Annotated in this window: 48 protein-coding genes (2 of these 48 only partly in view); 23 read left to right on the forward strand and 25 right to left on the reverse strand. The window is 67.4% G+C overall.

Annotated features, from left to right (window positions below):
• A protein-coding gene (locus tag ACYRGX_RS03215) for an ABC transporter substrate-binding protein (protein WP_473055172.1) crosses the window boundary here: on the reverse strand, positions 1-362 show its start. Its footprint begins 1,246 nt before the window's first position; 362 of the gene's 1,608 nt are visible here — the first part of the coding sequence; the start codon lies at positions 360-362; the stop codon falls past the left edge of the window.
• 153 nt (positions 363-515) lie between these two features.
• On the opposite strand from ACYRGX_RS03215, the gene ACYRGX_RS03220 reads away from it, so the two are divergent.
• Positions 516-1,418 (forward strand): LysR substrate-binding domain-containing protein, encoded by a 903-nt coding sequence (locus tag ACYRGX_RS03220; RefSeq protein WP_473055173.1) that lies wholly within the window; start codon positions 516-518, stop codon positions 1,416-1,418.
• On the opposite strand, the gene ACYRGX_RS03225 is transcribed toward ACYRGX_RS03220, so the two are convergent.
• From ACYRGX_RS03225 to ACYRGX_RS03235, 3 genes are all read right to left on the reverse strand, one after another.
• The gene (locus tag ACYRGX_RS03225; RefSeq protein ID WP_473055174.1) at positions 1,419-3,536 is read right to left on the reverse strand and encodes a TonB-dependent receptor family protein; all 2,118 of its coding nucleotides are present in this window, start codon (positions 3,534-3,536) and stop codon (positions 1,419-1,421) included.
• A 114-nt stretch (positions 3,537-3,650) separates the two neighbouring features.
• Positions 3,651-4,961 (reverse strand): MFS transporter, encoded by a 1,311-nt coding sequence (locus ACYRGX_RS03230; RefSeq protein WP_473055175.1) that lies wholly within the window; start codon positions 4,959-4,961, stop codon positions 3,651-3,653.
• A gap of 256 nt (positions 4,962-5,217) precedes the next feature.
• Positions 5,218-6,795 carry a GGDEF domain-containing protein gene (locus ACYRGX_RS03235; protein ID WP_473056626.1) on the reverse strand — a complete coding sequence of 526 codons (1,578 nt, stop codon included), beginning with the start codon at positions 6,793-6,795 and terminating at the stop codon, positions 5,218-5,220.
• Positions 6,796-7,069: 274 nt separating this feature from the next.
• Between ACYRGX_RS03235 and ACYRGX_RS03240 the strand changes: the two genes are divergently transcribed.
• On the forward strand, positions 7,070-8,410 hold the full coding sequence (locus ACYRGX_RS03240; protein WP_473055176.1) for an FAD-binding oxidoreductase: 1,341 nt from the start codon (positions 7,070-7,072) through the stop codon (positions 8,408-8,410).
• A gap of 272 nt (positions 8,411-8,682) precedes the next feature.
• Here the strand turns inward: ACYRGX_RS03240 and ACYRGX_RS03245 are convergent, their stop codons facing one another.
• The 3 genes from ACYRGX_RS03245 to ACYRGX_RS03255 all read right to left on the reverse strand — a co-directional run bounded on the left by ACYRGX_RS03245 (position 8,683) and on the right by ACYRGX_RS03255 (position 12,687).
• Positions 8,683-10,152, reverse strand: coding sequence for a GGDEF domain-containing protein (locus ACYRGX_RS03245; RefSeq protein ID WP_473055177.1), 1,470 nt, complete (start codon positions 10,150-10,152; stop codon positions 8,683-8,685).
• A gap of 159 nt (positions 10,153-10,311) precedes the next feature.
• Entirely contained in the window at positions 10,312-12,255 is a 1,944-nt protein-coding gene (locus ACYRGX_RS03250; RefSeq protein ID WP_473055178.1) for an AAA family ATPase, read from the reverse strand.
• A 219-nt stretch (positions 12,256-12,474) separates the two neighbouring features.
• On the reverse strand, positions 12,475-12,687 hold the full coding sequence (locus ACYRGX_RS03255; protein ID WP_473055179.1) for a DUF3820 family protein: 213 nt from the start codon (positions 12,685-12,687) through the stop codon (positions 12,475-12,477).
• Positions 12,688-12,860: 173 nt separating this feature from the next.
• On the opposite strand from ACYRGX_RS03255, the gene pcsA reads away from it, so the two are divergent.
• From pcsA to ACYRGX_RS03295, 8 genes are all read left to right on the forward strand, one after another.
• Positions 12,861-13,586 carry a phosphatidylcholine synthase gene (gene pcsA, locus ACYRGX_RS03260; RefSeq protein WP_473055180.1) on the forward strand — a complete coding sequence of 242 codons (726 nt, stop codon included), beginning with the start codon at positions 12,861-12,863 and terminating at the stop codon, positions 13,584-13,586.
• Between the two features lie 93 nt (positions 13,587-13,679).
• Positions 13,680-14,858 carry a C17 cyclopropane fatty acid synthase CfaB gene (gene cfaB / locus ACYRGX_RS03265; RefSeq protein WP_473055181.1) on the forward strand — a complete coding sequence of 393 codons (1,179 nt, stop codon included), beginning with the start codon at positions 13,680-13,682 and terminating at the stop codon, positions 14,856-14,858.
• Positions 14,859-14,918: 60 nt separating this feature from the next.
• Entirely contained in the window at positions 14,919-16,679 is a 1,761-nt protein-coding gene (locus ACYRGX_RS03270; protein ID WP_473055182.1) for a sensor histidine kinase, read from the forward strand.
• The gene (locus ACYRGX_RS03275; protein WP_473055183.1) at positions 16,676-18,004 is read left to right on the forward strand and encodes a sigma-54-dependent transcriptional regulator; all 1,329 of its coding nucleotides are present in this window, start codon (positions 16,676-16,678) and stop codon (positions 18,002-18,004) included. Before ACYRGX_RS03270 ends, ACYRGX_RS03275 begins: the two co-directional genes overlap by 4 nt.
• A gap of 180 nt (positions 18,005-18,184) precedes the next feature.
• Positions 18,185-19,138 carry a TAXI family TRAP transporter solute-binding subunit gene (locus ACYRGX_RS03280; RefSeq protein WP_473055184.1) on the forward strand — a complete coding sequence of 318 codons (954 nt, stop codon included), beginning with the start codon at positions 18,185-18,187 and terminating at the stop codon, positions 19,136-19,138.
• Between the two features lie 129 nt (positions 19,139-19,267).
• A complete protein-coding gene (locus ACYRGX_RS03285) occupies positions 19,268-21,292 on the forward strand; it encodes a TRAP transporter permease (RefSeq protein ID WP_473055185.1) in 2,025 nt (674 codons plus the stop codon).
• Positions 21,289-21,687 (forward strand): DUF1850 domain-containing protein, encoded by a 399-nt coding sequence (locus ACYRGX_RS03290; protein ID WP_473055186.1) that lies wholly within the window; start codon positions 21,289-21,291, stop codon positions 21,685-21,687. Before ACYRGX_RS03285 ends, ACYRGX_RS03290 begins: the two co-directional genes overlap by 4 nt.
• Before the next feature lie 78 nt (positions 21,688-21,765).
• The gene (locus tag ACYRGX_RS03295; RefSeq protein ID WP_473055187.1) at positions 21,766-22,251 is read left to right on the forward strand and encodes a GNAT family N-acetyltransferase; all 486 of its coding nucleotides are present in this window, start codon (positions 21,766-21,768) and stop codon (positions 22,249-22,251) included.
• Positions 22,252-22,275: 24 nt separating this feature from the next.
• On the opposite strand, the gene ACYRGX_RS03300 is transcribed toward ACYRGX_RS03295, so the two are convergent.
• Positions 22,276-22,635, reverse strand: a complete 360-nt coding sequence (locus ACYRGX_RS03300) for an NADH:ubiquinone oxidoreductase (protein WP_473055188.1) — start codon at positions 22,633-22,635, stop codon at positions 22,276-22,278.
• 74 nt (positions 22,636-22,709) lie between these two features.
• Between ACYRGX_RS03300 and ACYRGX_RS03305 the strand changes: the two genes are divergently transcribed.
• A complete protein-coding gene (locus tag ACYRGX_RS03305) occupies positions 22,710-23,684 on the forward strand; it encodes a CobW family GTP-binding protein (RefSeq protein ID WP_473055189.1) in 975 nt (324 codons plus the stop codon).
• Between the two features lie 41 nt (positions 23,685-23,725).
• Positions 23,726-24,604 (forward strand): alpha/beta fold hydrolase, encoded by an 879-nt coding sequence (locus ACYRGX_RS03310; protein WP_473055190.1) that lies wholly within the window; start codon positions 23,726-23,728, stop codon positions 24,602-24,604.
• Positions 24,605-24,608: 4 nt separating this feature from the next.
• On the opposite strand, the gene ACYRGX_RS03315 is transcribed toward ACYRGX_RS03310, so the two are convergent.
• The 4 genes from ACYRGX_RS03315 to ACYRGX_RS03330 all read right to left on the reverse strand — a co-directional run bounded on the left by ACYRGX_RS03315 (position 24,609) and on the right by ACYRGX_RS03330 (position 28,017).
• The gene (locus tag ACYRGX_RS03315) at positions 24,609-25,169 is read right to left on the reverse strand and encodes an NADPH-dependent FMN reductase (protein ID WP_473055191.1); all 561 of its coding nucleotides are present in this window, start codon (positions 25,167-25,169) and stop codon (positions 24,609-24,611) included.
• A gap of 48 nt (positions 25,170-25,217) precedes the next feature.
• A complete protein-coding gene (locus tag ACYRGX_RS03320) occupies positions 25,218-25,688 on the reverse strand; it encodes a DUF3301 domain-containing protein (RefSeq protein ID WP_473055192.1) in 471 nt (156 codons plus the stop codon).
• 87 nt (positions 25,689-25,775) lie between these two features.
• Positions 25,776-26,702, reverse strand: coding sequence for a hydroxymethylglutaryl-CoA lyase (locus ACYRGX_RS03325; RefSeq protein WP_473055193.1), 927 nt, complete (start codon positions 26,700-26,702; stop codon positions 25,776-25,778).
• Between the two features lie 112 nt (positions 26,703-26,814).
• Entirely contained in the window at positions 26,815-28,017 is a 1,203-nt protein-coding gene (locus tag ACYRGX_RS03330) for a CaiB/BaiF CoA transferase family protein (protein WP_473055194.1), read from the reverse strand.
• Between the two features lie 180 nt (positions 28,018-28,197).
• Here ACYRGX_RS03330 and ACYRGX_RS03335 point away from each other — a divergent pair, with 180 nt between their 5' ends.
• The 4 genes from ACYRGX_RS03335 (at position 28,198) to ACYRGX_RS03350 (ending at position 35,880) form a co-directional block, all read left to right on the forward strand.
• On the forward strand, positions 28,198-29,097 hold the full coding sequence (locus ACYRGX_RS03335) for a LysR family transcriptional regulator (protein WP_473055195.1): 900 nt from the start codon (positions 28,198-28,200) through the stop codon (positions 29,095-29,097).
• A 165-nt stretch (positions 29,098-29,262) separates the two neighbouring features.
• Positions 29,263-30,267: a TRAP transporter substrate-binding protein gene (locus tag ACYRGX_RS03340; RefSeq protein ID WP_473055196.1), complete on the forward strand. Its 1,005-nt coding sequence runs from the start codon at positions 29,263-29,265 to the stop codon at positions 30,265-30,267.
• A gap of 174 nt (positions 30,268-30,441) precedes the next feature.
• Positions 30,442-34,374, forward strand: coding sequence for a trifunctional transcriptional regulator/proline dehydrogenase/L-glutamate gamma-semialdehyde dehydrogenase (gene putA / locus ACYRGX_RS03345; RefSeq protein WP_473055197.1), 3,933 nt, complete (start codon positions 30,442-30,444; stop codon positions 34,372-34,374).
• Between the two features lie 975 nt (positions 34,375-35,349).
• Positions 35,350-35,880 (forward strand): DUF4946 domain-containing protein, encoded by a 531-nt coding sequence (locus ACYRGX_RS03350; protein ID WP_473055198.1) that lies wholly within the window; start codon positions 35,350-35,352, stop codon positions 35,878-35,880.
• 10 nt (positions 35,881-35,890) lie between these two features.
• On the opposite strand, the gene ACYRGX_RS03355 is transcribed toward ACYRGX_RS03350, so the two are convergent.
• Entirely contained in the window at positions 35,891-37,267 is a 1,377-nt protein-coding gene (locus tag ACYRGX_RS03355) for a GTPase/DUF3482 domain-containing protein (protein WP_473055199.1), read from the reverse strand.
• Complete coding sequence (locus ACYRGX_RS03360; protein WP_473055200.1) at positions 37,260-38,666, reverse strand: DUF2868 domain-containing protein; 1,407 nt, start codon at positions 38,664-38,666, stop codon at positions 37,260-37,262. Before ACYRGX_RS03360 ends, ACYRGX_RS03355 begins: the two co-directional genes overlap by 8 nt.
• A gap of 83 nt (positions 38,667-38,749) precedes the next feature.
• Between ACYRGX_RS03360 and ACYRGX_RS03365 the strand changes: the two genes are divergently transcribed.
• The gene (locus ACYRGX_RS03365) at positions 38,750-39,265 is read left to right on the forward strand and encodes a dihydrofolate reductase (RefSeq protein WP_473055201.1); all 516 of its coding nucleotides are present in this window, start codon (positions 38,750-38,752) and stop codon (positions 39,263-39,265) included.
• Positions 39,266-39,273: 8 nt separating this feature from the next.
• On the opposite strand, the gene ACYRGX_RS03370 is transcribed toward ACYRGX_RS03365, so the two are convergent.
• Positions 39,274-39,744 (reverse strand): metallophosphoesterase family protein, encoded by a 471-nt coding sequence (locus tag ACYRGX_RS03370; protein ID WP_473055202.1) that lies wholly within the window; start codon positions 39,742-39,744, stop codon positions 39,274-39,276.
• Between the two features lie 159 nt (positions 39,745-39,903).
• Between ACYRGX_RS03370 and ACYRGX_RS03375 the strand changes: the two genes are divergently transcribed.
• Positions 39,904-40,851: a class I SAM-dependent methyltransferase gene (locus ACYRGX_RS03375; RefSeq protein WP_473055203.1), complete on the forward strand. Its 948-nt coding sequence runs from the start codon at positions 39,904-39,906 to the stop codon at positions 40,849-40,851.
• The gene (locus ACYRGX_RS03380; RefSeq protein ID WP_473055204.1) at positions 40,848-41,120 is read left to right on the forward strand and encodes a hypothetical protein; all 273 of its coding nucleotides are present in this window, start codon (positions 40,848-40,850) and stop codon (positions 41,118-41,120) included. The genes ACYRGX_RS03375 and ACYRGX_RS03380 overlap by 4 nt, the downstream gene beginning before the upstream one ends.
• A gap of 3 nt (positions 41,121-41,123) precedes the next feature.
• Here ACYRGX_RS03380 and sstT read toward each other — a convergent pair whose 3' ends face one another.
• Positions 41,124-42,356, reverse strand: a complete 1,233-nt coding sequence (sstT, locus tag ACYRGX_RS03385; RefSeq protein ID WP_473055205.1) for a serine/threonine transporter SstT — start codon at positions 42,354-42,356, stop codon at positions 41,124-41,126.
• Positions 42,357-42,471: 115 nt separating this feature from the next.
• Between sstT and ACYRGX_RS03390 the strand changes: the two genes are divergently transcribed.
• Positions 42,472-43,008, forward strand: coding sequence for a nucleotidyltransferase family protein (locus tag ACYRGX_RS03390; RefSeq protein ID WP_473055206.1), 537 nt, complete (start codon positions 42,472-42,474; stop codon positions 43,006-43,008).
• Here the strand turns inward: ACYRGX_RS03390 and queD are convergent, their stop codons facing one another.
• Positions 43,009-43,365 carry a 6-carboxytetrahydropterin synthase QueD gene (queD, locus tag ACYRGX_RS03395; protein ID WP_473055207.1) on the reverse strand — a complete coding sequence of 119 codons (357 nt, stop codon included), beginning with the start codon at positions 43,363-43,365 and terminating at the stop codon, positions 43,009-43,011.
• 144 nt (positions 43,366-43,509) lie between these two features.
• Here queD and queE point away from each other — a divergent pair, with 144 nt between their 5' ends.
• Positions 43,510-44,145: a 7-carboxy-7-deazaguanine synthase gene (gene queE, locus ACYRGX_RS03400; RefSeq protein WP_473055208.1), complete on the forward strand. Its 636-nt coding sequence runs from the start codon at positions 43,510-43,512 to the stop codon at positions 44,143-44,145.
• A 9-nt stretch (positions 44,146-44,154) separates the two neighbouring features.
• On the opposite strand, the gene ACYRGX_RS03405 is transcribed toward queE, so the two are convergent.
• The 3 genes from ACYRGX_RS03405 to nirB are packed head-to-tail and all read right to left on the reverse strand — an operon-like array spanning position 44,155 to position 47,925.
• Positions 44,155-44,967 (reverse strand): formate/nitrite transporter family protein, encoded by an 813-nt coding sequence (locus tag ACYRGX_RS03405; RefSeq protein WP_473055209.1) that lies wholly within the window; start codon positions 44,965-44,967, stop codon positions 44,155-44,157.
• A gap of 37 nt (positions 44,968-45,004) precedes the next feature.
• A complete protein-coding gene (nirD, locus tag ACYRGX_RS03410; RefSeq protein ID WP_473055210.1) occupies positions 45,005-45,367 on the reverse strand; it encodes a nitrite reductase small subunit NirD in 363 nt (120 codons plus the stop codon).
• Complete coding sequence (gene nirB, locus ACYRGX_RS03415) at positions 45,364-47,925, reverse strand: nitrite reductase large subunit NirB (RefSeq protein WP_473055211.1); 2,562 nt, start codon at positions 47,923-47,925, stop codon at positions 45,364-45,366. Before nirB ends, nirD begins: the two co-directional genes overlap by 4 nt.
• 360 nt (positions 47,926-48,285) lie before the next feature.
• Here nirB and ACYRGX_RS03420 point away from each other — a divergent pair, with 360 nt between their 5' ends.
• On the forward strand, positions 48,286-49,557 hold the full coding sequence (locus tag ACYRGX_RS03420; protein ID WP_473055212.1) for a nitrate- and nitrite sensing domain-containing protein: 1,272 nt from the start codon (positions 48,286-48,288) through the stop codon (positions 49,555-49,557).
• A gap of 52 nt (positions 49,558-49,609) precedes the next feature.
• On the opposite strand, the gene ilvD is transcribed toward ACYRGX_RS03420, so the two are convergent.
• From ilvD to ftsY, 5 genes are all read right to left on the reverse strand, one after another.
• Positions 49,610-51,448 carry a dihydroxy-acid dehydratase gene (ilvD, locus tag ACYRGX_RS03425; RefSeq protein ID WP_473055213.1) on the reverse strand — a complete coding sequence of 613 codons (1,839 nt, stop codon included), beginning with the start codon at positions 51,446-51,448 and terminating at the stop codon, positions 49,610-49,612.
• Positions 51,449-51,711: 263 nt separating this feature from the next.
• A complete protein-coding gene (gene rpoH, locus ACYRGX_RS03430; RefSeq protein WP_473055214.1) occupies positions 51,712-52,566 on the reverse strand; it encodes an RNA polymerase sigma factor RpoH in 855 nt (284 codons plus the stop codon).
• Positions 52,567-52,693: 127 nt separating this feature from the next.
• The gene (gene ftsX, locus ACYRGX_RS03435) at positions 52,694-53,704 is read right to left on the reverse strand and encodes a permease-like cell division protein FtsX (RefSeq protein ID WP_473055215.1); all 1,011 of its coding nucleotides are present in this window, start codon (positions 53,702-53,704) and stop codon (positions 52,694-52,696) included.
• The gene (gene ftsE / locus ACYRGX_RS03440; RefSeq protein ID WP_473055216.1) at positions 53,701-54,369 is read right to left on the reverse strand and encodes a cell division ATP-binding protein FtsE; all 669 of its coding nucleotides are present in this window, start codon (positions 54,367-54,369) and stop codon (positions 53,701-53,703) included. The genes ftsX and ftsE overlap by 4 nt, the downstream gene beginning before the upstream one ends.
• Positions 54,366-55,649, reverse strand: coding sequence for a signal recognition particle-docking protein FtsY (ftsY, locus tag ACYRGX_RS03445; RefSeq protein ID WP_473055217.1), 1,284 nt, complete (start codon positions 55,647-55,649; stop codon positions 54,366-54,368). The genes ftsE and ftsY overlap by 4 nt, the downstream gene beginning before the upstream one ends.
• Positions 55,650-55,891: 242 nt before the next feature.
• On the opposite strand from ftsY, the gene ACYRGX_RS03450 reads away from it, so the two are divergent.
• A protein-coding gene (locus tag ACYRGX_RS03450; protein WP_473055218.1) for a M16 family metallopeptidase crosses the window boundary here: on the forward strand, positions 55,892-56,115 show its start. The gene runs 1,120 nt beyond the window's last position; 224 of the gene's 1,344 nt are visible here — the first part of the coding sequence; its start codon is at positions 55,892-55,894; the stop codon falls past the right edge of the window.

The following is a 56,115-nucleotide window of genomic DNA, read 5'->3' on the forward strand; positions in this document are numbered from 1 at the left end:
TTGAGCGAGGCCACGCAGTCGCGGGAGGTCACCGGGGTGCCGTCATGCCAGAGCAGGCCATCGCGCAGGGTGAAGGTGTAGCTCAGGCCATCGTCGGAGACCTTCCAGTCGGCCATCTGCGGCTGGATCTGGTTGTCGCCGTCCATCCCGATCAGGGTGTCGTAGACCATGTAGCCGTAGTTGCGGGCGATGGTCGCGCTGCTGGCGACCGGGTCCAGCGCGCGCAGCGCCGCGTGCATCACCGCATGCACGGTGGTTTCGGCCTGGGCCTGCGCGGTCAGCGACAGCGCGCCGGCCATCGCCAGGCTGGCGAACAACGTGTGGCGCCGTGGAGCGCGGCGCTTGGCGTTCGACTCGTACATCGTCTGGTACCCCTTCAGCAGGTCTTCGTGGTGAGTGCATGACTCATGGGTCGAAGGCGATACTAGCGTTCGCTTCGATCATGTCGTTAGATGCATTTTTCGAAAGTGGTATTGCCTTTTCGGCAATACCTGAAAAGCCCCTGGAGCGCGGAGATGGCAGAGAAGGTTCTGGTCGATACGGCATTGCGCTACTTCCTGGCGGTGGTGCGGCACGGTTCGATCAACAAGGCTTCGGTTCAACTGCACGTGGCGCCTTCGGCGGTGAGCCGGCAGATCGCCCGGTTGGAGGCGGAGCTGGATACCCAGTTGTTCGAGCGCAGCAAATCCGGGATGCGCCTGTCGCCCTCCGGCGAACTGCTTGCCGACCATGCGCGCAAGGCGCGCCTGGAGGCGCTGCGGGTGGTCAACGAGATCACCGGCCTCGAAGGCATCCAGAAGGGCAGCGTGCGCATCTCCAGCATCGAGGGGCCGGCGACCTACTTCCTGCCACAGCTGATCAGCCGCTTCCGCGAACGCTACAGCGGCATCCACTTCGAGCTGATCGCCTGTTCCAACAGCAACGTCACCCGCCGCGTGCAGGAGGGTATCTCGGACATCGGCCTGACCCTGAGCCCGCCGCCGGTGCGTGGCATCCGCGTGGAGAAGCGCAGCATGGCGCCGGTGCATGCGGTGATGAGTGCCGATCACCCGCTGGCGGGCAAGCAGCAGGTCACCCTGGCACAGCTGGCGCACTACCCGCTGGGCCTGCCCCAGGAGAACACCAACCTGCGCAACCTGTTCGACATTGCCTGCAGCCGCCAGGGCCTGCTGATCGAACCGGTGATGGTGAGCAACTACGTCAATGCGCTGATCGCCTTTTCCGCCACCGGCGGCGGAGTGACCCTGTTCGGCGAGCTCTCGGTGCGCCACCACAGCGACCGTGAGCGCCTGGTGGTGCTGCCGATCAAGGACCGCGAGATGAGCGCACGCACCATCGAGGTCCAGACCCTGGCCGGGCGCACACTGCCCAAGGGCGTCGCGGCGTTTCTCGAGATGCTCTGCCAGGAGCTGGACTAGCTACAACCAACTCCAGGACACGCCGGTATACACCCCGAAGCCCTCGCCGGGTGTGGAGCGCGCGGCGTCCGTGCCGTTGTCATCGTAGCCGGGGGTGACGGTGGCGGCGTAGCGCTGGTGGGTCAGGTTGCGCAGGTCCAGCCAGCCCTGCCAGTCGCCCTTTGGCGCGGCGTAGCCGAGGGTGGCGCCGAACAGCGCGTAGGCATCGGCGTAGTAGGAGTTGGCGTAGTCCACCGCGACCTTGCTGGCGTACTGGCCGTTGACCCCGAGGTAGAAGCCGTTGGCGAAGTCGTAGCGCAGTTCGGCCTGGTAGTAGTGGCGGGGCAGGCCGGGTAGCTGGTTGCTGCCGAAGCGCTCGTCGTCACGGTAGTGGAAGTCGCTGAAGGTGTAGGCCTGACGCAGCGAGAGCGTGCCGTTCGGGCCTTGCCAGAGGGCGCTGTCGAGGCTCGCCTCGATGCCTTGGTGGACGGTCGGGCTGGCGTTGGACTCGGCGAACACGTTGGTCTCGATCTCCACCGTGAGCAGTTCGTGGCGCACCTGTGCGTAGTACCCGGCGAGCGACCACTGTCCCAGCCGCGAGTCGCCGCGTCCGCCCAGCTCCAGTGTGCTGGCGGTCTGGTTTTCCAGCGACACGGCGGCGCTCTGGCGGTTGCTCCAGGGTTGGTCGCTGACTGCGAAGCGGTACGGCGAGCCCCACAGCATCGACCAGGGATGCGGCGGTTCCACCGAGCGGCTGAGGTTGCCGAACAACTGCACGGAAGGGGCGAGCTGGTAGCGCAGGCCGATGCGCGGGGCTAAGTCCCAGTCGTGCTGGCTGAGGGCGTCATCGTTGCTCGGCCAGGTCACCTCGGCCTGGCGGCGGGTGTAGACCAGCGCAACGCCGGTGGTCAGCCAGAGGTCGGGGACCAGCTCCAGGTCGGTGCTGGCGTGCAGCACGTTATCCGAGCCCTGGTGGATGTATTTGCGCATCAGGGTGCCCGGTGGATAAGTCGTGCCGCTGGCCGTCAGTGGCTGGTAGGCGTTCTCCCGCGATTTGCTGCTCGGCAGGTTGCTGGTGCTACGAAAGCCCAGGGTGCTGTTGGCGGCGAGGCCGAACAGGCTGTGCTGATGGTGGTAGGCGAGGCTGGCGCTGACGTCGCTGTAGTCGACGCGAATACGGTAGCTGCTCTCGCGCAGGTCCATCGGATAGTGGTGATAGGCCAGGCCGACCTCCAGACGGCTGTCCGCATCCAGTTGCAGGGTGGTCTTGTTCGCCAGCCAGGTGCTGCCCGGTTGCACGCGCTTGGCGTCGATGCTCCGGTTGTAGGCATTGGCCTGGCTGGGGTGGTGTTCGATCTGCGCTTTCGTCAGACGGCCGGGCGTCTCGTGCTCGGTCTCCCGGTAGCGCAGGTAGAAGCGCGTCTCCAGGTTCTCGTCGAGGCGGTAACCGACGTTCGCGGCGATGCCCTTGCCGTTGCCCGAGGCGTGGTCCTGGTAGCCGTCGTACTGGCTGTCGGTGAGGTTGACGTAGTAGTCGAGATCACCGAGTACCTGGCCGGAGGCGAGGCTGCGTTTGCGGTAGTCGTGGCTGCCCAACTCGTAGCGCAATTGCAGCTTCGGCGCGTCGAAGCCGGTGTGGCTGATGTAGTCGACGGCGCCGCCCAGGGCCAGCGCGCCCTTGTCGAAGCCGTTGGCGCCGCGCAGCACCTCTGCGCGACTTATCCACAGCGGCTCGAGCAGCTCGTAGGGCGTACCGCCCGAGCCGGTCAGCGGAAGGCCGTCGAGCAATACGTGGACGCCGGAGGCATGTGCGCCGGTGGCGCGGTTGATGCCCGAACCACGGATGCTCACCTTCACCCCTTCGTTGCCCGGCGACTGGGCGTAGACGCCGGGCTGGTAGGCGAGCACGTCGCTGACGCCGGCCACCCGCCCCTGCTCGACACGGCGCATGTCCACCAGGTTGTTCGCTCCCGGCACCTCGTCCAGCGCCTTTCCTGCCTGGGCCTGCTCGTCCAGCGGCTGGGCACTGATCTGCATGGCGTCCAGCTGCAGGGTCTCGTCGTCGTCCTGGGCGGCGGCTGGCGCGCCCAGGCAGGCGAGCAGCAACGGGGCGAAATGGCGAGGGGACAACGCGGGCATGGCAGGTTCCGGGGCAAGGGCAGACGCTGAGTCTGATGATCCTTGCCGCGTCGGCGTCACCTCCGCGGCGCGGAGGCGAAGCGGACTCGCTGGGGATAACCTTGCCGCCTGGGCTCAGGCCCCGATCGGTTGGCTCAGTACGCGCTTGGAGGATTCCGGCAGCGCCAGCCCGCCGAGCAGGGCCAGCAGGGCGATGGCGATCAGGTAGTAGGCCGGTGACATGCGGTTGCCGGTCTGCTCGATCAGCCAGGTGGCCACCAGCGGTGCGGTACCGCCGAAGATCGTGTAGGCGACGTTGTAGGTGAACGCCGAGGCGGTGTAGCGCACCCGCGTGGGGAACTGCTCGGAGAGCAACACGGCGGTCACCACGCCGCAGATCACCGCACCCACCGCCAGCAGCATGGCGCCCAGCGCCGACTGCCAGAGACCGCCGGAGCCGGCCAGCATGAAGGCTGGGTAGACCGCGATGATCAGGGCCAGGCCGGCATTGAGGATGGTCCGGCGGCGGCCGATACGATCCGACAGGCGGCCGATGAAGGGGCACAGCGCAGCGGCGAACACCAGGGCGATCAGACTCGCCAGCAGCGCGGTCTGCCGCGCCGCGCCGCCGACCACCTGCATGTAGGTACTCAGGTAGGTGGTGAACATGTAGAACGACAGCGCCGTGGCGGAGATGAACGCGCCCAGGCAGAGAATGGTCGCGCCGTGGCTACGCAGCGTCTCGCGCAACGGCGAGTGCTCCGGTTCGGGCTCCTCGGCCAGCGCCTTGAAGGCGGGCGACTCGTCCAGGCGCAGGCGCATGTACAGGCCGACCAGGCCCAGTGGCGCCGCCACCAGGAAGGGCACGCGCCAGCCCCAGGCCTGCATGGCCTCGCTGCCCAGGGCCTCGCCGAGGAGAAAGACCAGGGCGGCGGCGCAAGCGAAGGCGAGGAAGGTGGAGACCGGAACGAAGCTGCCGTAGCGCGCCTTCTTCTCACTGGGTGCGTGTTCCATGACGAAGGCGCAGGCGCCGGCATATTCACCGCCGGCGGAGAAGCCCTGCAGGCAGCGCGCCAGGGCCAGCAGCAGGGGCGCCGCCAGGCCGAGGGACGCGTAGGTCGGCAACAGGCCGATCAGGCTGGTGGAGGCGGCCATCATCAGCACGGTGATGGAGAGCACGCGCTTGCGCCCGATGCGGTCGCCGAGGCTGCCGAAGACGATTCCACCCAACGGGCGCAGGGCGAAGGACACGGCGAACACCGCGAAGGTCTGCAGCAGGGCCAGGGCGGAGTCGCCTTGTGGAAAAAACAGTGCGGCGATGGTCACCGCGAGAAAGCCGTATACGGCGAAGTCGAACCATTCGACGAAATTGCCGATGGCGGATGCCGCGATCACCTTGCGCAACGTGGCAAGGGGTACGGCATGGCTGTGATCGATGGGGGTCATGTGTCTCTCCGGAGCGCCAGGCGAACGGCCCATGCCGTCGAAGCGACCATAGACACCCCGTCGCAGAGCGGTCGCCACCAGTGCGACCGCGGCATTTCAATGAGCGACCTGCGTCCGCTTCCTGAGCTGCTGGGGAGGGCAAGAGGGGGCGGACGTGGCATGAGCGGCGTGTTCCGCAAGGGGGGAGCTGCGCTGCCAGGGAGCACCGAAACAGGAAGGCACTTGCCTGTGGGTAAGTCTGTGCAAAAGCCGTGTGTTAGCTGTGTGGGTCGCTATCTGAGGCGAGCCGGGCCTGGTTGCGTCCCGAACTCTTGGCTTCGTAGAGTGCCTTGTCGGCTCGCTTGAACGCGTCTTCCGGCGAGGCGTCCTCTCCGGCCCACGCGGCAACCCCGAGGGAGATGGTGAGCTGGCCGACGCCAGGCATTGGATACTGTTCCACCTGCTGGCGCAGGCGCTCGGCGACCTGGTGGGCGGCGCGGCTGTCGGTATCCGGCAGCAGCATGCAGAATTCCTCGCCACCCACACGGCAGAGCAGATCGCCCTGTCGCGAACAGCGCCTCATCAAGTTGGCGAGGGTGGCCAGAACCAGATCCCCGACAGCGTGGCCATAGCTGTCGTTGACGCGCTTGAAGTGGTCGATGTCCAGACTCACCACCGAGAACGGGCGACGCTGCGCCTGCCACAGTTCGACGCGTTGCAGGGCCCGGCGGTTGAACAGGCCGGTGAGCGGGTCGGTCTGTACGTCCTGGGTGAGCTGGCCGATACGCTCGTGGAGCAAGGCGATGCCCTGCAGGATTGCGCGCTTGAGCGCCTTGGCCTCCAGGTACCAGGCCCGGATCGGACGCAGGCGTTGCTCGCTGTGCGGGTCGTCCATGCGGTCCGCCTGTTCCGCCAGGCGCCGCAACGGTTGGGCGATGATGCGCGAGCACCACCAGATGCCGAGCAGGCACAGCAGGGCCACCGGTAGCGACTTGAGGATCATGTTCAGCATCAGGCCCTGCAGGGGCTGCATGGCCAGCGCCAGGGGACGTGCGGACACCACCAGCCAGTCCGCGGTGGGAATCCGCGCATAGCCGGCGAGCATTTCCACCCCGCGACTGTTGGTCAGTTGCTGGCGCCCGTGCTGGGCCGCCGGGAGGTGATCGAGCAGGGTGTTGCCGTCGATGATCTCGCCGATGCGCGAGGGGTCCGGATGGTAGAGCAGGCGCCGGTGGGCATCGACCACATAGAGGTAGGAGCCGTCCTCGTAGAAATGTTCACCGAGCAGGGTGTAGAGGATGTTGCGCTTGAGCAGGTAGATGGTGCCGCCGACATAGCCCAGGTAGCGCCCGTCGGCGGCGAAGATCGGCTGTGAGATGAACACCACCAGGTTGTTCGCCGCGGACAGGTAGGGTGCGGATATCAACGGACGACGCTCGCTCAGGGCCTGCAGCGCCCCGGCGCTCTCCAATTGCTTGCCGCGGAGTTCGAGTGTCTCCGGCGAGATGGCCAGTACGGTGCCGTTGGCTGCGGTGATCACCACCGAATTGAAGCTCGCCACCTGCAGGCGCAGGCGATCCACCTCGCTCTGCAGGAGCGTGGCATCGTCGATGTGCTCGGACAGGACAGAAGCGCTGTACGCCAGCAATTGCAGGGACGCTTGCAGGTAGATATCGGTACTCGCAGCAAGCTTGGTGGCGTAGGCGTGATGGGATTCGAGGGTTTCCTCGATGAGCAACTGCCGCTGGACCCGGTAGCCGGCATGCAATGCGTTCAATAGCGTGATCAACGCGGTCAGCAAGGCTAACGCCAAAATCAGAGTGCGCAGCGTCCAGCGCGGGCGGCCATGAGGCATTACCACGAAATCTCCAGGTAGAGGGCTGCGGGAATGCCGCGAAGCGCGCCCGAAGGTGAGCGTAGCGGTCAGTTTGGCGGCTGGCGAACTCGAATACCAGCGGCACGCGGCGCGGGCTTCCTCGACAGTGCGCCTAGTTATCGTACAATTAGCCCTCTGCACAGAATAAGTCCAATACTCGGGGAGCAGTGCCGTGGCTATCTCACGCCCACAATTCATCAGCGAACTTAAGGTAATCGTCGGCGAAATAGGAGTGATAGAAGATAAACAGGGGATGGAGAGCTACCTCAGTGATTGGCGCAACGCCTATCGCGGGAACACCTTCGTCGTCGTACGACCTGCCTGTACCGACGAAGTCGCGGCGGTGATGCGTCTGTGTCATGAGCATGCGGTGGCGGTGGTTCCCCAGGGGGGCAATACCGGACTGTGCGGCGCCTCCATCCCGGACGCCTCAGGCGAGCAACTGGTGCTCTCGCTGACGCGTATGAAGCGCGTGCGCGCGCTCGATGTCGCCAACGAGACGGTGACCGTGGAAGCGGGCGTGGTACTCGCGCAGTTGCAGGACGCGGCCGCCGAGGCGGGCAAGTTCTTTCCGCTGTCGCTGGGTGCCGAAGGCAGTTGTACGGTGGGCGGCAACCTCGCGACCAATGCGGGCGGAACCGCGGTGCTGCGCTACGGCAACATGCGCGAGCTGACCCTGGGGCTGGAGCTGGTGCTGCCGGACGGGCGTGTCTGGAACGGACTGCGCGGGCTGCGCAAGGACAACACCGGCTATGACCTCAAGCAACTGTTCATCGGCTCCGAAGGTACCCTGGGAATCATCACCGCGGCCGTGCTCAAGCTCTATCCGGCGATTCGCAGCCGGGCCACCGCCTGGGTTGCGCTGCCCGACGCCGCCGCGGCCATCGAGCTGATCGGTGTGTTCAAGGGGCTCTGTGGCGACCGTCTGACCGGCTTCGAGTTGATGTCGCGGCAGGCCCTGGACTTCGTCCTGCGGCATGTCGCCGGATGCAACGATCCCTTCGCCGAGGCGCATCCCTGGTACGTGCTCCTGGAGCTCTCCGACACCCTTGCCGAGGCGAACCTGGAGGCGGTGCTGGAGCAGGGGCTGGGCGAAGCCTTCGAGGGCGGCTGGGTGAGCGATGCGGTGATCGCCAGCAGCGGCAGCCAGGCCAGCGCACTGTGGGCCCTGCGTGAAGGCATCTCCGAGGCGCAGAACCACGAGGGGCCAAGCCTCAAGCACGATATCAGCGTGCCGGTGAGCGATATCCCGGGGTTCATGGCACAAACCGACGAGGCGCTGCGCGAGACCTTCCCCGGCGTGCGCATCGTCTCTTACGGCCATGTTGGCGACGGCAACCTGCACTACAACATCAGCAAGCCCGAGGGCAGCGATGACGCGGCCTTCCGCGCTCAGGGCGAGGCCATCTCCGAGGTCATCTACCGCAACACCGCAGCGTTCTGCGGCAGCATCAGCGCCGAGCACGGCCTGGGCCAGTCCAAGCGCGAAGCGGCGGCGCGCTTCAAGGATCCCCTGGAGATGCAGCTGATGCAGGCCGTAAAGCACACCCTGGACCCCGAAGGGCGGCTCAATCCCGGTAAGGTGTTCGCCTGAAGCCCTAGGGTCTGTTGACGTTTCGTTCGCGAGCCGCGTTGTCGCCAGAAATGGCCTGCGACTAGGCGCAGGCTGAAGCCAATGGTTATTCCCTTGGCAAAGCCTGCAACGACGGCGCAGGCCATTTCTGGCACAACCCTAAGGGCCGGTACCTGTTTTGCCGCAATACGGCGTTGCTCCTCTTACCTTTACCCCGGTAAAGGTTGCGACTCGCGCCTTGTCTTGCGGCAAAACAGGTACCGGCGCGGCCGTGAACGAAACGTCAACAGACCCTAGCCCTCGAACAGCTGGACCCGATTGCGGCCGGCGTGCTTGGCGCGGTACAGGGCTCGGTCGGCGTTCTCCACCAGTTGCTGGGGGGCTGTTTCGCCGAGGCTCAGGGCCACGCCGATACTCACCGTCAGGTAACCCCCCAGGCCTTGCGGGTGTTGGATACTCAATTCCGCGACGCACTCGCGGGCGCGCTCGGCGATGTCCAGCGCGGCGCGCTCGTCACAACCGGGTAGCACCAGGACGAACTCCTCGCCGCCATAGCGTGCGGCGAGGTCGTCCGGTCGGCGGCGCAGTTCGTCCAGGCAGCGGGCGACCTTGCGCAGGCAGCGGTCACCGGCGGGATGGCCAAAGTGGTCGTTGTAGGCCTTGAAGTGATCGATATCGAGCATCAACAGTGCCAGCGGCGAGTTGTTGCGATGGGCCAGCGCAACTTCGCGGTGGAGGGTCTGATCGAGCTGCCAGCGGTTCGAGAGTCCGGTCAGGCCGTCGTGCAGTGCCTGCGCCGCCAGCTCCGCGTTGGCCTTTTCCAGGGCCTGCTTGGCGTCTTGCAGGTCCTGCTCGCCGATCGCCCGCAAGCGCACCTGCTGCAGCAGATGACAGCCGAGTAGCGCGAATACCGCGAGCGCCAGCAGGAGCAGGCTGAGGGTGTAGCGTGCCAGAAGGCTCCAGGACTCCATCGCGGCGTGCTCGCCCAGGGCGACGGTGACCAGCATCGGATAGTGGGGCAGGCGCTGGAAGGCGAACAGGCGCTGTACCCCGTCGATCTCCGAGCGATGCGAGGCCGTACCCTGCTGTTCTTCCTTGGCTCGCCTGACGAAGATGGTATTGGACAGCTCGTCACCGATCTCCCGTTCGACACTCGGCATGCGCAGCAACAGTCGGCCATCCTGGAGGACCAGGGCAACGCTGCTGTCGGCAGACAGCGAGAAGCTCGTGTAGAAGTCCGTGAAGTGGCTCAGACGCAGGCGCGCGATTATCCAGCCACCGCCGGGCAGGAGCTGATCGCTCAGCCGGCGGCCGAGCGAAAGACTCCGGTCCCCGCGGGCGTCCCGCGAGGGCAGCCCGATCAGCAGCTCGCCCTTGCCGTCGAGGGGCTGCAGGTTCGCGGCGGCCTCATCGCCCTCCTGGCGCGGTCGAGAGCTGGCCAGGACGTGGCCATCGTCCTGCATCAGCAGCAGTTCGTCCAAGCCGCGGAAGGTTCGCTGGTGTGCCTGCAGCAGGCGCGACAAAGCCTGCGATGAAAGCGGCTCGCTGCTGAGCGCGCGTAGCTCGCGGAGCGAGGTCAGGGTGCTGATCAGCACCCCATCGGTCTGATCGAAACTGGATTCGGCCTGTCTGGCTACCGCCTTGGCAAGGTTGGCGGCTTGGGTTTGCAGCTGCAGGTACTGCAGCTGGCGGTTCTGCCAGAGCAACGCCAGGGTCGCACAGGAGAGGACCGCGCAGCAGAACACTACGAACAGGGCAGTCAACAGCGGAAGCTTCGGCCTCCGTCCATGGTGGCCGTCAGGCCTTGGGCGCATCCTGAACGACTCGGAGGTGATAGCCTTGTGATACTGCCCTATCCGCTGGCGTGATGCCAATCCAGCGGAGAGTCGTGTGCTACGAAAAGGCAGGACACGCGCCGAGCCTCAAGCCATGCGTGGGCCGCCCTCGCTCTCGCCGGGGTGCGTCGGCCCAGGTGCGCGGGTATCGAAACGGCTGCTGGCGACCCGCGCCAGCGGTTCGCGGTCGGCCAGGGAAAGCCCTTCGCACGCCGCCTGCAGGTCGTGCAACGGCAAGCGCGCGATGGCCTCGCGGATTGCCTCGCCGGGTACCGTTTCCTCGGTGAGCAGTTGCTCCACCACCTCGTCCAGCGCCGGGCGCAGGCGCTGCAACAGCAGCAGGCACTCGCCGTCGAGGGTACGTAGCAGGTTGTCGGCGGCGGCCAGCGTTGCGCTGCCGTCATGTTCCAGGCGCGCCTCGCGCACCGCCTGCAGGCTCAGCAACGAGCCCTCGGGGCCCATGCCCAGGCTGCCGACCATCGACAATGCCAAGCGCGAGGCTTCCTGCAGGTCCTGGCCGGCACCGGAGGACACCTCGTCGAAGTACAGCCGCTCGGCGCCGCGCCCGGCCAGCAGCATGCGGATACGGGCACGCAACTCGGATTCCAGGTGCAGGCGCTTGTCTTCGGCGGGGGTCACCAGGGTCACCCCCAGGGCCTGGCCACGGGGCAGGATGGTGACCTTCTCCACCTGGCCGGTGCGCAGCGCCGCAGCGACCAGCGCGTGACCGGCCTCGTGTACGGCGATGCGCTTGCGTTCACTCTCCGACAGCGGCGAAACGCCGTCGGGTTTCTCTCCGATGCGCTGGGTCTCGATGGCATCGATGAAATGCGCCATGGCGACCCGCTCTACGCCTTCGCGGGCGGCGAGCAGCGCCGCACCATTGGCGATCGAGGCGATGGCTGCCGGGGTCAGGCCGATGCTGGCGCGTGCCAGGGCGGCGAAGTCGAGGTCGTCTGCGCCGCGCAGGCGACCGGCGTAGAGGGCGAACAGCGCCTCGCGATCGGCCAGGCCCGGCAGGCCGACGGCGATGCGCCGGTCGAAGCGGCCCTCGCGCAGCAGGGCTGGGTCCAGTGAGTCGGGGAAGTTGGTGGCGCCGAGTACCAGTACGCCATTGGCGTCCTCGAAACCGTCCAGTTCGGTGAGCAGACGGTTGATGATGCGGTTGCCCTCGGCGTCGCTGGAGCGGGTCTGCTCGGCGCGCTTGCCGATGCCGTCGATCTCGTCGATGAACACGATGCACGGCGCCAGGCGCCGGGCGTCGCGGAACAGCGCGCGGACCTTGGCGATGCCGACGCCGAAATACATGGAGGAGAAGTCGCTGCCGGTGACCTGCAGGAAGGCCGCATCGCATTCCTCGGCCAGCGCCCGGGCCAGTTGCGTCTTGCCGGTGCCGGGCTCGCCGGTGAGCAGCACGCCGCGCGGCGGGCGAGCACCCAGAGCGGCGTAGCGCTGCGGCTCGCGCAGGTAGGAGAGCACGTCTCCCAGGGCTTGCTTGGCCTCCTGCGCGCCGATCACCGCAGCGAAGCCGGGGCCGCTGCGGCGCGCCCCGCCGCGGCGTCGTTGACGCCAGGCGAAGGTCGCGGCGAGTGCCAGCAGGCCGAGCAGCAAGGTGCCGAGCAGCCAGAAGCGCAGCTGACTGGGGGATTTTTCCAGGACCAGTGGGAAGCGCTGTTCGGGATCGGCGGCATAGCGTTGCAGCAGCAGGCCGGCGAGTTGCCCGTCGTTGTCGGCGAGCCAGTAGCGGCTGCCATCGCGCAGGCGTGCGTAGATGGCCTGATCGGTGATCATCACGCCATCGAGGCGGGCCTGGCGCCAGTCCTCGAGCAGTTCCGAGAGTTCGCCGCGGTGCGCGTTCCAGGCTTCTGGCTGCTGGGCCAGGGATTGCCGCAGTAGTGCGGCGGGCGCCGTGGCCGGCTCGCTGACGGAAGGACGCAGTAGCCAGGCGGCGCCCGCGATGGCCAGCGACAGGGCCAGACAAAACACGATGAGCGGCCAGGCGCGGCGCAAGCGGCGAAGCAGGAGAGGCATCTCGATGATCCTGGCGGGTACACACCCGACTTCTGACGTCCGCGATGCGCGGACCGGGGCGCACGCCTCCTGGCAGGAGGGGGCGTCTGGCCAGCATACGGCGCTTTGTCAGACACGCAGTTGCCGTTGGTCAGCGCGTTGCGACGCATCGACAGGTTGCAGGGTCCAAGGCGGCGCACTGCGCCATCGAGCGCCGGTGCCCGCTGGCGGGCGTCGGACTCAGCGCTGGCGCAAGGGATCGAGCAGGGGTTTCAGGCCGTTGTGGTCGATCTCCTGCATCAGTTGCAGCAGACGGCCAATCTCGCCGGGGGGGAAGCCGGCACGGGCGAACCAGTTGAGGTAATGACCGGGCAGGTCCGCCAGCAGGCGTCCCTTGTACTTGCCGAAGGGCATCTGCCGGGTGACCAGCAGTTGCAGGTCCTGCGCTTGCATGGGGGACTCCGAGAGGGGATTGCCCAGCTTCGCCCGGCATCGCCTCGCGGGCAAGTCCGATGCGACGGCGATGCCGAAAGCGCAGCCGAGTAGTACCATGTACGGGCACCAGCTACGGTTATCCACTGTCTGTAATTCACACGATCGCGAAGGGCGTTATGCAAGTGTCGACTATGACTTCCAAAGCGGGATCCAAGCTGGAGCGGGCCATCGCCTGGTCGGCCCACGGAATCACCGCCACCGGCGTGTTGCTGGCGCTGATGGCCACCCTCGCGCTGTTCGAGAGCCGTCCACAGGCCTGTCTGTTGTGGCTGGGCGCCGCGCTGCTGGTCGACGGGCTGGATGGCACCTTCGCCCGCCGCGCCAACGTCAAGACCATGCTGCCGTACTTCGACGGCTCGACCCTGGACCTGGTGATCGACTACCTCACCTACGTCTTCATCCCGGCGATCTTCATCTATCGCTACGTGGAGCTGCCCGACTACTGTGCGCTGGTGATGGTTTGCGTGATCCTGGTGTCCTCGCTGTTCTGCTTCTGCAACCTGAACATGAAGAGCGCGGACAACTACTTCGTCGGTTTTCCGGCCGCCTGGAACATCGTCGCCCTGTACCTGTACCTGCTGGCACCACCCGCGTGGCTCAGCCTGGCGATCATCGTGGTGCTCGCGGCGCTCACCCTGACGCAATTGAAGTTCATCCACCCGTTCAGGGTGCGCCGGCTGATGCCGCTGAACATCCTCATGACGTTCGCCTGGATGGGCGCCAGCCTGTTGCTGATCCTCCGCGAAGGCGCCCCCGCCGGCGCGCTGCGCTGGCTCTGGCTGGCCATTTCCGCCTATTTCGTCGGTATCTGCCTGTGGCGCAGCCTGCTGGACTGGAAGGTCCGTCGCTTCGATTGAACGCGACTATCGGATCGATAGGGTGACAACGAATCAATTCGGACTACCTTTAAGCGTTGCTTGAAACATTCTGCAACGAGGAGGGAAGTTCCGATGCTATCGATGCCAGACAGCCTGCGCGATCTGCAACTACCCCTGCGGCTTCGTCTATGGAATGGCCAGGAAGTCGACGTCGGTAGCGATCCGGTCGTGACCCTGGTGCTCAAGGACCCGGCGACGCTCTCGCTGTTGAACCATCCGTCTCTCGATGCCCTGGGTAGCGGCTATGTCGAGGGGCGCCTGGATATCGAAGGACCGATGAGCCAGGTCATCGGCCTGGCGGACCGCCTCTGCGAGGCGCTGGGCGAGGAGCCTCTCGACGAGGTTCTGCACGAGTCCCATGACAAGGCCACCGACGCTGCTGCCATCGCCTACCACTACGATCTTTCCAATGAGTTCTACCGGCTCTGGCTGGATCCGCAGATGGTCTATTCCTGCGGCTATTTCCCCACCGGCGAGGAAAGCCTGGAGCAGGCCCAGCTGGCGAAGATGGAGCACCTGTGTCGCAAGCTGCGGCTGCAGGAAGGCGACTACCTGCTCGACGTCGGCTGCGGGTGGGGCGGTCTTTCGCGCTACGCCGCGCGGGAATACGGCGCCAAGGTGTTCGGCATCACCCTCAGCCGCGCCCAGCTCGAGCTGGCGCGCCAGCGGGTCGCCGAGGAGGGCCTGGGCGACCGCGTGCAACTGGAGTTGATGGACTACCGCGACCTGCCCGGCGATGGACGCTTCGACAAGGTCGTCAGCGTCGGTATGTTCGAGCACGTTGGCCATGCCAACCTGCCGCTGTACAACCAGAAGCTGTTCGAGGCGGTCCGCCCCGGAGGGCTGGTGATGAACCACGGCATCACCGCCAAGCACGTCGATGGCCGCCCGGTGGGGCATGGCGCGGGCGACTTCATCGATCGCTACGTGTTTCCCCATGGCGAGCTGCCGCACCTGGCGTTGATCAGCGGATGCATGTCCGAGGCGGGGCTGGAAGTGGTCGATGCGGAAAGCCTGCGCCTGCATTATGCGCGGACCCTGGCGTTCTGGAGTGATCGTCTGGAGGCGCGCCTGGACGAGGCGGCGGCAGTGGTGCCGGAACAGGCGCTGCGCATCTGGCGGCTGTATCTGGCCGGCTGCTCCTATGCCTTCGCCCGTGGCTGGGTGAACATCCACCAGGTACTCGGCGCGCGACCTTACGAGGACGGCAGCATCGACGTGCCCTGGAGTCGCGCCGACCTCTATCGCTGAGGTCGATGCACCGGCGCGTGGCATGCCTTACCATGCGGCGAAACATCGTCCCGGTAAGCCATGCCGCCGCGCCCCGTTCGCCCTCGTGTTCTGCTGATCGTCCTGGCCATTGGCCTGGGCCTTTGCCTGTGCAGCTGGCTGGCCGGCCGCTACGCCGAGCGTCGTACCCTGCAGGAGCGCGGCGGCGAGGCGTTGGCGCAGCTCGAGCTCTACGCGCAGAACATCCATACCCTGGTCGAGCGCTTCCGCTCGGTGCCGGCGCTGCTGGCGCTGGATCGCGACATCATCGGACTTCTGCAGGCGCCGCAGGACCTCGAGCGCCGTCAGGCGCTGAGCGAACGCTTGCAGCGGCTCAACGCCGCGGCCGGCTCCACCGTGCTCTACCTGCTGGACGCCGAAGGCGAGACGCTGGCCGCGAGCAACTGGTATGAGCCGAGCAGCTTCGTCGGCTACAACTACGCCTTTCGCCCCTACTTTCGCGACGCCGTGCGCGATGGCTCCGGCCGCTACTTCGCGGTGGGTGTCACCACCGGGGTGCCCGGCTACTTCCTGTCCGAGGCGGTACGCGACGCGCAAGGCGTGCTCATCGGCGTGCTGGTGGTGAAGCTGGAGATGGAGCACCTGCAGCGCGATTGGGTGATGCAGCCCGGCATCCTGCTGGTGGCGGACGCGCATCGCATCGTCATCCTGAGCAACCGTCCGGTCTGGCGCTTCGCGCACCTGGGCGCACTGCCCGACGCCGCCGGACTGGCCTCCGCGCAGGCGCGCAAGTACGCCGGGCAGCCGCTCTCGCCGCTCTCCATCGAGCTGCGCGAGGCGCTCGACGGCAGTAGCTCCCGGCGCCGCGTCGAGGGGCCGGAGGGGCGCCATGACTATCTGTGGACGCAACTGTCATTGCCCGAGGAGGGCTGGACGCTGCACCTGCTGCAGGTGGAGCCGCTGGCCGGGCTCGGCGTGGTGCGCAGTTATCGCCTGGCCGCGGCCGGGGTGTGGATGACCCTGGCACTGCTGGTGCTCTACCTGGTCCAGCGGCAGCACAACCGCCGCCTGCGGCAACGCAGCCGAGCGGAGCTGGAGAGCCTGGTAGAGGCGCGCACCGCCGAGTTGCGCACCGCCCAGGACGAACTGGTGCAGGCCGCCAAGCTCGCCGCACTGGGGCAGATGTCCGCGGCACTGGCGCACGAACTGAATCAGCCGCTGACGGCCATGCGCATGCAGTTGGCGAGCCTGCGCCTGTTGCTTGCCCAAGGCCGCGGCGAGCAGGCGGAACAGGTGCTCGAACGCAGCGAATCGCTGCTCGAGCGCATGGCCGCGCTCACCGGCCACCTGAAGACCTTCGCGCGCAAGAGCCCGGCTGGTCTGGGCGAGCGCCTGGCGCTGGCGCACGTCGTCGAGCAGGCATTGCAACTGTTGGCGCCGCGGCTGCGGGGTGAGGGTATCGAACTGCAGGTGGACGTGGATCCGGCCGCCCAGGTGCGGGGCGACGCCATCCGCCTGGAGCAGGTCTTGCTCAACCTGCTGCAGAACGCCGTGGATGCGATGCACGACCGCGCGCGGCGGCGCCTGTGCATCGGCTGCCGGCGCGAGGGCGAGGCCTGGGTGCTGAGCGTCGCCGACACCGGCGGCGGTATCGCCGCCGAGAACCTGGGCAGCGTGTTCGATCCCTTCTTCACCACCAAGCCGGTGGGGCAGGGACTGGGCCTGGGGCTGGCGGTGTCCTACGGTATCCTGCGCGATCTGGGCGGCAGCCTGGAGGTGCGCAACGAGGCCGAAGGCGCGCTGTTCCGGGTGCGCTTGCCGGTGTTGGAGGAAGCAGAATGAATGGCGAAGTCATCTTCATCGACGACGAGGCGCCGATTCGCGAGGCGGTGCAGCAATGGCTGGGGCTGTCCGGCCTCAGCGTGCGTTGCGAGGCGGACCCCGCCCGTGCGCTGGCGGCGCTGAGTCGCGACTTCGCCGGCGTGGTGGTCAGCGATGTGCGCATGCCGGGCATGGATGGGCTGCAGTTGCTCGAGCGCCTGCAGGCGCTCGATGCGGAGCTGCCGGTGATCCTGCTCACCGGCCATGGCGACGTGCCGATGGCGGTACAGGCGCTGCGTCAGGGTGCTTATGACTTCATCGAGAAGCCCTTCAGTCCCGAGCGCCTGCTGGAGAGCGTGCGCCGCGCCCAGGACAAGCGTCGGCTGGTCTGCGAGAACCGCCGCCTGCGTCAGCAGGTGGCCGGGCAGAGCGGCATCGAGGCGCAACTGCTGGGCGTTTCCCAGGTCATGCAGCAGTTGCGCCGACAGGTGCTGGAGTTGGCGCAAACCTCGGTCAACGTCCTGATCCGCGGCGAGACCGGTAGCGGCAAGGAGCGCGTTGCGCGTTGCCTGCACGACTTCGGCCCGCGCGCCTCGCAGCCCTTCGTCGCGCTCAACTGCGCGGCGATTCCCGAAACCATCTTCGAAAGCGAGCTGTTCGGTCACGAGAGCGGGGCCTTCACCGGTGCCCAGACGCGACGGGTCGGACGCATCGAGCACGCGGATGGCGGCAGCCTGTTCCTCGACGAGATCGAAAGCATGCCGCTGGCGCAGCAGGTCAAGCTGCTGCGCGTGATCCAGGAGCGCAGCCTGGAGCGACTGGGCTCCAATCGCAGCATCGCGGTGGACCTGCGGGTGATCGCTGCGGCCAAGCCGGACCTGCAGGACGAGGTGCGAGCCGGACGTTTCCGCGAAGACCTGCTGTATCGGCTGAATGTCGCCGAACTGCGTATCCCGCCGCTGCGCGAGCGCCGCGAGGACATCCCGCTGTTGTTCGAGCACTTCACCCGGCAGGCGGCCGAGCGCCATGGCCGGCAGCCCCCGGCATTGCCCACCGCGCGTCTGGCGCGTCTGCTCGCCCATGACTGGCCGGGCAACGTGCGCGAGCTGATCAACGCCGCCGAGCGCTTTGCGCTGGGCATCGCCGTGGTCGAGGAGGAGGCGCAGCCGCAAGGCTCGCTGGCGCAGCAGATGGAGGTCTTCGAGGCACAGTGCCTGCGCCAGGCGCTGCAGCGTTGCCGGGGCAACATCACCGAGGTGATGGCGTTGCTGCAGATTCCCCGACGCACCCTCAACGAGAAGATGCAGCGGCACGGCCTGCAGCGGGGCGATTACCGGGAAGAGTGAGCGGAAATTTGCCGATTCGGCGATGGTAATCAGCGGATTTTCGCCTATTTCGTGCGCTGTGTACCGCGTCGACCCCCATTAGCACGGGATTTCCTCGGCTGGCACGGGAGCTGCTAATGTCTCTTGGCACGGGTGTCGAAGAACGCCCGCAGACCTGAATAAGAACAATGGAGTGATCCCATGTCCCTGAAGAAACGCTTCGGCCTCTTCGCCGCGGCCGCTGCGCTGACCGCCAGCACCGCCGCTTTCGCAGCCCCCACCTTCATCAACGTCCTCACCGGTGGCACCAGTGGTGTCTACTACCCCATCGGCGTCGCCCTGTCGCAGCTCTACAGCAATGGTATCGAGGGTTCGAAGACCTCGGTGCAGGCGACCAAGGCCTCGGTGGAAAACCTCAACCTGCTCGAAGCCGGGCGCGGCGAGCTGGCCTTCGCCATCGGCGATTCGGTATCCGATGCCTGGAACGGCACGGAAGAGGTCGGCTTCAAGAAGCCGCTGAAGAAGCTGCGCGCGATCGCCGCGATCTACCCGAACTACGTACAGGTGGTCGCCAGCCAGGAATCCGGAATCAAGACCCTGGCCGACCTGAAAGGCAAGCGCATCTCCGTCGGCGCGCCGAAGTCCGGTACCGAGCTCAACGCGCGCGCCATCTTCAAGGCCGCCGGGATGAGCTATGAGGACATGGCCAAGGTGGAATTCCTGCCCTACGCCGAGTCGGTCGAGCTGATCAAGAACCGCCAGCTGGATGCCACCCTGCAGTCCTCCGGCCTGGGCATGGCCGCGCTGCGCGACCTGGCTGCCACCATGCCGGTGAACTTCGTGGAAATCCCCGCCGAGGTCGTGGCGAAGATCGGTAACCCGGTCTACCAGTCCAAGGTGATCCCGGCCAACACCTACGATGGCCAGACCACCGACGTGCCGACCGCCGCCATCTCCAACATCCTGGTCACCCATGAAGGCGTCTCCGACGAGGTCGCCTACCAGATGACCAAGCTGATGTTCGATAACCTCGATCGCCTGGGCAACGCCCACGCCGCGGCCAAGGACATCACCCTGGAAGGCGCGGTGAAGAACCTGCCGATCCCGCTGCACCCGGGTGCCGAGCGCTACTACAAGGAAGTCGGCGCGCTCTGATCCCTTGCGCTTGACGCGGCGGCCGCCAGGCCGCCGCTCCTCCCTAGAGGCACCGGCAAAGCCCGTGCGCAGTACGCCGCGCGTGGCTTCGTCAGCGGCTCTTATTTTCGAAACTCCGAGGCACTCTTCATGAGCGATCCGCAACAGGGGCTGCACGATAGCCCTGCGAGCTGGCCGAAGGCGCTGTTCGCCGTCGCCTTGCTGTTCTCCGTGTTCCAGATCATCACCGCCGCCTTTCATCCGGTCTCGACCCAGGTGCTGCGTGCGGTGCACGTCGGCTTCCTGCTGCTGGTGGTGTTCATCAGCTTTCCGGCGGTCGGCAAGGGCCGTCCGTGGCAGCCGCTGGGCTGGCTGCTGGGCCTGGCCGGCATGGCCACTGCGGTCTACCAGTGGGTGTTCGAGGTCGAGCTGATTCAGCGTTCCGGCGATCTCAGCACGAGCGACTTCATCATCGGCATCCTGCTCATCGTGCTGGTCTTCGAAGCGGCGCGGCGGGTGATGGGTATTGCCCTGCCGATCATCTGCGGGCTGTTCCTCGCCTACGGCCTGCTCGGCCAGTACCTGCCGGGCGACCTGGCGCACCGCGGCTATGGTTTCGACCAGATCGTCAACCAGCTGTCGTTCGGTACCGAAGGCTTCTACGGCACCCCGATCTACGTGTCGGCGACCTACATCTTCCTGTTCATCCTGTTCGGCGCCTTCCTCGAACAGGCGGGGATGATCAAACTGTTCACCGACTTCTCCATGGGCCTGTTCGGCCACAAGCTCGGCGGTCCGGCCAAGGTCTCGGTGGCGTCCTCGGCGCTGATGGGCACCATCACCGGTTCGGGCGTGGCCAACGTGGTTACCACTGGGCAGTTCACCATCCCGCTGATGAAGCGCTTCGGCTACCGCTCGGCGTTTGCCGGCGGCGTCGAGGCCACCTCCAGCATGGGTAGCCAGATCATGCCGCCGGTGATGGGCGCCGTGGCCTTCATCATGGCCGAGACCATCAACGTGCCCTTCGTCGAGATCGCCAAGGCGGCGCTGATTCCGGCGCTGCTGTATTTCGGCTCGGTGTTCTGGATGGTTCACCTGGAAGCCAAGCGCGCGAACCTCAAGGGCCTGCCCAAGGACCAGTGCCCGAGCGCCTGGGGCGCGGTGAAGAAGAGCTGGTACCTGCTGATCCCGTTGGCGGTGTTGGTCTACCTGCTGTTCTCCGGGCGTACGCCATTGTTCTCCGGGATGGTCGGCCTGGCGCTGACCGCCATTGTCGTGCTCGGCTCGGCGATCATCCTGCGGGTGTCGAACTTCGGCCTGCGCATCGCCTTCTGGATCGCCCTGGGGCTGCTCTGCACCGGCTTCTTCAAGCTCGGCATCGGCGTGGTCTTCGCGGTGATCGCGGTTCTGGTGGTCGCCTGCTTCTTCGTCAAGGGTGGCCGCGAGACGCTCAAGGTCTGCCTGTTCGCACTGGTCGAAGGCGCGCGCCATGCGGTGCCGGTAGGTATCGCCTGCGCCCTGGTCGGGGTGATCATCGGCATCGTCTCGCTGACCGGGGTGGCTTCCACCTTCGCCGGCTACATCCTCGCCGTGGGCAAGGACAACCTGTTCCTCTCGCTGCTGCTGACGATGATCACCTGCCTGGTGCTGGGCATGGGCATTCCGACCATCCCCAACTACATCATCACCAGTTCCATCGCCGCACCGGCGCTGCTCGACCTGGGCGTGCCGCTGATCGTCTCGCACATGTTCGTCTTCTACTTCGGCATCCTCGCCGACCTCACGCCGCCGGTGGCGCTGGCCTGCTTCGCCGCGGCGCCGATCGCCAAGGAGACCGGGTTGAAGATCAGCCTGTGGGCGGTGCGCATCGCGGCGGCCGGTTTCGTCGTGCCGTTCATGGCGGTCTACAACCCGTCGCTGATGCTGCAGGGCGACAGCCTGTGGATGACCGCCTACATGGTGATCAAGGCCGCCTTCGCCATCACCCTCTGGGGCATGGCCTCGATCGGTTACCTCAAGGGCCGACTGGCCTGGTGGGAGCGGCTGGTCGCCTTCGCCGCGGGCGCTACGCTGATCATGGCACTGCCGGCGACCGACGAAATCGGCTACGCCCTCGGCGTGCTGCTGATCGCCCAGCACCTGTGGCGCAGCCGTGATCGCGCGGTTACCGCGTGATCGGGCTGTGCCTTGGCCTGGCGGGCGCGGTATGGGCACAATTGCCCTACCGCGACTTCACCCTGGCCTGGTACCACACCATCGAGCACATTCGCTGGGAAGAGGATTATCGCGTCACGCCGGACGGGCTGCTGCTCGGCGAGGCGCGAGTCAAGGGCACCGGCGCCGGCATGGAAATCCCTGACGGCGCCGTGTTGCGCGATGGCAGCTGGCACTACCAGAACCAGATACCGCCATTGCAGCCCCTGCGGGTCGGGCGTACGCCCGAAGCGGGGGATTACTTCATCTGTCATGACGGGCAATGCAATGCCCTGAGCAAATGGCTGGGCCCGCCACAAGCGAGCCGGCCTGCGCTCGAACTCTGGAGTTGCGCGCAATCCAGCCCGGCTGGTTGAGCACAACTGCAGGACCCGAAGCCCACCGCGAGGTGGGTTTCGCTTTTTCAGACCCCGCTTTCGGCAAGGAACTGCAACATGCTTCGCACCTGGTACCTGGAAATGCTCGAGCCCGCGCAGCTACGGGGCAAGGCGCTTCCCGCCGCGCTGAGCGTGGTGGAAGTACAGCGCCCACAGTTCGCCTTCAATCGCTTTCTCTATCAATTGGTGGGCGGCCCCTGGGCCTGGACCGACAAGCTTTCCTGGAGCGATGCGCAGTGGCGCGAGCTGGTGGAAAGCGATTCCCATCGCACCTTCGTCGCCTATCGGCAGGGTGCCATCGCCGGCTACTACGAATTGCAGCGGCCCGATGCTCGTAACGTCGAGATTCTCTATTTCGGACTCGCCGTCGACTGTATCGGCGAAGGTTTTGGCGGACCCTTGCTGACTCACGCCCTGGACAGCGCCTGGTCCTGGGCGGGAACCGAGCGGGTCTGGGTCCACACCTGCTCGCTGGACCATGCCGGCGCTCTGGCGAACTACCAGGCGCGCGGCATGCGCATCTACCGGGAGGAGGACGCCTGAGCTGTTCCACGTGGAACGCGTGCTTCAATCCCCTGTGTGCCAGGTTCCGCCGCTCTGCTCGGCACAGGCCGGGGCGAGGAAGCGGGCATCGCTGGCGACGCCGTAGTAGTGGATGTCCTGGCGATAGGGCACGCCGCCGGCGTGGGCGCCGCGGCAGACGCCAAAGGCGCCTTGCGGGCATTGCGCGACGAACTCCACCTCGGTTTGCTGTCCCTGTAGCTGCGGCTGGCAGAAGCCTTCGCGAAACAGCGATTCGGGGATATCCACGTTCGCCTGGCACAGCTCCACCGAGACCCCCTGCGCCTGGCTGCGTATGATGCAGGCCTGGGCAAAGGCCGTGCTGGCAAGCGACATCAGCAAGGGCAGTAGCAGCAACGCGCGCATGGTGGCTCCGGTGATCGGCGGCGAGGCGCACGTTAGCACGCCCAGTGGCGGTCCGCGTGGATGACGAGGTCCAAATGCTCGAACAGATTCCCACCCATCTGATTGCCGGGTCCCTGGGAGCCGGCAAGACCAGTTTGCTGCGCCAGTTGCTCGCGCAGCGCCCGGCGGCTGAGCGCTGGGCGCTGTTGATCAACGAGTTCGGCGAAGTCGGCCTGGATGCGGCGCTGCTCGCCCGTGACGAAGAGGGTGTGAGTTTCGCCGAGGTCGCCGGGGGCTGCCTGTGCTGCGTCAACGGCGTGCCGTTTTCCGTGGCGCTGGGCCGCCTGCTACGCCGTGCGCGGCCACACAGGCTGTTCATCGAGCCTTCCGGCCTGGGGCATCCCGCCGCCCTGCTGCAGCAACTGAGCGCAGCGCCCTGGCGGGACGTGCTGGCGCTGCAGCCGCCGGTACTGGTACTCGATGCGGCTGCACTGGCGGCTGGCCAGTCCTTGCCGCCGGCCCAGCAGGACATGCTGGCCAGCGCCGGTCTGCTGCTGCTGAACAAGGCCGAGGGGCTCGATTCGGCGCAGCGCGATGCGATAGTGGCACGTCTGCCGGAGCGTCCGCTCTACTGGACCGAGCAGGCTTATCTACCGTTCACGGGGTTACCCAGCGCGCCGCCGGCGATGGCGCAGAGCGGCTTCGCGCTGGATGGGTTACCCCAGGGGACGGCGCCCTTTCCGCTGCTCTGGAGCGACCCGAGCGTTCCGCTGAGGCAGATCCAGGATGCAGCGGAAGGCTGGAGCGTCGGCTGGCGCTTCCACCCCTCGCAGCGTTTTGCCTGGGAGCCCTTGCAGGCCTGGCTGGCCGCGCAGCCCTGGCAACGCGCGAAGCTGGTGATCCAAACTGCGGAGGGCGGACGTGCCCTGAACCTGCTGCCGGGCTCCGCGTGCGACTGGCAGCCTAGCGCCTGGCGCCGCGACTCGCGGATCGAGCTGATCTTCGCCCAGGCGCAGGACGTCGCCGCGCTGGAGCAGGGGCTGATCGAGTGCCGAACCGATAGCGTTTGAGCCGTCCCCGGCCTTCCATAACAACAAAGGACAGCGTCTCCATGCATCTACTCCCCTGGTCCCATTCCTGCTCCGCCGGCTTTACGCTGCGCGGTTGGCGTAGCGAGCCCAGTGGCAAGCCCTTGCTGCACTTTCTCCACGGCAATGGCTTCTGTACCCGGGTCTATTCACCGATGCTCGCGGTGCTGGCCGAGGATTTCGATCTCTGGCTGTGCGATCTGCAGGGGCATGGCGAGTCGGACCACGGCGGCCGCTTCCTCGGCTGGAACCGCAATGCCGCGCTGGCGGTGGAGGCCTTCGAGGCGGGCCGTGGCCTGTTTGGCGAGGTGCCGCGCTATGCCCTGGGCCACAGCTTCGGCGGCGTGCTGAGCAGCCTGATCCTCGCCGAGCACCCCGAGCTGTTCCGCCGCGCGGTGCTGCTCGACCCGGTGCTGTTCAGTCCGGCGATGATTGGTGCGATGGGCACCACTATCCTGCTGGGACTGCAGCGCCGCTTGCGTCTGGCGCGTGGCGCGGCGCGTCGGCGCCAGCATTGGAGTGATCGCCAGGCGGCCTTCGATGCGTTCCACGGCCGCGGGATCTTTCGCTACTGGCGTGACGATGCGCTATGGGCCTACGTGGAGCATGCCCTGGGCGATGCAGAGGATGGCGGGGTGCAGCTCAAATGCGCGCCCAGCCGCGAGGCCGAGGTCTTCAGTTCCTTCCCGCGGCGCCTGTGGCCCTCGCTGCGGCGCCTGAGCACGCCGACGCTGCTGCTGCATGGCCACGACACCTACCCCTTCGTCAGCCGTGCGGCGGCGCGCCTGTGTGCGATCAACGCGCACGTGACGGCGCGCGCGGTGGAGGGCGATCACTGTTTCATGCAGGCCCAGCCGGAAGCCACGGCCACCCGGGTGCGTGACTTCCTGCTCGGCGCCTGACCGATCAACTCCCGACGTGGCGTCCGACCCACTTCGCATAAGCGTCGATGAAGCGCTGCAGGAACGGCTTCACGCTCTCGCTCAGCTGACCCTGCTCGTCGAAGAAGGCGCCCGCACCACCCAGGTAGGCCTCGGGCTGCTGCATCATCGGCACATCGAGGAAGACCATGCATTGGCGCAGATGCTGGTTGGCGCCGAAGCCGCCGATGGCGCCGGGCGAGGCGCTGAGGACCGCGCCGGGCTTGCCGGTGTAGCAGCTCTTGCCATAAGGCCGCGAGCCGACGTCGATGGCATTCTTCATCGGTGCGGGAATCGAACGGTTGTACTCGGGCGTGACGAACAGCAGCGCGTCGGCCGCGCCGACCTCGCTACGGAAGCGCCCATAGGCGGCGGGCGCCGCATCGCCATCGATGTCTTCGTCATACAGCGGCAGATCGCCGATCTCGACGATCGACAGGTGCAACGAGGAGGGGGCCAGTTCCGCCAGCGCCTGTGCCAGTTTGCGATTGATGGAGGCCTTGCGCAGGCTGCCGACGATGACGGCGACCTTGTGAACCTTGCTCATGCGGAGAACTCCCAAGTGCGTGTGGAATATCCACTATAGACCGCTCGGTCACGCTCTTGGTTTGCTCTGCCTTTCATTGGGATGGTCGCGGCGCCATTGCTCCAGATGCACCACGTTGTTGGGCTGGGCTTGGCGGGGCGCTTCCGGGGCCACCACGGGCAGCGCTGCGCCGGGCAGGCTTTGCTGGCGATCGCGGGTCGGCGAGGGGCTGGGATGGGGCTCGAGCTCGATGCGCCCGAGCTGGCCACCGAACATCACCAGGCTGCCGGCGTGGCGTTGCTCGCCGGTGACGGTGAATTCGAACCCGTAGACGCGCGCCAGGCGGCGCCGGCCCTTGGCATCGGCGAGCCAGGCGAAGCGGCGCAACGCCACCGCGTCGTCGAGCAACTGGACATCGGCCTTGGCACAGTGACGGCGCACCTGCTGCAGGGCCCGTTCGCGCACGCCATGTCCATGCCACAACCAGGCGCCGATGGCGCAGAGCAGCAGGAACAGCGTGAGATTGCCTAGCGTGAGCATGACGGGACTCGCCATGGAATGTGCGCTGAGCTTACCCGATCCGGCGCCCGCGGGAGAAGGGGCGCCGGGCCATCACCCGGCGCCGTGTCAGGCCTGCAGCGAGCGGGGCCGTGGATACTGACGGTCAGCCTTGCCGGCCTTGAGGATCGCCCCCGGCACATCGTGGTCGAGCAGTCGTGGCAGGCGCGCCGCGCAGGCGAGCAGGGCATCGAGGTCGACGCCGGTGTCCAGGCCCATGCGCGCGAACATGTGTACCAGGTCTTCCGTGCAGATGTTGCCGCTGGCGCCGGGCGCGTAGGGGCAACCGCCGAGTCCGCCGAGGGAGGCGTCGAAGCGCAGGATGCCGCTGTGCAGCGCCGCCAGGGCATTCGCCAGGCCCATGCCGCGGGTGTTGTGAAAGTGCGCGGTGAACTGCAACTGCGGCCAGCGCGCCAGCACCTGCTGGCAGAGTCGAGCCACCTGCGCCGGATCAGCCATGCCGGTGGTGTCGCAGAGGGTCACGCCTTGCACGCCGATCTCCAGCAGGCGTTCGATCAGTTGCAGTACCCGCGCCTCGGGCACCGCGCCCTCGAACGGGCAGCCGAAGGTGGTGGACAGCGAGGCGTTGACGAACACGCCGCTGCCGGCGCTGGCGCGGACGATCTCGGCGAACTGCAGCAGCGATTGTTCCGGGGTCATGCGCAGGTTGGCCAGGCCGTGGGTGTCGCTGGCCGACATCACCAGGTTGATCTCGTCCACCTGGCAGGACAGGGCGCGCTCGCAGCCCTTCAGGTTGGGCACCAGCACGCTGTACTCGACGCCCGGCTGGCGGGTGATGCCGCGCATCACCTCTTCGGCGTCGCGCAGGTTGGGAATCGCCTTGGGCGAGGTGAAGGAGGTCACTTCGATCTTCGCCAGGCCGGTGCGCGAGAGGGCGTCGATCAGCGAAATCTTGTCTTCGGTAGGGACGAAGCCGGGTTCGATCTGGAAGCCGTCACGGGTGGCGACTTCCTGGATGTAGAGGCGTTGGCTCATGGTCGGGTCCTGGGGGTGTCGAGTGCGTAGCTGGGTCGAGCGCAGCGACAGCCGGGGGCGATGTCCTGGGTATCACTGCGTTCAACCCAGGCTACGGGCTGGTGGGCGTGGTTCAGATGATCCCGCGTTCGCGCAGGCCGGCGACCTGTTCGTCGCTCAGGCCGAGACCGGCGAGGATGTCGTCGCTGTGCTCGCCCAACTGCGGACCGCCGGCGCCGATGCGACCGGGCGTGCGGCCCAGCTTGGGCAGCACGCCGGGGACCTTCAGCGGACCGGTGGAGGTCTGCACCTGTTCGATCATGCCGCGCGCCAGGTAGTGCGGGTCGGCGACGATGTCGGCGGCGGTGTAGGGGAAGCCGGCCGGCACGCGGGCTCCCTTGAGGGCTTCGATCACGGCGTCGCGGCTGTGCTGGCGGGTCCATTCGGCAATCGCCGTGTCGATCCGCTCGGCCTGCTGCGCGCGGCCGTCGTTGTGGGCCAGTGCCGGATCGTCGGCCAGGTCCTGGCGGCCGATCAGCGTCATCAGGCGCTTGTAGATGGAGTCGCCGTTGCCGGCGATCAGCACGTAGGCGCCGTCGTTGCACGGGTAGGAGTTGGACGGAGTGATCCCCGGCAGCGCGCTGCCGGCCGGCTCTCGCACGTAGCCGAAGGCGTCGTACTCCGGCACCAGGCTCTCCATCATGGCGAACACCGACTCGTACAGCGCCACGTCGATCTCCTGGCCCTGGCCGCTGCGGGCGCGCTCCTGCAGGGCCAGCAGCACGCCGATCACGCCGTACAGCGAAGACAGCGAGTCGCCGATGCTGATGCCCACGCGCACCGGCGCCTGGCCCGGATAGCCGGAGAGGTGGCGCAGGCCGCCCATCGCCTCGCCGATCACGCCGAAACCGGGCAGGTCGCGGTAGGGACCGGTCTGCCCGTAACCGGAGATACGCAGCATGATCAGCTTCGGGTTGAGCGCGGCGAGTGCCGCGTAACCCATGCCCCAGCCTTCGAGGGTGCCGGGACGGAAGTTCTCGATCAGTACGTCGGCCTCGGCGATCAGCCGGCGAGCGATGTCCTGGCCTTCGGCCTCTCGCAGGTCGAGGGTCAGCGAGCGCTTGTTGCGCGACTGCACGTGCCACCAGAGCGAGGTGCCGTCCTTGATCTTGCGCCACTTGCGCAGCGGATCGCCGACGCCCGGCGGCTCGATCTTCACCACCTCGGCGCCGAACTCGCCGAGCAGCTTGCTGGCGAAGGGGCCGGCGATCAGTTGGCCCATTTCCACCACTTTCAGCCCCTGCAGTGGCAGGGCGCCGTCCGTTCGTTCAGTCATCGCATTCACCTTGTTGCCGGTTTTTGCCTGCATGGCGCGCAGCATGCCGCTGACAGCGGGGCTGGGCAATTACCGGATTGCCAAGCTAGGCTTCGCGTACGACGAAGGAGGGTGTAGGCAATGCCTCTCCAGGAAGATTTATCCACAGGAGTTTTCGCCTGAGGCGAAGCCGGAGGTTCGATGCGCCGCGTCGATTTCATCACGCTCAAGCTGTTCGCGGCGATTGCCGATGCGCGCAGCCTGACCCGCGCCGCCGAGCGCGAGCACCTGGCGCTGGCCGCCGTCAGCAAGCGTATCAGCGATCTGGAGGCGCAGTTGGGCACCGCGCTGCTCTATCGCCAGCCCAAGGGGGTCGAGCTGACGCCGGCCGGGCATGCGCTGCTGCACCATGCGCGCAACATGCTCGACAGCCTCGAACGAATGAGCGCCGACCTCTCCGAGTTCAGCCTCGGGGTGAAAGGCCACGTGCGCATCCACGCCAATACCTCCGCGGTGATCGAATTCCTCCCCGAGGACCTGGCGGCGTTCACCCATCAGCATCCGGAGGTGAAGATCGACCTGGAAGAACGCGTCAGCAGCGAAACCCTTCGCGCCGTGCGCGAGGGGTTGACCGATATCGGCATCTTCGCCGGGCATCTGCCGGCGGACGGCCTACAGGTGTTCGCCTACCGCCGCGACCAACTGGCGCTGGTGACCCCGGCCGACCATCCGCTGGCCGGGCGCCAGCGCCTGTGGCTGCGTGAGGCCGCCGGTTTGGACTTCATCGGTCTGCAGCAGGATGCTTCGCTGCACAGCCTGCTGCAGCACACCGCGCATCAACTCGGCATGCCGTTGCGCTTGCGCATCCAGGTGCGCAGCTTCGAGGCGATCTGCCGGATGATCCACACCGGGATGGGCGTCGGCGTGCTCCCGGAGCAGGCGGTGCGCACCTACCTGCCGAACCTGTCGCTGGCAGTGATCCCGCTCGCCGACAGCTGGGCCAGCCGCGAGCTGAAGATCTGCGTGCGCGGCCTCGAGGGCCTGCCGGTCACCGCGCGGCAGATGCTGGCGCATCTCACTGGACGCGAGGACCTGGCGTGACCCTCGCGATTGGCGAAGCCTGCGGGCATAAAGACTGGGCTACGGGTATCGGCTTCGCGTAACGCGAAGGCATCATTGCCAAAATATGAATTACGCCTGAACCAGACGGGGGGTTAGAGTCGGCCCGTTCCCACGCTCGAACAACTACAACAGGAGCACGACAACATGGCGCGATTCACCCTGCGCGGCCTGGCCCGTCTGTTTGCCGGCGGCGCTTTGCTCGCCAGCCTCAGCGCGACGGCCCTGGCCGATCCGATTCTCATCAAGTTCTCCCACATCACCGCCGACTCCACGCCCAAGGGCCAGGGCGCGCTGATGTTCAAGAAGCTCGTCGAAGAGCGCATGCCCGACAAGGTCAAGGTGCAGGTGTATTCCAACTCTTCGCTGTTCGGCGATGGCAAGGAAATGGAAGCGCTGCTGCTCAATGAGGTGCAGATGCTCGCGCCGGCGCCGTCCAAGCTGGAGCAGTACACCAAGCAGCTGCAGCTGTTCGACCTGATGTTCCTGTTCGACGACATGGCCGCCGCACAGCGCTTCCAGAACTCCGAGAAGGGCCGCGCGCTGCTGCACTCGATGGACGACAAGGGCGTCACCGGACTGGCCTACTGGCTCAACGGCATGCGCCAGCTGACCGCCAACAAGCCGCTGCGCGAACCCAAGGATGCGCGTGGCCTGAAGTTCCGCGTACAGCCTTCCGACCTGCAGGCAGCGCAGTACAGCGCGCTGCGCGCGGTGCCGCGCAAGATGAGCTTCGCGGAGATCTACCAGGGGCTGCAGACCGGTGTGATCAACGCCCAGGACAATCCCTGGTCGAACATCTACAGCCAGAAGTACTACGAAGTTCAGCCGTACATGACCGAGTCCAACCATGCCATCGGCAACTACGTACTGATCACCAACACCCAGTTCTGGCAGGGTCTGCCGGCGGACATCCGCACGCAGCTGGAGCAGATCATCGACGAGGTCACCACCGAGGTTAACCGCCAGGCGGCGGCGCTCAACGAGAAGGCCAAGCAGAACACCCTGGCCACCGGCAAGGTGGAGCTGATCGAGCTCACCCCTGAGCAGCGCAACGCCTGGCGCGATGCCGTGCGCCCGGCCTGGGACCCCTACATCGATCAGATCGGTCGCGATGTCATCGAGGCGGCGCAAGCGGCTAACAAGCCCTGAGCTCAGCCGTAGCGAAAAACGCCCGCCTCGTGCGGGCGTTTTCGTATCTGCCGGCGGCCGCCGCAGACAACTTCGAAAAAAGATGGTTGCACCTGGTTGCACCTTTCTCTCGCTAGGCGTTAAATCGGCAGTTCCGTGATCTGATTTCCCATGCTTTGCGAAGGACCACTCCTGATGGCCATGACCACCCTCGGCGTGAAGCTCGACGACGCCACCCGTGAACGCCTCAAGCAGGCTGCACAATCCCTCGACCGCACCCCGCACTGGGTGATCAAGCAGGCCATCTTCAGCTATCTGGAGCAGGTCGAGCGTGGGCTTCCTGCGGAGGTGGGTGAGCAGGGCGAGGATGCCGCTGCCGAGGCGCCCGAGCATGGCCTGCAGCCGTTCCTCGATTTCGCCGAGAGCGTGCTGCCGCAGTCGGTGCTGCGCGCGGCGATCACCGCCGCCTACCGTCGCCCGGAACCCGAGGCGGTGGCGATGATGGTCGAGGGCGCGCGCGTGCCCAAGACGACCGCCGACCAGGCGCAGAAGCTGGCGCTGGGGCTGGCCGAGTCGCTGCGCAAGCAGAAGAACGCCGGTGGCCGTCAGGGCCTGGTACAGGGGCTGCTGCAGGAATTCTCGCTGTCCTCCCAGGAGGGCGTGGCGCTGATGTGCCTGGCCGAGGCGCTGCTGCGCATCCCGGACAAGGCCACGCGCGATGCGCTGATCCGCGACAAGATCGCCAACGGCAACTGGAGCCAGCACCTCGGGCAGAGCCCGTCGATGTTCGTCAACGCCGCTTCCTGGGGGCTGTTGATCACCGGCAAGCTGGTCTCCACGCACAACGAGGCGAAGATGTCCTCGGCGCTCAACCGCATCATCGGCAAGAGCGGGGAGCCGGTGATCCGCAAGGGCGTGGACATGGCCATGCGCCTGATGGGCGAGCAGTTCGTCACCGGCGAAACCATCGGCCAGGCGCTGGCCAACGCCACCACCATGGAGACCAAGGGTTTCCGCTACTCCTACGACATGCTGGGTGAAGCGGCGCTCACCGACGAAGACGCCAAGCGCTACCTGGCGGACTACGAGCGGGCCATCCACGCCATCGGCAAGGCCTCCCACGGGCGCGGCATCTATGAAGGTCCGGGCATCTCCATCAAGCTCTCGGCGCTGCATCCGCGTTACGCCCGCGCGCAGTACGAGCGCGTGATGGAAGAGCTCTACCCGACCGTGCTGGGCCTCACCCAACTGGCCAAGCAGTACGACATCGGCATCAACATCGACGCCGAGGAAGCCGATCGCCTGGAGCTGTCCCTGGATCTGCTCGAGCGCCTGTGCTTCGAGCCCTCGCTGGCCGGCTGGAATGGTATCGGCTTCGTCATCCAGGCCTACCAGAAGCGTTGCCCGTACGTCATCGACTACCTGATCGACCTGGCCAAGCGCAGCAACCATCGCCTGATGATCCGCCTGGTCAAGGGCGCCTACTGGGACAGCGAGATCAAGTGGGCCCAGGTCTCCGGCCTGGAGGGCTACCCGGTCTACACGCGCAAGGTCTACACCGACGTGTCCTACCTGGCCTGCGCGCGCAAGCTGCTCGCCGTGCCGGAGAGCATCTACCCGCAGTTCGCCACCCACAACGCCCTCTCGCTGGCGCTGATCTACCAGCTCGCCGGGCAGAACTACTACCCCGGCCAGTATGAGTTCCAGTGCCTGCACGGCATGGGCGAGCCGCTCTACGAGCAGGTGGTGGGCAAGGTCGCGGATGGCAAGTTGAACCGCCCGTGCCGTATCTACGCACCGGTCGGCAGCCATGAAACGCTGCTCGCCTACCTGGTCCGCCGGCTGCTGGAGAACGGCGCCAACACCTCCTTCGTCAACCTCATCGCCGACCACAGCGTGTCGCTCAAGGACCTGCTGCGCAATCCGGTCGAACAGGTCGAGCAGATGGCCGCGCAGGAAGGCACCCTGGGCCTGCCGCATCCGCGTATTCCGCTGCCGCGCGGGCTCTACGGCGAAGGTCGGGAAAACTCCGAAGGCCTCGACCTGGCCAACGAACACCGGCTCGGCTCGCTGTCCTCGGCGCTGCTCACCAGCGCCACCCAAGCCTATCTCGCCGCGCCGATGCTCGGCTGCCCGAGCGCGGCCGGCGCTGAGCCCCAGCCGTTGCGCAACCCGGCTGATGCGCGTGACCTGGTCGGCCAGGTGATCGAAGCCAGCGAGGCTGACGTGCAGGGCGCGCTGCGCTGCGCGCAGTCCAGCGGGCCGATCTGGCAGGCCACCCTGCCCGCCGAACGCGCCGCGATCCTTGAGCGCGCCGCCAGCGCCATGGAAGCGCAGATGCAGCCGCTGATGGGCATCCTCGTGCGTGAGGCCGGCAAGTCCTTCGCCAACGCCATCGCCGAGGTGCGCGAGGCCGTGGACTTCCTGCGCTTCTATGCCGGCCAGGTGCGTGATGGCTTCTCCAACGACAGCCACCGCCCGCTGGGCCCGGTGGTCTGCATCAGCCCGTGGAACTTCCCCCTGGCGATCTTCACCGGCCAGGTGGCGGCGGCGCTCGCCGCCGGTAACAGCGTGCTCGCCAAGCCCGCCGAACAGACGCCGCTGATCGCTGCCCAGGCGGTGCGCATCCTGCTCGAAGCCGGTGTGCCGGAGGGCGTTCTGCAACTGCTGCCGGGGCGTGGCGAGACCGTCGGGGCGGCCCTGGTCGGCGCCGACGCGGTACGCGGCGTGATGTTCACCGGCTCCACCGACGTGGCGCGCATCCTCGCGCGCAACCTCGCCGGTCGCCTCGATGCCCACGGCCAGACCATCCCGCTGATCGCCGAGACCGGCGGGCAGAACGCGATGATCGTCGACTCCTCGGCGCTCGCCGAGCAGGTGGTGGTGGACGTGGTCAACTCGGCCTTCGACAGCGCCGGTCAGCGCTGCTCGGCACTGCGCGTGCTGTGCGTGCAGGCGGACGTCGCCGAGCGCGTGGTCGGCATGCTCAAGGGTGCCATGGCCGAGTACCGACTGGGCAACCCGGAACGGCTGTGCACCGACATCGGCCCGGTGATCGACGCCGAGGCCAAGGCCGGCATCGAGGCACACATCCAGAAGATGCGCGACAAGGGCCGCAAGGTGTTCCAGGTTTCCCGTGGCGATGCCGCCGAGCGGGCGCACGGCACCTTCGTCACGCCGACGCTGATCGAGATCGAGAGCATCGACGAGCTCGAACGCGAAGTCTTCGGCCCGGTCCTGCACGTGCTGCGTTACCCGCGCGCCGAGCTCAAGAACCTGATGGAGAGCCTCAATGCCACCGGTTACGGCCTGACCCTGGGCGTGCACACGCGCATCGACGAGACCATCAACCAGGTGGTGTCGGTCGCCAAGGTCGGTAACCTCTACGTGAACCGCAACATGGTCGGCGCGGTGGTCGGCGTACAGCCGTTCGGGGGCGAGGGTCTGTCCGGCACCGGTCCCAAGGCCGGCGGCCCGCTGTACCTCTACCGCCTGCTGTCCACGCGTCCATCGGAAGCCCTGGTGGCGCAGTTGCAGGCGATCGATGCCGAACCGGTGCGGGCCAAGCTGGCATCGGCCGAGCAGGCCTTCGTCGCCTTGCGCGAATGGGCGGCCAAGGCCGAGCCGGCACTGGACGGCCTTTGCGCGCGTTATGCCGGGCTCTCGCAGAGCGGCACCACGCGCCTGCTGCCCGGCCCGACCGGCGAGCGCAACAGCTACACATTGCTGCCGCGCGAGCGCGTGCTGTGCCTGGCGGACGACCGCGCCGACCTGCTCGCCCAACTGGCCGCCAGCCTGGCGGTGGGCTGCGAGGTACTGCTCAGCGACGTCCCGCTGGCTCGCGAACTGCTCTCCCAACTGCCGGAAGCCGTGCGTGCGCGCATCGAGCTGAGCAGCGACTGGAGCGCCAGTGCGGTGCCCTTCGAGGCGATCCTGCACCATGGCGATTCCGATCACCTGCGTCAGGTCAGCGAGCAAGCCGCGCAACTGCCGGGGCCGATCGTCAGCGTGCATGGTCTCGACCGTGGCGATACCGCAATACCGCTCGAACGCCTGTTGATCGAGCGCGCGCTGTCGGTGAACACCGCTGCTGCCGGGGGTAACGCCAGCCTGATGTCGATCGGCTGAGGGCTGCGGCGCGGCTCTAATCTGAGCCGCTGCCGTTGCTTCTGGTGTTTGCGGTTTTGGGCTTGGAAGTGGGAGCGCCGCGCTTTCCTCGGATGGGACTACAGGTTTCGCCCTGCACGGCGACCTACTTCTTCTTGCGTGGTCAAGAAGAAGTAGGCAAGAAGAAGACCACCCCAACATCCGGCCCCAGCCGCTACGCGGCCGGGGTTCCCTCGTTCCGGCGCTGCTCCGGGGGCACGCCGCGAAGGGGCGTCCTGCCCCTTCGCGCCTTGCTCGGCGTCCTGCCTCGCATCCCCCTGCGCAACACCTCCACTCGGCCTTCTGAAGGGGATCCGGGTGCGTGCCGCGTCATCGGTGGTCGCGTTGCTCTGGCTCGTCCCCGGCCTCGGTCCCGTAGGATGGGTGGAGAAGCGTAGCGACGATACCCATCGTGGCGGCGTGATGGGTATCGCTGCGCTCAACCCATCCTACGTCTACTCGGACTTTCAGACGGCGCCGAAGCGCCCCGTTGGTCCGGGTGAATGGAGTCGCCGTGTAGGGGGTGAGCGGCCAGGACGGCCGCGAAAGCCGCGAAGGGGCAGGACGCCCCTTGGCGGCGACCCCCGGAGCGGCGATGGAGTGAACGCACCCCGTCCGCGCCAGCGGGCGGGGCCGGATCGTCGGGGCAATGGTTTTGCCCTCTTTTGCCGCAACAAAAGAGGGTCGCCCAGGAGGGCGAAACCGGGAGTCTCGGAGGAACGCCGACAAAAGTCCTTTGGCACCGAAGGCCCGCTGCACCTGCTCTAATCCTGAGCCGCTAGCGACGGCGTGAAACACAAGTGAGTCGCCCAGGAGGAAGAAACAGGAAAGTTCGGATGAACGCCGACAACCGTCCTTTGGCGCCGAAGCCTCAAAGCAGCAGCTCTCAAGGCACCTCCGTTGCCCGATTCACCAATCTACTGCACTCTGCGGTTTTCCCTCGAGTCACCGCCTTCCATGTCCCGCCTGCGCCTGATCGTCGTCTGTTTCGCCCTGTGCCTGTCCCTGCCGGCGCTGGCCGAGCTTCGTGTGAACTGGCCTCCGGGCTGGCAGGTCGAGGCACAGCCGGCGCCTTCGTCGCCGTTCGAGCAGGGGGTGTCCGGCGAGCGCGTGCGGGCGGTGAAATTGCGCGAGGACGGCGAGCAGGCCGCGGTGGCCGAGTTGACCAGCCTGCCGCTGCCCCGTGCGGTGGAGGTGAAACCCGACGAGGTGCTCGCGCAGATGCGTCAGGGTATCCAGTTCGGCTTTGCGCGCAGCCGCCTGATGACCCGCTGCGAGCCGCCCGCGGACACCCGCCTGGGTGCGTTAGCCGCGCGCGAGGTGGCCTGCGTCGTCAGCCAGAACGGTGCGCCGGTGTTGCGCCAGCACCTGCTGCTGGCGCTGGGGGAGGCGTCGGTTTACTCGCTGACCTACGCGTTGCGTGAAGACCACGCGACGGAGGTCGATGCGGCGATGCGCGGCTTGCTGCAGGACCTGCAACTGCGCTGAGCGATAGGCCCTAGGACAGCTCGCGCGCCAACGCCTCGAGCAGCGCCTGACGCTCGGCCTGGGGCTTGCCGCCGCCGGGGTTCAGGTTCGACCACTCCGGGTGCGCGCGGGCCCGTTGCAAGGCCTCCGGCAGGCGATCCTGGCGCCAGCTCTCGTCGCTCGGCGCGGACAGGCGCAGCCGCTCCTGGGCGGCATGCCCGCGGGCGGCGACGGCGTCTAGCAACTGCTTCTGGCGCAGGGCGAGCAGGCGCAGCACGGCGTCGTCGACGCTCAGTTCGCGCTCGCCACGGAGTTTGCCGAGCAGCCGCTGGCCGTAGTGGCGGGCGGTCTGCGCGCCGCCGCCGGCGAGCGCACCAATCAGCGTCGCCGCGCCCAGGGTGATACCGCCGACCAGCAGGTCGACACCGGCGCCGGCGGCGGCTCCGGCCGCTGCGCCACCGCCGACGCGCACGCCGAGCTGGCGCAGGGTCTCGGGGTTGAACAGGTCGTCGCCCCAGCGGCCGTCGAGCAGCGGCAGCTCGCCGGCGGCGGCATCCTCGCGGCGGAACGCGTGCAGCGCCAGGAGCGCCTCCACGCAGCGCTGCTCACGCTTGCGCACCGCTTCGCGCAGGGCTTCCACCGCTTCGCGCTCGGCACTGCCTGCGGTGCTCACCTGGCGTCGCGCGGCGGCGACGTCGAGCAGCAGTTCGGCGATCAGCAGGCGCCCGTCGCGGCGGCGTGCGGCGGCCTGGGTGGCATGTTCGGCGACCAGTCGGGCCAGTGCGGCGCGGCTGTGCTCGATGAGCAGGCCGAGGCTTTCGTAGAGGCGCTGCTCGCCATCCTGCGGCGGCGCAACCGTGTCGAAGCGCACCAGCGCGTGCAGGCCCAGGCGCGCCAGCGCCTCGCGCCATTCCTCCTCGCGGGCACCGGGGTGCCCGGCGAAATTGAGCACCGGCAGCAGCGGTCGGCCGCACATGGCGAGCACGGCCAGTTCATCGCGATACTTGGCCAGCACCGGTTCGCGGGCGTCGATCACGTAGAGGCCGGCGTCGGAGGCCTGCAACTGGCGCAGTACCTTGCTTTCCTGCTCGTAGCGCTGACGCGATTCGGGGCCGTCGAACAGCCGCTGCAGACGCGCCGGCCCGTCGAGGCGCTCGCCGGGGCGTTCGAGGCGCTCCAGGTAGTCGAGCAGGGCGATGGCATCCTCCAGGCCGGGCGTGTCGAACAGCTCCAGCAGCGCCTGGCCGTCCACCGACAGGCGGGCGCCTTCGACATGCCGGGTGGTGCTGGGGCGCTGGGACACCTCGCCGAAGCCGACGTCGCGGGTCAACGTGCGCAGCAGCGACGTCTTGCCGACGTTGGTATGCCCGACCACCGCCAGGCGTAGCGGCTTGCGGGTGTCAGTCATGGCCCGTCTCCAGCCACTGCAGGGGTGCGCTGCCGGCATGCGCCAGGCCCAGTGCGTCGAGCGCCTGTTGCCAGCTCTGCAGACGTTCGCAATCCAGGCTCTCGCCCGGCGGGGCCTGCAGCAGCCAGACGCGCGCAGCGGCGGCGCAGGCGGCCAGTTCGCCGATCAGCGCCAGGGTGCCGCGATCCGGTGAGCGGCGCGGGTCGCAGGCGATCGCCAGGCGCTGCGGCGGGAAGCGGGTCAATTGTTCGAGCAGGCGCCGGCGCTGTGCGCCGCTATCGAGTATCCCGGCATCGGCGATGCCTTGGGGCAAGCGCGGCGGCCAGGGGCGCTGGGTGTCGAGTTCGATGGCCACCAGGACGGCGCCCTCGCCGGACGCCGGCAGGTTCTCCAGGGCATGCGTTGCCGGGGACGCGGGAGCGGCATCGCTGATGCCCAGACGCTCGCTGGAGGGCCGCAGGCGTTCAGCGAGCAGTGCATAGCCGGGCTGCGTCAGGTCCAGCGCCAGCGTGCTTGCGCCCCGCCGCCAGCGCCATAGGCAGAGCGCGGCGAGCAGTGCGCGCGGCGCGACTCCATAGACCAGCAGCACGCCGAGCAGCCAGCTCGCCCAGGCCTGGCGTGCCGCCTCCGCGAGCAGCGGGTCGGCGCCGCTGGCGCGCACCGTGGCGGCGTCCGGCACGGCGAAGCCGAGCGCCGCGGGGAGGGCGCCGAGCGCCTGGGTCAGGGCGACGAAGGTGTTGCCGCCGAGCAAGGTGGTTTCCCAGACGAAGGTGTAGCGGTGGGTGGAGAGCAACGCCAGTAGCGTCGCCAGCGCCGCCAGCAGCATGCACAGCCAGAGTCCATGCACCGCCAGGCCGAGCAGCCAGCGGCCGAGTCGCGCGCGTTGCAGCATCAGCAGCAGGGCGGGGGCCAGTTGCGCGGCCTGGGCATCGCGCGCCAGCCGCGCGCTGGCCCAGAGCCAGACACGACCGAGGGCGCCGCCGGCATCACCGGTCAGCAGCAGGCTGGCGAGCCAGCCGAGCAGTGCCAGGCTGTTCAGTCCCAGCAGACTGCCCAGCGCCCAGAACACATTGACCGGATGCGTGCCGTCGCCCAGCGCGGCGCTGCCCATGCCGGCACCGAACAGCAGCGCGAACACCAGCAGGCCGAGTCCGGCGAGCAGCGCACCCGCGCGCCAGCGGCGCAGCGCGGGCAACTGACCGTCGCGCTCGCCGAGCAGCAGGGCGCGGCGCTCGATGCGCTGCGCCAGGTCGCCACCGGCCGCGCGGGCCTGGCGGTTGACCTGGGCGTCGTCCAGGGCGCCGGCCTGCTCTTCGCGCAGGCGAATCGCTTCGCAGAGCCAGAGGCGGTCGATTCGGGACAGGGATTCGGGATCGGTCACGCGGCTACTCGTGGTCATGTCACTTGCAGGATAACCGCTCGCTGACGCGAGAACACCCGTCGCGCTTGGCCAGTCGCCAGCGGACGGCTATGCTCGCCGCCATGAACGACACACGACGCCCCCTGGCGATGATCGCCGCCCTCGCGCGCAACCGCGTCATCGGCCTCGACAACCGGATGCCCTGGCACTTGCCGGCGGACCTCAAGCATTTTCGCGCAACCACCCTGGGCAAGCCGGTCATCATGGGCCGCAAGACCTGGGACTCGCTCGGCCGGCCACTGCCCGGACGCCTCAACCTGGTGGTGAGCCGTCAGCCGGGTTTGCAGCTCGAGGGCGCCGAGACCTTCACCAGTCTGGAGGCCGCGCTGCAGCGCGCGGATGCCTGGGCCCATGAGCAGGGCGTCGACGAACTGATGCTGATCGGCGGTGCGCAGCTCTATGCCCAGGCGCTGCCGCTGGCGCAGCGGCTGTACCTCACGCGCATCGAGCTGGAACCGGAGGGCGATGCCCACTTCCCGCCGCTCGACGAGAGCCAGTGGCGCCGCGCCGGTCTGCAGGAGTTTCCGGTCGAGGGCGCCGCACCGGCCTATGCGCTGGAGATCTGGGAGCGGCGCTGAGCAGCTAGCTAGACCGCCAGTTCGCGAAACTCGACGTCGATGCGCCCGCCTTCGAGCGACAGCAGCGCCAGCGAAACCGGCAGGCGGAAGCGGCGCGGACCGATGCTGCCCGGATTCAGGTAGAGCACGCCGTCGCGTTCGTCGAGCACGGGCTTGTGCGAGTGGCCGCTGATCACCGCGGCCATGCCCTCGGCGCGTGGATCGATGTCCAGTTGCTTGAGGTCGTGCAGCAGGTAGATCGAAGTGCGGCGGAACTTCAGCACCAGGCGTTCGGGCAGGTTCTGCGCCCAGTCGCCGGTATCGTTATTACCGCGCACCGCGGAGAGCGGTGCGATGCCTTCCAGGTCGCCGAGGATCGATGGATCACCGATGTCGCCGGCGTGGATCAGGTGATCGCAGCCGGAAAGCAGTTCCAGTGCCTCGGGGCGCAACAGACCGTGGGTATCGGCGATCACGCCGATGCGCAGGGGGCGCTCCATAGAAAACGACCTCCGGGAGCTTAGGGCTCGGTGGGGACGACGGCGGCAATTCCGCCTGGCCGATGTGGGCCGGGCGACCTGTGCAAGTGCGCCATGTTCACGCACCTGCGACGAACACACAACAGCAGCGGGGCAATCCGCCGCGCGAGGTTTCTACACGTGACACCCGAATCCCTTGCCACCCTCGATCAGCGGCTGCGCGAGGCGCTCGCCACGCCCCCCGTCGAGGCCCGCCGCCTCCTGCACGGGCGCGGCCGGCGTTGGCCCGGACTGGAGCAACTGACCGTCGACTGGCTCGAGGGCATCGTCCTGGTGGCGCTGTATCGCGAGCCGGAGGAGACCGCCCTGCAGGCATTGCGGGAAACCCTGCAAGCACTGACGCAGAGCGTCGAATGGCAGTCGGCCACTATACGCGCATTGTTGCTGCAACATCGCTATCGCCCCGATGCCGCGAGCGAGACGCTGTGGGGCGAGGCGCCGGAGGACTGCGTGATCCACGAGGAAGGGCTCGCCTATCGCCTGGACCTGGGGCGCAAGCAGAACAGCGGGCTGTTCCTCGACATGCGCCTGGGACGCCGTTGGGTCCGCGAGCAGGGTGCGGGTGCACGGGTGCTCAACCTGTTCGCCTACACCTGCGGCTTCTCCGTCGCGGCGATGGCGGGTGGCGCAGCAGGAGTGGTCAACCTGGACATGGCGCGCGCCGCGCTCAGCCGCGGGCGCGACAACCACCGGCTCAACGGCCATGACCTGGCGAAGGTGAGCTTCCTCGATCACGACCTGTTCAAGAGCTGGGGCAAGGTCGCGCGTTCCGGCCCCTACGACCTGGTGATCGTCGACCCGCCGTCATTCCAGAAGGGCAGCTTCGCCCTGGAGCGCGACTATCCGAAGATCCTGCGTCGCCTGCCGGGGCTGCTGGCGCCCGGTGGTCGAGTGCTGGCCTGCATCAACGCGCCGGACGTGGCGCCGGACTTCCTGGTGCAGGCGATGACGCTGGAGGCGCCGCAGTTGCGCTATGTCGAGCGTCTGGAGAATCCCGAGGAGTTCGCCGACATCGACGCGAACGCCGGCCTCAAGGTGCTGCTGTTCGCCCTGGAAGACCCGGTATGAAGTCGCGTCTGCTGCTGCCCTTGCTGGGATTGCTGCTCGGTGGCTGCCAGAGTGCGGCGCTGATGCCCGCGGCACAGGCCGAGAGCCCGGCGGCCGATCCCGGCTGTCGAGCGCTGGCCGAGCGCTACGGCACCTTCTACGTGGCGTTGGCCACCTGGGACTACGCGCAGACGTCGCGCAAGGCGTCCCGCGAGGATCTGCAGGCGGGCATGGCGCAGGCCCGCGCACAGGCGCAGGCGCTGGGTTGCCCGCCGTTCTGGGAGCAGTGAGGCTCAGACCACCGGGTTTGGCACGTCGCCCTGGGCTTCGCAGGCGGTCGCGGTGAAGAGGATGTCGGTGGAGGAATTCAGCGCGGTTTCCGCCGAGTCCTGCAGGATGCCGATGATGAAACCGACGCCGACCACCTGCATGGCTACCTCGTTGGGAATGCCGAACAGCGCGCAGGCCAGCGGGATCAGCAGCAGCGAGCCACCGGCCACGCCCGAGGCACCGCAGGCGCTGACCGCGGCGACCAGGCTCAGCAGCAGGGCGCTGGGCAGGTCTACCTGGATGCCCAGGGTATGCACCGCCGCCAGGCTGAGCACACTGATGGTGATCGCCGCACCGGCCATGTTGATGGTCGCGCCCAGCGGGATGGCGACCGAGTAGGTTTCCTCGTGCAGGCCGAGGCGTTGGCACAGCTGCAGGTTGACCGGGATGTTGGCCGCCGAGCTGCGGGTGAAGAAGGCGGTCAGGCCGCTTTCCTTCAGGCAGGTGAGCACCAGCGGGTAGGGGTTGCGGCGGATCTGCCAGAACACGATCGCCGGGTTCACCACCAGCGCGACGAACAGCATGCAGCCGAGCAGTACCGCGAGCAGGTGCAGGTAGTCGAGCAGCACGCCGGGGCCGAAGTCGGCGAGGGTGCCGGCGACCAGGCCGAAGATGCCCAGCGGCGCCAGGCGGATGACCCGCTTGACCAGGCCGGTCAGCGCTCCGGAAAGGTCGGCCAGCAGTTGCCGGCTGCTCGGCGCCGCGTGGCGCAGGGCCAGGCCGATGGCTACTGCCCAGGCCAGGATGCCGATGTAGTTGCCCTTGAGCAGCGCGTTCACCGGGTTGTCGACGATGTTCAGCGCCAGGGTCTTGAGCACCTCGGCGATGCCGCCGGGCGGCGTCATCTGCGCGCCTTCGGTGGCCAGCACCAGGGTCGAGGGAAACAGGTGGCTGGCGAGCACCGCCACCAGCGAGGCGCCGAAGGTGCCGATCAGGTAGAGGACCAGGATCGGGCGGATGTGGCTGCGCTCGCCCTGCTTGTGGTTGGCGATGGACGCCGCCACCAGGGTCAGCACCAGCAACGGCGCCACCGCCTTCAGTGCGGAGACGAAGACCTCGCCGAGAAAGCCCACGTTGGCCGCCGTGGCGGGCGCGAACTGCGCCAGCGCGACACCGGCGAGCAGGCCGAGAATGATCTGGGGGACGAGGCCCAGGCGGGCGAAGGCGCTCTTCGGCGCCGTGCTGTTATCGTTCATGGGTATTTCCGGCAGTGGCGCCCAGTCGGCGCATGAAAAAGCGCGCAAGGGTACAGGTAAAGTGTCGCGAACGCCTGCCTGTGCGACCAAACGTGCCATCTTCGATGAGCGATCCATGCAGCGACTGCAACAGCTTCTGCAAAACGACCCCTGGCGCATGGACGCCCTGCGTTGCCTGCGCGAGCACGGACCCGGGCAGGCCTGGCTGGCTGCGGGATTCCTGCGCAACGCCGTCTGGGATTCACTGCACGGCCATCGCCAGGCGACTCCGCTGAACGACCTGGACGTGGTTTATTTCGACCCCGAAGAGGCCGACGCGGATGCCTTCGTTGGCTACGAGAGACGCCTGGCGCGCGCCTTTCCCGGAGTCACCTGGCAGGTACGCAACCAGGCCTGGATGCATCGCCGCAACGGTGATGCGCCTTACCGTGACCTGGCGGATGCGCTGGCCCACTGGCCGGAGCGGGAAACCGCCGTGGCCGTGCGCCTGGGGGCGGACGATCAGCTGCAATGCCTGGCGGTGTTCGGCTGGGACTCGTTGTTCGACCTGCAACTGACGCCGGGACCGCACCGGCCCCGCGTCCTGCTGGAGCAGCGTGCGCAGCGCAAGGGCTGGCTGCAGCGCTGGCCGTGCCTGCGGCTGAGCGATTGATCAGTCGCCGCGGTACTCGCAGCCGGAGGTGCAGGTCTCGTGCACGCGAACCTTCGACAGCTCGGGCAGGATCGGCTTGAGCTGCTGCCACAGCCAACGCGCGAGCACCTCGCTGGTGGGGTTTTCCAGTCCGGGGATGTCGTTCAGGTAGTAGTGATCGAGGCGATCGTAGATCGGCTTGAAGCGCGCCTTGAGCTCGGCGAAGTCCATCACCCAGCCGGTATGCGGATCGAGCGGCCCCTCGACGTGGATGCCGACCCGGAAGGAGTGTCCGTGCAGGCGTCCGCACTTGTGTCCCTCGGGCACGTTGGGCAACAGGTGGGCGGCCTCGAAGACGAATTCCTTGAAGATTTCCATGGGCGTGGGATGGCAGTGCGAAAAGGGCGCGCACTATAACAGAGGGCCGCGGCGCGCCGCCGATGCATCCGTCGGCGGCGATTGCAGTCGAGTCCCGGCTCGACAAGAATGTCGGCCCTTTTTGCACAGCCCGGTCCGCCTTCCATGAGTTACGCCGTCAAGGAAATCTTCTACACCCTGCAGGGCGAGGGTGGGCAGGCCGGGCGCGCGGCGGTGTTCTGCCGCTTCGCCGGTTGCAACCTGTGGTCCGGTCGCGAGCAGGACCGCGCCAGCGCGCAGTGCACCTTTTGCGATACCGACTTCGTCGGCACCGACGGCGAGGGCGGTGGCCGCTTCGCCGATGCCACCGCACTGGCGCAGGCGGTGGCGGCGGCATGGCCGCATCCTGCGCACGCCCAGCGCTTCGTGGTGATCACCGGCGGCGAGCCGCTGCTGCAACTGGATGCGCCGCTGATCGAGGCGCTGCACGCCGAAGGCTTCTTCATCGCCGTGGAAACCAACGGCACCCTGCCGGCGCCGGAGGGTATCGACTGGATTTGCCTCAGCCCCAAGGGGCGCGCCGCCGTGGTGCTGCAGCGGGCGGACGAGCTCAAGCTGGTTTATCCACAGGCCGATGCGCTGCCCGAGCGCTTTGCCGCATTCCCCGCCGGGCAGTTCTACCTGCAGCCGATGGACAGCCCGCAGCGCGAGGGCAACACCCGCGCCGCCATCGACTATTGCAAGGCCCACCCGCAATGGCGCCTGGGCCTGCAGCAGCACAAGATCCTCGATATTCCCTGAGGCAGCCGTTCAGGCCAGGCTGCGCTTGGGCGAGGTCTTCACGTGGGTGGCGTAGAGCGTCAGGCCGGTGAAGGCCAGGCCGCCGACCAGGTTGCCCAGGGCGGTGGGGATCTCGTTCCAGAGCATGTAGTCGGCGATGGAGAAGCCGCCGCCCATGATCATCGCCGAGGGGAACAGGAACATGTTCACCACCGAGTGCTCGAAGCCCATGAAGAAGAACAGCATGATCGGCATCCACATGGCGATCACCTTGCCGCTCACCGAGGTGGATATCATCGCGCCGACCACGCCCATCGAGACCATCCAGTTGCACAGCATGCCGCGGATGAAGATGGTCAGCCAGCCGGCCAGGCCGTACTGCGCGTAGCCCAGGGTGCGCGCTTCACCGATGTGCGCGATCTTCTCGCCGATCGCCCCGGGGCTGGTGGAGAAGCCGAAGGTGAAGACGAACGCCATCATGAAGGCCACCAGCAGCGCGCCGGCGAAGTTGCCGACGAACACCAGGCCCCAGTTGCGCAACACGCCGGACACGGTGACGCCAGGACGGCGGTCGAGCAGCGCCAGCGGGGTGAGCATGAAGACCCCGGTGAGCAGGTCGAAGCCCATCAGGTAGAGCATCACGAAGCCCACCGGGAAGAGCATCGCGCCGACCAGCGGGCTGCCGGTCTGTACGGTGATGGTCACCGCGAACACCGCCGCCAGGGCGAGAATGGCGCCGGCCATGAAGGCGCGGATCAGGGTGTCGCGGGTGGACATGAAGATCTTCGCTTCGCCGGCGTCGACCATCTTCTTGGCGAATTCCTGGGGGGCGAGGTAGGACATGGGCATCTCTCCGAAAACGTAGGACGTTGGGTTGGGGTCATGCGGCCGTGAGCGAAAGGTCGGCGACTTCCACACGCTCGCCGACCAGCCGTGCCGGCCACACCGGCAGGCGCACTTCGGGGTCTTCCAGGCACAGCCCGTCGCGCAGGCGGAAGTGCTGTTTGTAGAGCGGCGCGGCGATCACTCGCTCGCCGTTCAGCTCGCCGAGCAGGCCGCGGCCGAGCACGTTGGCGCCGGACTTCGGGTCGCGGTTGTCGATGGCGTAGAGCTGTCCGCCGGCTTCGTCGGGCAGGTAGAACAGCGCCAGCTGGCGTCCGTCCAGCCAGGCCACCACGCCGGAGCCGGCGACCAGGTCGGCACGCTGGCAGACGGCCTGCCAGTGCAAGGTTTCGTCGTTCATCGGGACACCTCCTCGAGCTGCGTCAGTGGAATCTCGCCGTGGCGCGCGGGGCGCCGCTGGCCGCGCTCCTCGACGAAGTGGATGTCCGGGTCGCCGCCGGCCTGGTTGACGAAGGTGCGGAAGCGCTTGAGCTTCTCCGGGTCCTTCAGCGCGTTGGCCCATTCGCATTCGTAGCGGTCGACCACCTGCTGCATCTGCGCCTCCAGTTCGGCGGCGAGGTTCAGGCTGTCGTCGAGGATCACCGCCTTGAGGTAGTCCAAGCCGCCCTCCAGCGATTCGCGCCACACCGAGGTGCGCTGCAGCTTGTCGGCGGTGCGGATGTAGAACATCAGCACACGGTCGATGGTGCGGATCAGGCTTTCGTCGTCGAGGTCGGTGGCGAACAGCTCGGCATGCCGCGGGCGCATGCCGCCGTTGCCGCAGACGTAGAGGTTCCAGCCGTGCTCGGTGGCGATCACACCGATGTCCTTGCTCTGCGCCTCGGCGCACTCGCGGGTGCAGCCGGAGACCGCGAACTTCAGCTTGTGCGGCGAACGCAGGCCCTTGTAGCGATCCTCGATGCGCAGCGCCATGGCCACGCTGTCCTGCACGCCGTAGCGGCACCAGGTGCTGCCGACGCAGGACTTCACCGTGCGCGTGGACTTGCCGTAGGCATGCCCGGTCTCGAAGCCGGCGGCGATCAGCTCGCCCCAGATATCCGGCAATTCGTGCAACTGGGCGCCGAACAGGTCGATGCGCTGGCCGCCGGTGATCTTGGTGTAGAGGTCGTATTTCTTCGCCACCTGGCCGATGACGATCAGCTTGTCCGGGGTGATCTCGCCGCCGGGAATGCGCGGGACCACCGAGTAGGTGCCGTTCTTCTGCATGTTCGCCATGAAGGTGTCGTTGGTGTCCTGCAGCGGCACCAGCGACGGCTCCATGATCGGCCGGTTCCAGCAGGACGCGAGGATCGAGCCCACTGCCGGCTTGCAGATGTCGCAGCCGAGGTGGCCTTCGCCATGCCGCGCCAGCAGCGTCTCGAAGTCCTCGATGCCTTCGACGCGGACGATGTCGTAGAGCGCCTGGCGGCTGTGGCTGAAGTGTTCGCACAGACGCGTGTCCACCGCCACGCCACGGGCGGCCAGTTCATGCTCGAAGACTTGCTTGAGCAGCGTGGCGCAACCGCCGCAGCCGGTGGCGGCCTTGGTCTCGCCCTTGAGTGCGGCCAGATCGGTGCAGCCGGCGTCGATGGCGGCGCAGACCTGACCCTTGCTGACGTTGTGGCAGGAGCACAGGGTCGCGCTGGCCGGCAGCGCGTCGATGCCCAGCGCCGGCGCCGCGTTGCCGCGCGGCAGGATCAGGTTGGCCGGGTCGGCGGGCAGGGCGATGCCGTTCTGCACGTATTGCAGCAGGGTGTCGTAGTAGCTGTTGTCGCCGACCAGCACCGCGCCCAGCGCCGTCTTGCCGTCGGCGGAGACCACCAGGCGGCGGTAGCCGGCGTTGGCCTCGTCGATGAAGCGGTAGCTGCGCGCGCCGGGCGTGGCGCCCTGGGCGTCGCCGATGGAGCCGACATCGACACCGAGCAGCTTGAGCTTGGTCGACATATCCGCGCCGCTGAACGCTTCGCTCGGCGCGCCGACCAGTTGCGCGGCGACCGCGCGGGCCATCTGGTAGCCGGGGGCGACCAGGCCGAAGATGCTGCCATTCCAGGCCGCGCACTCGCCGATGGCGTGGATCGCCGGGTCGCTGCTCAGGCACTGCCCGTCGATGGCCACACCGCCGCGTGGGCCGAGCGCCAGATCACAGGCACGCGCCAACGCATCCTGCGGACGGATGCCGGCGGAGAACACGATCAGGTCGGTCTCCAGGCTCTCGCCGTCGGCGAACTGCATGCGGTAGCGGTGCTCATCGCCGGGGCCGATCGATTGGGTCGCCTTGCCCAGGTGTACACGGGCGCCGAGGGCTTCGATCTGCGCCTTCAGCGCGCGGCCGCCTTCGTCGTCCAGTTGCACCGGCATCAGCCGCGGGGCGAACTCCACCACATGGGCTTCCAGGCCCAGCGACTTCAGGGCATTGGCCGCTTCAAGGCCGAGCAGGCCGCCGCCGATCACCACGCCCCGGCGCCCACCTTTGGCGGCGGCTCGGATGGCGTCGAGATCGTCGAGGGTGCGGTAGACCAGCCGGGAATCGCCTTCGGCGCCTTCGATCGGCGGCACGAAGGGATAGGAACCGGTGGCCAGCACGAGCCGGTCGTAGCGCAAGGTGCGCTCGTTGCTCACCAACTCCTGGTGCTCGCGGTCGATGCGCAGCACCGCCTCGCCCAGGTGCAAGGTCACGCCCGGCGTGCGATACAGCGCGGCGTCGCCGAGGGCGAGTGATTCGGCATCGCGGCCGCCGAAGTATTCCGACAGGTGCACGCGGTCGTAGGCGCGCTGGCGCTCTTCGCCGAACACGTGGATCTGGTAGCGGCGGGTCGCGTCCTGTGCAACCAGTTGTTCGAGCAGGTGGTGGCCGACCATGCCGTTGCCAATGATCGCCAGGATCGGCAGGGCGGGGCTGGGTGCGTGGTAGGCGTTCATCAAAAAACCTCTGGAAACGGCATTTCGGAGGCAAAAAAAAACGCCTGAACCCCCTCGTGGGAGGTCCAGGCGCCTTTGCCTGTTCTTGCATCTGCGATGTGGGCGAACGCGGGCATTGCCGGACCGTTCGCGAAGTCGAGCACTGCAGCTCTCGTGCCAGCCCTGGCGACGCCAGCGTGATACCCGGTTTTCCTCGCTCGCGGAGCGTGCGAGGCACTAGGGCGGGATTCGTCACGGTGCGCGAGCGCGACCGGACGCACCAAAGCGGCGCGCGAAAAGTCACCTGACGCGAGGACGGCGGCCTCCGCCGGCTGGAGCGCTAATTGCACCGCAGGGGCATTCTTCCCAGGTGCCCGTCCCATGCCCGACCCGCAGCTGCCTCCCGTCCTGCGCTTCATGATGGCCGCCCGCCGCTGCGAGCTGCAGGGGCTGCAAAGCCTTGCGGCGACCTGTGAGCTGGTGGTCGCGATCAGCCGCTTGGTGCATGCGCTGCAGAAGGAACGCGGTTATTCCAACCTCTACCTGAGCAACCACGAAGCGCGTTGCCTGCCGTTGCTCGAGGGGCACAGCGAGGAAGCGCGGACGATGGAGCACGAGGTCCTCGCGCGTTTCGCGGAAATGGACCTCGAAGGCGGTGCCGCCTTGGAGCGCGCGCGGCTGTTCAACCGTATCGCCCACGTGCTGCACGGCCTCGACGAGCTGCCGGCGCTGCGCCGGCGCGTGCGTGAGCAGGACATCCAGGCCAGCGAGGCGACGGCGGCGCTGAGTCGCCTGATCGGAGGCCTGCTCGGGGTGGTCTTCGAGGCCGCCGGCATGGCCGTGGACCCACCCCTGGCGCGGCGCCTGGTGGCGCTGTTCAATTTCATGCAGGGTAAGGAGCTCGCTGGGCAGGAGCGTGCTGCTGGCGTCATCGGCTTCGCCCAGGGGCATTTCCACAGCGCGGGGCTGGAGCAGCTGCGCCACCTGCAGGAGGGCCAGGCGCGGGCCTTCGAGGGCTTCCTGGAGTTCGCTGGCGAGGCCGCGTGCAGTGCCTGGCAGCAACTGCTCGGCGAGCCGTTGATGGGTGAGCTGCAACGGCTGCGCGAGCTGGCCGCGCGGACCTCGGCGCAAGCGCCGCTGGACAGTGGTCTGGGCGAGCTCTGGTTCGACCTGGCGACACGCCGCATCGACGCCATGAAACGCATCGAGAACGACCTGACGGCCGACCTGCGCAGTTCCTGCCGGCAAAGCATCGACGAGGCCGCGACCGATCTGGAAAGCCACCGCGCGTTGCTCAAGCGTTTCGCCGCGCTGGAATCGGGAAGCGGCCAGGCGGTGCTGTTCAGTCTGCAGGGCAGCAGCCTGGACGCGGCCCCGGCGGCGGGGGTGGGTAACCAGCTGGGCCGCTCGCTGCTCGACCTGATGCAGGAGCAGACGCAGCGTCTGCAACAGGCCAACGACGACCTGCGCCAGGCACGCCAGCGCCTCGACGAACGCAAGCGCCTGGAACGCGCCAAGGCCCAGCTGATGCGCGAATACCGCCTCAGCGAAGCCCAGGCCCACCAGCGCCTGCAGCAGGCGGCGATGAGCCGTGGGCTGTCGCTGGTCGAGGTGGCGGATGCGCTACTGGAGCAAATGGCGCGAAAACGCTGAGTGCATAACCCACGACGCCGCCCGTAGGCGGCGTCGTGTCCGACCGGTGGGGTCAGTCGTCGAGCATCGCCTTGTTGCGCACCGCGCCCTTGTCGGCGCTGGTGGCGAGCAGGGCGTAGGCCTTCAGGGCGGTGGTTACCTTGCGCGCGCGCGGCGCGGCCGGCTTCCAGCCCTTGGCATCCTGCTCGATGCGGCGGTGCGCCAGTTCCTCGTCCGACAGCAGCAGGTTGATGCTGCGCTGGGGGATGTCGATGAGGATCTTGTCACCGTCGCGCACCAGGCCGATGGCACCGCCCGCGGCGGCTTCCGGCGAGGCGTGGCCAATGGACAGGCCGCTGGTGCCGCCGGAGAAACGACCGTCGGTGAGCAGCGCGCAGGCTTTGCCCAGGCCCTTGGACTTCAGGTAGCTGGTGGGGTAGAGCATTTCCTGCATGCCCGGGCCGCCTTTCGGGCCTTCGTAGCGGATGATGACGATGTCGCCGGCCTTCACCTCGTCGCCGAGGATGCCTTTTACGGCGCTGTCCTGGCTTTCGAAGACCTTGGCGGTGCCTTCGAAGACGTGGATGGATTCGTCGACGCCGGCGGTCTTCACCACGCAGCCGTCGAGGGCGATGTTGCCGTAGAGCACCGCCAGGCCACCCTCTTTGGAGTAGGCGTGCTCGACGCTGCGGATGCAGCCTTCGGCGCGATCGTCGTCCAGGCTCGGCCAGCGGGTGTCCTGGCTGAAGGCGACCTGGCTGGGGATGCCTGCCGGGCCGGCCTTGAAGAAGTGGTGCACGGCTTCGTCCTGGGTCTGGGTGATGTCCCAGGCGGCGATGGCTTCGGCCATGCTCGGGCTGTGCACGGTGTGTACGTCGGTGTGCAGCAGGCCGCCACGGGCCAGCTCGCCGAGGATGGAGAAGATGCCGCCGGCGCGGTGCACGTCTTCCATGTGGTACTTCTGGATGTTCGGCGCCACCTTGCACAGCTGCGGCACCTGGCGCGACAGGCGATCGATGTCGCGCAGGTCGAACGGCACTTCGCCCTCCTGGGCGGCGGCCAGCAGGTGCAGGATGGTGTTGGTCGAGCCGCCCATGGCGATGTCCAGCATCATGGCGTTCTCGAACGCCTTGAGGGTAGCGATGTTGCGCGGCAGCACCGAGGCGTCGCCTTCGCCGTAGTAGCGCTGGCACAGCTCCACGGCCAGGCGCCCGGCGCGCAGGAACAACTGCTCGCGGTCGGCGTGGGTGGCCAGGGTCGAGCCGTTGCCCGGCAGCGACAGGCCCAGGGCTTCGGTCAGGCAGTTCATCGAGTTGGCGGTGAACATGCCCGAGCAGCTGCCGCAGGTGGGGCAGGCGCTGCGCTCGTACTCGGCGACCTTCTCATCGCTGGCCGAGCTGTCGGCGGCGATGACCATGGCGTCGACCAGGTCCAGGCCGTGGGCGGCGAGCTTGGTCTTGCCGGCTTCCATCGGTCCGCCGGAAACGAACACCACCGGGATGTTCAGGCGCAGCGCTGCCATCAGCATGCCGGGGGTGATCTTGTCGCAGTTGGAGATGCAGACGATGGCGTCGGCGCAGTGCGCGTTGACCATGTACTCCACGGAGTCGGCGATGATCTCGCGGCTGGGCAGCGAATAAAGCATGCCGTCATGGCCCATGGCGATGCCGTCGTCGACCGCGATGGTGTTGAATTCTTTCGCCACGCCGCCGGCCTTCTCGATCTCGCGGGCGACCAGCTGACCCAGGTCCTTCAGGTGCACGTGGCCTGGGACGAACTGGGTGAAGGAGTTGGCGATGGCGATGATCGGTTTCTTGAAGTCTTCGTCCTTCATCCCTGTTGCGCGCCACAGGGCGCGGGCGCCGGCCATGTTGCGGCCGTGGGTGGAGGTCTTCGAGCGATAGTCAGGCATGACGGTTTCCTGCGGCTAATTCGGGATCGTTGTGGTGCTGGCGAGCGGTCGACCGAGCCTGCGCGGATTCGCGAAACTGGGATGACTGGCTCCGGGCGCGACGGGGTACGGTGCGCGTGGGCCGGCTCTGGGGTCCGCCGAAGGATGAATGGCGAGAAAGACCCCCGATTCTACGCCCCGCGCCGGTTGCCAGCCAAGCCGTCGGGCGGATACGCAAAAGCCGCGCTCGGGGCGCGGCTTTTGTGGTGAAGCGAAGGCCAGGGTCAGGCTGCGATGACGCCCTTGAGCTTGTTCATCGCGTTCTTCTCCAACTGACGAATACGCTCGGCGGAGACGTTGTACTTGGCGGCCAGCTCGTGCAGGGTCGCCTTTTCCTCGGCCAGCCAGCGCTGGTAGAGGATGTCACGACTGCGCTCGTCCAGGCCTTCCAGCGCTTCGTGCAGGCTGCTGCTGGCGCTGTCGCTCCAGTCGGCTTCTTCCAACTGGCGAGCCGGGTCGTAGCGATGGTCTTCCAGGTAGTGCGCGGGCGACTGGTAGGCACTGTCGTCGTCGGCATCGGCGGCCGGGTCGAAGGCCATGTCATGGCCGGTCAGGCGGCTTTCCATCTCGCGCACCTCACGGGCCTCGACGCCCAGCGTCTCGGCGACGTGCTGCACTTCGTCGTTGTTCAGCCACGCCAGGCGCTTCTTCTGGCTGCGCAGGTTGAAGAACAGTTTGCGCTGGGCCTTGGTGGTGGCCACTTTGACGATGCGCCAGTTCTTCAGGATGAATTCGTGGATTTCGGCACGGATCCAGTGCACGGCGAAGGAGACCAGGCGCACACCCATTTCCGGGTTGAAGCGCTTGACCGCTTTCATCAGGCCGACGTTGCCTTCCTGGATCAGGTCGGCCTGAGCCAGTCCGTAGCCCGAGTAGCTGCGGGCGATGTGTACCACGAAGCGCAGGTGCGACAGCACCATTTGCCGCGCGGCATCCAGATCCTGTTGGTAGTACAGGCGTTCGGCCAGATCGCGTTCCTGCTCGGCGGTGAGCATGGGAATGCTGTTTACCGAGTGGACGTAGGACTCCAGGTTGGCGCCTGGAACCAATGCCTGCATGGGTTGCAGGGATGTGTTCATGTGCGAGACCTCCGCTTCACGAAGACCGTCAAGTCTATCACTGGCGAATAAGACCGCAACAAGGTGCCACGGTTCCCCCGCCGGAGTGTGTGAAAAGTCATTTCGATTCAGCTCGCTGGCAGCCGCGTCAGCGCGGCGCCAGCTCGCGCAGATGGCGGGCCACGGCCAGCCAGGCGCCGATGTAGCCCAGCAACACGGCGCCCACCAGCAGCGAGAAGCCGTCGCTGGCGGGCACGCCGAACAGCGCGAAATCGCTGTCGTAGAGCCCGGCCAGGCGCACCACGGCGGTGTTCAGCCAGTCCAGCCCGTAGGCCAGGATGGCCCAGGAAAAGACCCCGGCACCCAAGCCGTAGAGCGCGCCCATGTAGAGAAACGGACGCCTGACGTAGCCATCGGTTCCGCCGACCAGCTTGATGACCTCGATTTCCGCCCGGCGATTCTCGATGTGCAGGCGGATGGTGTTGCCGATCACCAGCAGCAGGGTCATCACCAGCAACACGGTGAGGCCGAAGACGAAACGATCGCCCAGGGCGAGGATGGCGCTCAGGCGCTCGACCCAGACCAGGTCGAGCTGCGCCTGGTCCACCTTCGGCAGCTCGGCGAGTTGCGCGCGCAGCGTTTCCAGCGCGGCCTTGTCGACCTCCTGGGGCGTCACCACGACGACGCCGGGCAGCGGGTTGTCCGGCAGTTCCTTGAGCGCCTGGCCGAGCCCCGAAGCCTGCTGGAATTCCTCCAGCGCCGCCTTCGGGCTGACCCACTGCGCTTCGGCCACGCCGGGCATTTCGGCGACCTGCTCGCGCAGCGCCTGGCCTTCGGCCTCGCTGGCGCCCATGTCCAGGTACAGGGAAATCTGCGCAGCCCGCTGCCAGGAGCCGCCGAGCTGCTCGATGTTCTTCAGCAGCAGCGACAGGCCCATCGGCAGGCTCAGCGCCACGGCCATCACCATGCAGGTGAAGAAGCTGCCGATCGGCTGCCGCGCCATGCGCAGCAGGCTGTCGAGCAGGCTGTCGCGGTGGCTGTGCAGCCAGGCGCGGGTGAGCGTGCGGAAATCAGGCTCCTCCGCCGGCGCATGCTCGGGGCCGCGGGTCGCGCCGAGGCGCTCGGTGTGCTTGGGTGGCGGGATGTCCTTGGCGCTCATGCCGCCTCCCCGTCGCCGATCAGGCGGCCACGTTGCAGGGTCAGCATGCGATGACGCATGCGCGCGATCAGGGCCAGGTCGTGGCTGGCGATGATGACGGTGGTGCCCAGGCGGTTGATGTCCTCGAACACGCCCATGATCTCCGCAGCCAGGCGCGGATCGAGGTTACCGGTGGGTTCGTCCGCCAGCAGCAGCGCCGGGCGGTGCACGATGGCACGGGCGATGCCGACGCGCTGTGCCTGGCCGGTGGAGATGTCCGAGGGGAATTGCTCGGCCTTGTCGCGCAGGCTGACGCGCTCCAGGGCGATGCCGACGCGCTGGGCGATCTCGTCACGGGACAGGCCGAGAATCTGCAGCGGCAGGGCGACGTTGTCGAACACGCTGCGGTCGTAGAGCAGCTGGTGGTTCTGGAACACCACGCCGATCTGTCGACGCAGGAAGGGAATCTGCGAGTTGCTGATGGTCGACAGGTCCTGCCCGGCGAGCAGCAGCTTGCCGCTGGTGGGCCGCTCCATCGCCAGCAGCAGGCGCAGCAGGGTGCTCTTGCCGGCGCCGGAATGCCCGGTGACGAAGAGGAACTCGCCGCGCTTGGCGCGGAAGCTCAGTTCGTGCAGGCCGACGTGGCCGTTGGGATAGCGCTTGCCGACTTGCTCGAAGCGAATCATGGCTGCTCCGCGAACAGGGCCTTGACGAAGGTGGATGCCTCGAAGGTACGCAGGTCGTCGATGCCTTCGCCGACACCGATGTAGCGAATCGGCAGGCCGAACTGCTTGGCCAGGGCGAAGATCACGCCGCCCTTGGCGGTGCCGTCGAGCTTGGTCAGGGCGATGCCGGAAAGCTGCACCGCCTGGTCGAACTGGCGGGTCTGGTTGACCGCGTTCTGCCCGGTGCCGGCGTCGAGCACCAGCAAGGTCTCGTGGGGCGCGCTTTCGTCCAGCTTGCCGATCACCCGGCGTACCTTCTTCAGCTCCTCCATGAGGTTGTCCTTGGTATGCAGTCGGCCGGCGGTGTCGGCGATCAGCACGTCGATGCCGCGGGCCTTGGCGGCCTGCAGGGCATCGAAGATCACCGAGGCGGAGTCGGCGCCGGTGTGCTGGGCGATCACCGGGATGCGGTTGCGTTCGCCCCACACCTGCAATTGCTCGACGGCGGCGGCGCGGAAGGTATCGCCGGCGGCGAGCATGACCTTCTTGCCGTCGTTCTGCAGTTTCTTCGCCAGCTTGCCGATGGTGGTGGTCTTGCCGACGCCGTTGACGCCAACCACCAGGATCACGAACGGCGAGGTGCCAGCGTCCACCGTCAGCGGCTGCTCCACCGGGGCGAGCAGGTTGCCGAGCTCTTCCTGCAGGGCCTTGTACAGCGCCTCGCTGTCGGCCAGTTCCTTGCGCGCGACGCGCTTGGTCAGGTTGCCGATGATCGCGGCGGTGGCCTCGACGCCGACGTCGGCGGTGAGCAGGCGGGTTTCCAGCTCTTCGAGCAGGTCGTCGTCGATGGCCTTCTTGCCGAGGAACAGGCTGGCCATGCCTTCGCCGAGGCTGGCGCTGGTCTTCGCCAGGCCCTGGCGCAGGCGGGCGAAGAAGCCGACCTTCTCCGGGCGTGCGGCGGTTTCCGGCAGCGCCGGTTCGGCGTCGGCTGGGCTGACCGGCTCCGGCTCCGGCTCCGGCTCGGGCGCCACGAGCGGCGGCTCGGCGTTCAGGTCGGGCGCCAACGCTGCTGCCGGCAGCGGGGTTTCATCGAGAGGCTGGGGGACCGCGAGGGCTTCCTGCGGCAGCTCGGCGAGCTCCGCGGCGGGCTCGCCAGCGGCGGCTTGCGGCGGCTCGAGCGGCGCCTCTGGCTCGGCAGCCGGTGCGGCGGGGGTTTCCTGGGGTTTCTTGCGCCACCAGCCGAACAGACCCTTCTTCTCGGGCGCGGGGGCGGCGGGTTTTTGATCGTCGGAACCAGACATGGAACGGGCTATCTCATGGGGGGCCTGCGCAGCACCGTCGTGTCTTCGGCGGTGGCTGCCTGTGGCCAGCAGGAATAAAGGAACGCCGGCTCGGACGACGCGTCGCGTAAGCGGCCAGGCGATACGGGCTGGTATGCTAGCACCTCCTTGCCCGCCGGGGTTAAGCACCGGCCAGGACTGTCACGTCGGCGCGAACCAGGCCGACTCTGGACAGGCGGGCGCCGAGAAAGGTCCGGAACACGATGAAATCGAGTGTCACGCGCGCGCTGTTGGCGCTGCTGTTGCTTCCCCTCACGGCGCTCGCCGCCGATGCGCAGGTCACCCATGAATTCACCCTCGACAATGGCCTGAAGGTCGTCGTCCGCGAGGACCACCGTGCCCCGGTGGTGGTTTCCCAGCTCTGGTACAAGGTCGGCTCCAGCTACGAGCAGCCCGGGCATACCGGCCTCTCCCACGCCCTGGAGCA

It is taken from the genome of Pseudomonas sp. R4-15 (assembly GCF_055768815.1).

What these genes read in the sequence shown, in the direction of transcription:
- ACYRGX_RS03220 (WP_473055173.1), top strand. Translation starts at nt 516, where the DNA reads ATGGCAGAGAAGGTTCTGGTCGATACGGCATTGCGCTACTTCCTGGCG.
- ACYRGX_RS03225 (WP_473055174.1), bottom strand. Translation starts at nt 3,536, where the DNA reads ATGCCCGCGTTGTCCCCTCGCCATTTCGCCCCGTTGCTGCTCGCCTGC.
- ACYRGX_RS03230 (WP_473055175.1), bottom strand. Translation starts at nt 4,961, where the DNA reads ATGACCCCCATCGATCACAGCCATGCCGTACCCCTTGCCACGTTGCGC.
- ACYRGX_RS03235 (WP_473056626.1), bottom strand. Translation starts at nt 6,795, where the DNA reads ATGCCTCATGGCCGCCCGCGCTGGACGCTGCGCACTCTGATTTTGGCG.
- ACYRGX_RS03240 (WP_473055176.1), top strand. Translation starts at nt 7,070, where the DNA reads ATGGAGAGCTACCTCAGTGATTGGCGCAACGCCTATCGCGGGAACACC.
- ACYRGX_RS03250 (WP_473055178.1), bottom strand. Translation starts at nt 12,255, where the DNA reads ATGCCTCTCCTGCTTCGCCGCTTGCGCCGCGCCTGGCCGCTCATCGTG.
- ACYRGX_RS03255 (WP_473055179.1), bottom strand. Translation starts at nt 12,687, where the DNA reads ATGCAAGCGCAGGACCTGCAACTGCTGGTCACCCGGCAGATGCCCTTC.
- pcsA (WP_473055180.1), top strand. Translation starts at nt 12,861, where the DNA reads ATGACTTCCAAAGCGGGATCCAAGCTGGAGCGGGCCATCGCCTGGTCG.
- cfaB (WP_473055181.1), top strand. Translation starts at nt 13,680, where the DNA reads ATGCTATCGATGCCAGACAGCCTGCGCGATCTGCAACTACCCCTGCGG.
- ACYRGX_RS03270 (WP_473055182.1), top strand. Translation starts at nt 14,919, where the DNA reads ATGCCGCCGCGCCCCGTTCGCCCTCGTGTTCTGCTGATCGTCCTGGCC.
- ACYRGX_RS03275 (WP_473055183.1), top strand. Translation starts at nt 16,676, where the DNA reads ATGAATGGCGAAGTCATCTTCATCGACGACGAGGCGCCGATTCGCGAG.
- ACYRGX_RS03280 (WP_473055184.1), top strand. Translation starts at nt 18,185, where the DNA reads ATGTCCCTGAAGAAACGCTTCGGCCTCTTCGCCGCGGCCGCTGCGCTG.
- ACYRGX_RS03285 (WP_473055185.1), top strand. Translation starts at nt 19,268, where the DNA reads ATGAGCGATCCGCAACAGGGGCTGCACGATAGCCCTGCGAGCTGGCCG.
- ACYRGX_RS03295 (WP_473055187.1), top strand. Translation starts at nt 21,766, where the DNA reads ATGCTTCGCACCTGGTACCTGGAAATGCTCGAGCCCGCGCAGCTACGG.
- ACYRGX_RS03300 (WP_473055188.1), bottom strand. Translation starts at nt 22,635, where the DNA reads ATGCGCGCGTTGCTGCTACTGCCCTTGCTGATGTCGCTTGCCAGCACG.
- ACYRGX_RS03305 (WP_473055189.1), top strand. Translation starts at nt 22,710, where the DNA reads ATGCTCGAACAGATTCCCACCCATCTGATTGCCGGGTCCCTGGGAGCC.
- ACYRGX_RS03310 (WP_473055190.1), top strand. Translation starts at nt 23,726, where the DNA reads ATGCATCTACTCCCCTGGTCCCATTCCTGCTCCGCCGGCTTTACGCTG.
- ACYRGX_RS03315 (WP_473055191.1), bottom strand. Translation starts at nt 25,169, where the DNA reads ATGAGCAAGGTTCACAAGGTCGCCGTCATCGTCGGCAGCCTGCGCAAG.
- ACYRGX_RS03320 (WP_473055192.1), bottom strand. Translation starts at nt 25,688, where the DNA reads ATGCTCACGCTAGGCAATCTCACGCTGTTCCTGCTGCTCTGCGCCATC.
- ACYRGX_RS03325 (WP_473055193.1), bottom strand. Translation starts at nt 26,702, where the DNA reads ATGAGCCAACGCCTCTACATCCAGGAAGTCGCCACCCGTGACGGCTTC.
- ACYRGX_RS03330 (WP_473055194.1), bottom strand. Translation starts at nt 28,017, where the DNA reads ATGACTGAACGAACGGACGGCGCCCTGCCACTGCAGGGGCTGAAAGTG.
- ACYRGX_RS03335 (WP_473055195.1), top strand. Translation starts at nt 28,198, where the DNA reads ATGCGCCGCGTCGATTTCATCACGCTCAAGCTGTTCGCGGCGATTGCC.
- ACYRGX_RS03340 (WP_473055196.1), top strand. Translation starts at nt 29,263, where the DNA reads ATGGCGCGATTCACCCTGCGCGGCCTGGCCCGTCTGTTTGCCGGCGGC.
- putA (WP_473055197.1), top strand. Translation starts at nt 30,442, where the DNA reads ATGGCCATGACCACCCTCGGCGTGAAGCTCGACGACGCCACCCGTGAA.
- ACYRGX_RS03350 (WP_473055198.1), top strand. Translation starts at nt 35,350, where the DNA reads ATGTCCCGCCTGCGCCTGATCGTCGTCTGTTTCGCCCTGTGCCTGTCC.
- ACYRGX_RS03355 (WP_473055199.1), bottom strand. Translation starts at nt 37,267, where the DNA reads ATGACTGACACCCGCAAGCCGCTACGCCTGGCGGTGGTCGGGCATACC.
- ACYRGX_RS03360 (WP_473055200.1), bottom strand. Translation starts at nt 38,666, where the DNA reads ATGACCACGAGTAGCCGCGTGACCGATCCCGAATCCCTGTCCCGAATC.
- ACYRGX_RS03365 (WP_473055201.1), top strand. Translation starts at nt 38,750, where the DNA reads ATGAACGACACACGACGCCCCCTGGCGATGATCGCCGCCCTCGCGCGC.
- ACYRGX_RS03370 (WP_473055202.1), bottom strand. Translation starts at nt 39,744, where the DNA reads ATGGAGCGCCCCCTGCGCATCGGCGTGATCGCCGATACCCACGGTCTG.
- ACYRGX_RS03380 (WP_473055204.1), top strand. Translation starts at nt 40,848, where the DNA reads ATGAAGTCGCGTCTGCTGCTGCCCTTGCTGGGATTGCTGCTCGGTGGC.
- sstT (WP_473055205.1), bottom strand. Translation starts at nt 42,356, where the DNA reads ATGAACGATAACAGCACGGCGCCGAAGAGCGCCTTCGCCCGCCTGGGC.
- ACYRGX_RS03390 (WP_473055206.1), top strand. Translation starts at nt 42,472, where the DNA reads ATGCAGCGACTGCAACAGCTTCTGCAAAACGACCCCTGGCGCATGGAC.
- queD (WP_473055207.1), bottom strand. Translation starts at nt 43,365, where the DNA reads ATGGAAATCTTCAAGGAATTCGTCTTCGAGGCCGCCCACCTGTTGCCC.
- queE (WP_473055208.1), top strand. Translation starts at nt 43,510, where the DNA reads ATGAGTTACGCCGTCAAGGAAATCTTCTACACCCTGCAGGGCGAGGGT.
- ACYRGX_RS03405 (WP_473055209.1), bottom strand. Translation starts at nt 44,967, where the DNA reads ATGTCCTACCTCGCCCCCCAGGAATTCGCCAAGAAGATGGTCGACGCC.
- nirD (WP_473055210.1), bottom strand. Translation starts at nt 45,367, where the DNA reads ATGAACGACGAAACCTTGCACTGGCAGGCCGTCTGCCAGCGTGCCGAC.
- nirB (WP_473055211.1), bottom strand. Translation starts at nt 47,925, where the DNA reads ATGAACGCCTACCACGCACCCAGCCCCGCCCTGCCGATCCTGGCGATC.
- ACYRGX_RS03420 (WP_473055212.1), top strand. Translation starts at nt 48,286, where the DNA reads ATGCCCGACCCGCAGCTGCCTCCCGTCCTGCGCTTCATGATGGCCGCC.
- ilvD (WP_473055213.1), bottom strand. Translation starts at nt 51,448, where the DNA reads ATGCCTGACTATCGCTCGAAGACCTCCACCCACGGCCGCAACATGGCC.
- rpoH (WP_473055214.1), bottom strand. Translation starts at nt 52,566, where the DNA reads ATGAACACATCCCTGCAACCCATGCAGGCATTGGTTCCAGGCGCCAAC.
- ftsX (WP_473055215.1), bottom strand. Translation starts at nt 53,704, where the DNA reads ATGAGCGCCAAGGACATCCCGCCACCCAAGCACACCGAGCGCCTCGGC.
- ftsE (WP_473055216.1), bottom strand. Translation starts at nt 54,369, where the DNA reads ATGATTCGCTTCGAGCAAGTCGGCAAGCGCTATCCCAACGGCCACGTC.
- ftsY (WP_473055217.1), bottom strand. Translation starts at nt 55,649, where the DNA reads ATGTCTGGTTCCGACGATCAAAAACCCGCCGCCCCCGCGCCCGAGAAG.